60 protein-coding genes, 1 tRNA gene and 1 other annotated feature (1 of these 62 running past the window's edge) are annotated in these 55,169 nt (G+C 60.1%); of the genes, 27 read left to right on the top strand and 34 right to left on the bottom strand.

Features of this window, described 5'->3' with window-relative positions:
• From thiI to SO058_RS09850, 4 genes are all read right to left on the bottom strand, one after another.
• Positions 1-23, bottom strand: partial view of a tRNA uracil 4-sulfurtransferase ThiI gene (thiI, locus tag SO058_RS09865; RefSeq protein WP_320842830.1) — the 5' end (the start) only. 1,144 nt of this gene lie to the left of the window's left edge; the window shows 23 of its 1,167 coding nt (coding positions 1-23); it begins with the start codon at positions 21-23; the stop codon falls past the left edge of the window.
• 82 nt (positions 24-105) lie between these two features.
• Positions 106-1,230 carry a cysteine desulfurase family protein gene (locus SO058_RS09860; protein WP_320842829.1) on the bottom strand — a complete coding sequence of 375 codons (1,125 nt, stop codon included), beginning with the start codon at positions 1,228-1,230 and terminating at the stop codon, positions 106-108.
• 29 nt (positions 1,231-1,259) lie between these two features.
• Positions 1,260-1,820 carry a GNAT family N-acetyltransferase gene (locus SO058_RS09855; RefSeq protein ID WP_320842828.1) on the bottom strand — a complete coding sequence of 187 codons (561 nt, stop codon included), beginning with the start codon at positions 1,818-1,820 and terminating at the stop codon, positions 1,260-1,262.
• Between the two features lie 73 nt (positions 1,821-1,893).
• The gene (locus SO058_RS09850) at positions 1,894-3,165 is read right to left on the bottom strand and encodes an adenylosuccinate synthase (protein WP_320842827.1); all 1,272 of its coding nucleotides are present in this window, start codon (positions 3,163-3,165) and stop codon (positions 1,894-1,896) included.
• 207 nt (positions 3,166-3,372) lie between these two features.
• Between SO058_RS09850 and SO058_RS09845 the strand changes: the two genes are divergently transcribed.
• A complete protein-coding gene (locus SO058_RS09845; RefSeq protein ID WP_320842826.1) occupies positions 3,373-3,618 on the top strand; it encodes a hypothetical protein in 246 nt (81 codons plus the stop codon).
• Between the two features lie 39 nt (positions 3,619-3,657).
• On the opposite strand, the gene SO058_RS09840 is transcribed toward SO058_RS09845, so the two are convergent.
• A complete protein-coding gene (locus tag SO058_RS09840) occupies positions 3,658-4,116 on the bottom strand; it encodes a TspO/MBR family protein (protein WP_320842825.1) in 459 nt (152 codons plus the stop codon).
• A gap of 97 nt (positions 4,117-4,213) precedes the next feature.
• Here SO058_RS09840 and SO058_RS09835 point away from each other — a divergent pair, with 97 nt between their 5' ends.
• On the top strand, positions 4,214-4,879 hold the full coding sequence (locus tag SO058_RS09835; protein ID WP_320842824.1) for a manganese catalase family protein: 666 nt from the start codon (positions 4,214-4,216) through the stop codon (positions 4,877-4,879).
• Between the two features lie 225 nt (positions 4,880-5,104).
• Positions 5,105-5,317 (top strand): cold-shock protein, encoded by a 213-nt coding sequence (locus tag SO058_RS09830; RefSeq protein ID WP_320842844.1) that lies wholly within the window; start codon positions 5,105-5,107, stop codon positions 5,315-5,317.
• Positions 5,318-5,419: 102 nt separating this feature from the next.
• Here SO058_RS09830 and SO058_RS09825 read toward each other — a convergent pair.
• From SO058_RS09825 to SO058_RS09805, 5 genes are all read right to left on the bottom strand, one after another.
• Positions 5,420-5,496 (bottom strand) — tRNA-Val (locus SO058_RS09825).
• Between the two features lie 55 nt (positions 5,497-5,551).
• The gene (locus SO058_RS09820; RefSeq protein ID WP_320842823.1) at positions 5,552-5,671 is read right to left on the bottom strand and encodes an OadG-related small transporter subunit; all 120 of its coding nucleotides are present in this window, start codon (positions 5,669-5,671) and stop codon (positions 5,552-5,554) included.
• A gap of 17 nt (positions 5,672-5,688) precedes the next feature.
• Positions 5,689-6,816 (bottom strand): sodium ion-translocating decarboxylase subunit beta, encoded by a 1,128-nt coding sequence (locus SO058_RS09815; RefSeq protein ID WP_320842822.1) that lies wholly within the window; start codon positions 6,814-6,816, stop codon positions 5,689-5,691.
• Between the two features lie 241 nt (positions 6,817-7,057).
• Positions 7,058-10,366: a M56 family metallopeptidase gene (locus tag SO058_RS09810; protein WP_320842821.1), complete on the bottom strand. Its 3,309-nt coding sequence runs from the start codon at positions 10,364-10,366 to the stop codon at positions 7,058-7,060.
• Between the two features lie 3 nt (positions 10,367-10,369).
• Positions 10,370-10,750, bottom strand: a complete 381-nt coding sequence (locus tag SO058_RS09805; RefSeq protein ID WP_320842820.1) for a BlaI/MecI/CopY family transcriptional regulator — start codon at positions 10,748-10,750, stop codon at positions 10,370-10,372.
• A 218-nt stretch (positions 10,751-10,968) separates the two neighbouring features.
• Here SO058_RS09805 and SO058_RS09800 point away from each other — a divergent pair, with 218 nt between their 5' ends.
• Genes SO058_RS09800 through SO058_RS09790 form a run of 3 tightly spaced genes read left to right on the top strand, consistent with a single transcriptional unit; the run spans position 10,969 to position 12,308 of the window.
• Positions 10,969-11,406: a hypothetical protein gene (locus SO058_RS09800; RefSeq protein WP_320842819.1), complete on the top strand. Its 438-nt coding sequence runs from the start codon at positions 10,969-10,971 to the stop codon at positions 11,404-11,406.
• 11 nt (positions 11,407-11,417) lie between these two features.
• Entirely contained in the window at positions 11,418-12,032 is a 615-nt protein-coding gene (locus tag SO058_RS09795) for a ribonuclease domain-containing protein (protein WP_320842818.1), read from the top strand.
• Between the two features lie 6 nt (positions 12,033-12,038).
• Positions 12,039-12,308 carry a barstar family protein gene (locus tag SO058_RS09790; RefSeq protein WP_320842817.1) on the top strand — a complete coding sequence of 90 codons (270 nt, stop codon included), beginning with the start codon at positions 12,039-12,041 and terminating at the stop codon, positions 12,306-12,308.
• Between the two features lie 27 nt (positions 12,309-12,335).
• Here SO058_RS09790 and pth read toward each other — a convergent pair whose 3' ends face one another.
• Genes pth through SO058_RS09775 form a run of 3 tightly spaced genes read right to left on the bottom strand, consistent with a single transcriptional unit; the run spans position 12,336 to position 15,040 of the window.
• Complete coding sequence (gene pth / locus SO058_RS09785; RefSeq protein WP_320842816.1) at positions 12,336-12,983, bottom strand: aminoacyl-tRNA hydrolase; 648 nt, start codon at positions 12,981-12,983, stop codon at positions 12,336-12,338.
• A 47-nt stretch (positions 12,984-13,030) separates the two neighbouring features.
• The gene (locus SO058_RS09780; RefSeq protein ID WP_320842815.1) at positions 13,031-14,674 is read right to left on the bottom strand and encodes a DAK2 domain-containing protein; all 1,644 of its coding nucleotides are present in this window, start codon (positions 14,672-14,674) and stop codon (positions 13,031-13,033) included.
• Positions 14,675-14,689: 15 nt separating this feature from the next.
• Entirely contained in the window at positions 14,690-15,040 is a 351-nt protein-coding gene (locus tag SO058_RS09775; RefSeq protein WP_320842814.1) for an Asp23/Gls24 family envelope stress response protein, read from the bottom strand.
• A 215-nt stretch (positions 15,041-15,255) separates the two neighbouring features.
• On the opposite strand from SO058_RS09775, the gene lexA reads away from it, so the two are divergent.
• The 5 genes from lexA to SO058_RS09750 all read left to right on the top strand — a co-directional run bounded on the left by lexA (position 15,256) and on the right by SO058_RS09750 (position 20,172).
• Positions 15,256-15,849, top strand: coding sequence for a transcriptional repressor LexA (lexA, locus tag SO058_RS09770; RefSeq protein WP_320842813.1), 594 nt, complete (start codon positions 15,256-15,258; stop codon positions 15,847-15,849).
• 70 nt (positions 15,850-15,919) lie between these two features.
• Positions 15,920-17,962, top strand: a complete 2,043-nt coding sequence (gene recG, locus SO058_RS09765) for an ATP-dependent DNA helicase RecG (protein ID WP_320842812.1) — start codon at positions 15,920-15,922, stop codon at positions 17,960-17,962.
• Positions 17,963-17,980: 18 nt separating this feature from the next.
• Positions 17,981-18,829 carry a DUF3788 family protein gene (locus SO058_RS09760; protein ID WP_320842811.1) on the top strand — a complete coding sequence of 283 codons (849 nt, stop codon included), beginning with the start codon at positions 17,981-17,983 and terminating at the stop codon, positions 18,827-18,829.
• 7 nt (positions 18,830-18,836) lie between these two features.
• Complete coding sequence (locus tag SO058_RS09755) at positions 18,837-19,259, top strand: hypothetical protein (RefSeq protein ID WP_320842810.1); 423 nt, start codon at positions 18,837-18,839, stop codon at positions 19,257-19,259.
• Positions 19,260-19,299: 40 nt separating this feature from the next.
• Positions 19,300-20,172, top strand: coding sequence for a YitT family protein (locus SO058_RS09750; protein WP_320842809.1), 873 nt, complete (start codon positions 19,300-19,302; stop codon positions 20,170-20,172).
• An 8-nt stretch (positions 20,173-20,180) separates the two neighbouring features.
• Here SO058_RS09750 and SO058_RS09745 read toward each other — a convergent pair whose 3' ends face one another.
• From SO058_RS09745 to pgeF, 4 genes are read right to left on the bottom strand one after another with little or no spacing between them, the layout of a single operon-like run.
• A complete protein-coding gene (locus SO058_RS09745; protein ID WP_320842808.1) occupies positions 20,181-21,086 on the bottom strand; it encodes a DMT family transporter in 906 nt (301 codons plus the stop codon).
• Positions 21,083-22,111 (bottom strand): tRNA 2-thiouridine(34) synthase MnmA, encoded by a 1,029-nt coding sequence (gene mnmA / locus SO058_RS09740; RefSeq protein WP_331672823.1) that lies wholly within the window; start codon positions 22,109-22,111, stop codon positions 21,083-21,085. The genes SO058_RS09745 and mnmA overlap by 4 nt, the downstream gene beginning before the upstream one ends.
• A gap of 29 nt (positions 22,112-22,140) precedes the next feature.
• Positions 22,141-23,616: an ABC transporter substrate-binding protein gene (locus SO058_RS09735; protein ID WP_320842806.1), complete on the bottom strand. Its 1,476-nt coding sequence runs from the start codon at positions 23,614-23,616 to the stop codon at positions 22,141-22,143.
• A gap of 23 nt (positions 23,617-23,639) precedes the next feature.
• Positions 23,640-24,446: a peptidoglycan editing factor PgeF gene (gene pgeF, locus SO058_RS09730; protein WP_320842805.1), complete on the bottom strand. Its 807-nt coding sequence runs from the start codon at positions 24,444-24,446 to the stop codon at positions 23,640-23,642.
• 268 nt (positions 24,447-24,714) lie between these two features.
• Between pgeF and rny the strand changes: the two genes are divergently transcribed.
• Positions 24,715-26,259, top strand: coding sequence for a ribonuclease Y (gene rny / locus SO058_RS09725; protein ID WP_320842804.1), 1,545 nt, complete (start codon positions 24,715-24,717; stop codon positions 26,257-26,259).
• 60 nt (positions 26,260-26,319) lie between these two features.
• Positions 26,320-26,979 (top strand): nucleotidyltransferase domain-containing protein, encoded by a 660-nt coding sequence (locus SO058_RS09720; RefSeq protein ID WP_320842803.1) that lies wholly within the window; start codon positions 26,320-26,322, stop codon positions 26,977-26,979.
• 32 nt (positions 26,980-27,011) lie between these two features.
• Here SO058_RS09720 and SO058_RS09715 read toward each other — a convergent pair whose 3' ends face one another.
• The 4 genes from SO058_RS09715 to SO058_RS09700 all read right to left on the bottom strand — a co-directional run bounded on the left by SO058_RS09715 (position 27,012) and on the right by SO058_RS09700 (position 28,916).
• Complete coding sequence (locus tag SO058_RS09715; protein ID WP_320842802.1) at positions 27,012-27,899, bottom strand: DUF4349 domain-containing protein; 888 nt, start codon at positions 27,897-27,899, stop codon at positions 27,012-27,014.
• A 62-nt stretch (positions 27,900-27,961) separates the two neighbouring features.
• Positions 27,962-28,324 carry a sulfite exporter TauE/SafE family protein gene (locus SO058_RS09710; protein ID WP_320842801.1) on the bottom strand — a complete coding sequence of 121 codons (363 nt, stop codon included), beginning with the start codon at positions 28,322-28,324 and terminating at the stop codon, positions 27,962-27,964.
• On the bottom strand, positions 28,321-28,680 hold the full coding sequence (locus tag SO058_RS09705) for a sulfite exporter TauE/SafE family protein (RefSeq protein WP_320842800.1): 360 nt from the start codon (positions 28,678-28,680) through the stop codon (positions 28,321-28,323). Before SO058_RS09705 ends, SO058_RS09710 begins: the two co-directional genes overlap by 4 nt.
• A 44-nt stretch (positions 28,681-28,724) precedes the next feature.
• Positions 28,725-28,916, bottom strand: a complete 192-nt coding sequence (locus SO058_RS09700; RefSeq protein ID WP_320842799.1) for a hypothetical protein — start codon at positions 28,914-28,916, stop codon at positions 28,725-28,727.
• Positions 28,917-29,019: 103 nt separating this feature from the next.
• Here SO058_RS09700 and SO058_RS09695 point away from each other — a divergent pair, with 103 nt between their 5' ends.
• Complete coding sequence (locus SO058_RS09695; RefSeq protein ID WP_320842798.1) at positions 29,020-29,196, top strand: ribbon-helix-helix domain-containing protein; 177 nt, start codon at positions 29,020-29,022, stop codon at positions 29,194-29,196.
• Between the two features lie 38 nt (positions 29,197-29,234).
• Here SO058_RS09695 and prfB read toward each other — a convergent pair whose 3' ends face one another.
• Entirely contained in the window at positions 29,235-30,359 is a 1,125-nt protein-coding gene (gene prfB, locus SO058_RS09690; RefSeq protein WP_320842797.1) for a peptide chain release factor 2, read from the bottom strand.
• A gap of 309 nt (positions 30,360-30,668) precedes the next feature.
• Between prfB and SO058_RS09685 the strand changes: the two genes are divergently transcribed.
• Complete coding sequence (locus SO058_RS09685) at positions 30,669-31,592, top strand: calcium/sodium antiporter (RefSeq protein WP_320842796.1); 924 nt, start codon at positions 30,669-30,671, stop codon at positions 31,590-31,592.
• Positions 31,593-31,701: 109 nt separating this feature from the next.
• Positions 31,702-34,461 carry a preprotein translocase subunit SecA gene (gene secA, locus SO058_RS09680; protein WP_320842795.1) on the top strand — a complete coding sequence of 920 codons (2,760 nt, stop codon included), beginning with the start codon at positions 31,702-31,704 and terminating at the stop codon, positions 34,459-34,461.
• A 46-nt stretch (positions 34,462-34,507) separates the two neighbouring features.
• Here the strand turns inward: secA and ruvX are convergent, their stop codons facing one another.
• On the bottom strand, positions 34,508-34,927 hold the full coding sequence (gene ruvX, locus SO058_RS09675; protein WP_320842794.1) for a Holliday junction resolvase RuvX: 420 nt from the start codon (positions 34,925-34,927) through the stop codon (positions 34,508-34,510).
• A gap of 257 nt (positions 34,928-35,184) precedes the next feature.
• On the opposite strand from ruvX, the gene rpmG reads away from it, so the two are divergent.
• The 10 genes from rpmG (at position 35,185) to SO058_RS09625 (ending at position 41,806) form a co-directional block, all read left to right on the top strand.
• A complete protein-coding gene (rpmG, locus tag SO058_RS09670; protein ID WP_320842793.1) occupies positions 35,185-35,334 on the top strand; it encodes a 50S ribosomal protein L33 in 150 nt (49 codons plus the stop codon).
• A 19-nt stretch (positions 35,335-35,353) separates the two neighbouring features.
• The gene (gene secE, locus SO058_RS09665) at positions 35,354-35,590 is read left to right on the top strand and encodes a preprotein translocase subunit SecE (protein WP_320842792.1); all 237 of its coding nucleotides are present in this window, start codon (positions 35,354-35,356) and stop codon (positions 35,588-35,590) included.
• Between the two features lie 15 nt (positions 35,591-35,605).
• On the top strand, positions 35,606-36,142 hold the full coding sequence (gene nusG / locus SO058_RS09660; RefSeq protein WP_320842791.1) for a transcription termination/antitermination protein NusG: 537 nt from the start codon (positions 35,606-35,608) through the stop codon (positions 36,140-36,142).
• Between the two features lie 118 nt (positions 36,143-36,260).
• Positions 36,261-36,686 (top strand): 50S ribosomal protein L11, encoded by a 426-nt coding sequence (rplK, locus tag SO058_RS09655; RefSeq protein ID WP_320842790.1) that lies wholly within the window; start codon positions 36,261-36,263, stop codon positions 36,684-36,686.
• 102 nt (positions 36,687-36,788) lie between these two features.
• Positions 36,789-37,484: a 50S ribosomal protein L1 gene (gene rplA / locus SO058_RS09650; protein WP_320842789.1), complete on the top strand. Its 696-nt coding sequence runs from the start codon at positions 36,789-36,791 to the stop codon at positions 37,482-37,484.
• Positions 37,485-37,547: 63 nt separating this feature from the next.
• Positions 37,548-37,689, top strand: a sequence feature (ribosomal protein L10 leader region).
• Positions 37,690-37,702: 13 nt separating this feature from the next.
• The gene (rplJ, locus tag SO058_RS09645) at positions 37,703-38,305 is read left to right on the top strand and encodes a 50S ribosomal protein L10 (RefSeq protein ID WP_320842788.1); all 603 of its coding nucleotides are present in this window, start codon (positions 37,703-37,705) and stop codon (positions 38,303-38,305) included.
• 41 nt (positions 38,306-38,346) lie between these two features.
• Positions 38,347-38,718, top strand: coding sequence for a 50S ribosomal protein L7/L12 (gene rplL / locus SO058_RS09640; RefSeq protein WP_320842787.1), 372 nt, complete (start codon positions 38,347-38,349; stop codon positions 38,716-38,718).
• Positions 38,719-38,961: 243 nt separating this feature from the next.
• Positions 38,962-39,723: a dihydroorotate dehydrogenase electron transfer subunit gene (locus tag SO058_RS09635; protein ID WP_320842786.1), complete on the top strand. Its 762-nt coding sequence runs from the start codon at positions 38,962-38,964 to the stop codon at positions 39,721-39,723.
• Entirely contained in the window at positions 39,723-40,631 is a 909-nt protein-coding gene (locus tag SO058_RS09630) for a dihydroorotate dehydrogenase (RefSeq protein ID WP_320842785.1), read from the top strand. Before SO058_RS09635 ends, SO058_RS09630 begins: the two co-directional genes overlap by 1 nt.
• Positions 40,628-41,806 carry a bifunctional histidine phosphatase family protein/GNAT family N-acetyltransferase gene (locus SO058_RS09625; RefSeq protein ID WP_320842784.1) on the top strand — a complete coding sequence of 393 codons (1,179 nt, stop codon included), beginning with the start codon at positions 40,628-40,630 and terminating at the stop codon, positions 41,804-41,806. Before SO058_RS09630 ends, SO058_RS09625 begins: the two co-directional genes overlap by 4 nt.
• Before the next feature lie 431 nt (positions 41,807-42,237).
• Here SO058_RS09625 and carB read toward each other — a convergent pair whose 3' ends face one another.
• The 4 genes from carB to pyrR are packed head-to-tail and all read right to left on the bottom strand — an operon-like array spanning position 42,238 to position 48,016.
• Positions 42,238-45,423, bottom strand: a complete 3,186-nt coding sequence (gene carB / locus SO058_RS09620; protein ID WP_320842783.1) for a carbamoyl-phosphate synthase large subunit — start codon at positions 45,421-45,423, stop codon at positions 42,238-42,240.
• Entirely contained in the window at positions 45,423-46,520 is a 1,098-nt protein-coding gene (locus tag SO058_RS09615; RefSeq protein ID WP_320842782.1) for a carbamoyl phosphate synthase small subunit, read from the bottom strand. Before SO058_RS09615 ends, carB begins: the two co-directional genes overlap by 1 nt.
• A gap of 29 nt (positions 46,521-46,549) precedes the next feature.
• Complete coding sequence (gene pyrF, locus SO058_RS09610; RefSeq protein WP_320842781.1) at positions 46,550-47,467, bottom strand: orotidine-5'-phosphate decarboxylase; 918 nt, start codon at positions 47,465-47,467, stop codon at positions 46,550-46,552.
• A gap of 33 nt (positions 47,468-47,500) precedes the next feature.
• Complete coding sequence (gene pyrR / locus SO058_RS09605) at positions 47,501-48,016, bottom strand: bifunctional pyr operon transcriptional regulator/uracil phosphoribosyltransferase PyrR (protein WP_320842780.1); 516 nt, start codon at positions 48,014-48,016, stop codon at positions 47,501-47,503.
• Positions 48,017-48,342: 326 nt separating this feature from the next.
• Between pyrR and SO058_RS09600 the strand changes: the two genes are divergently transcribed.
• A complete protein-coding gene (locus SO058_RS09600; RefSeq protein WP_320842779.1) occupies positions 48,343-48,525 on the top strand; it encodes a hypothetical protein in 183 nt (60 codons plus the stop codon).
• 41 nt (positions 48,526-48,566) lie between these two features.
• Here SO058_RS09600 and SO058_RS09595 read toward each other — a convergent pair whose 3' ends face one another.
• The 7 genes from SO058_RS09595 to SO058_RS09565 all read right to left on the bottom strand — a co-directional run bounded on the left by SO058_RS09595 (position 48,567) and on the right by SO058_RS09565 (position 55,073).
• On the bottom strand, positions 48,567-49,586 hold the full coding sequence (locus SO058_RS09595; protein ID WP_320842778.1) for a Gfo/Idh/MocA family oxidoreductase: 1,020 nt from the start codon (positions 49,584-49,586) through the stop codon (positions 48,567-48,569).
• Positions 49,587-49,740: 154 nt separating this feature from the next.
• Positions 49,741-50,607 carry a helix-turn-helix domain-containing protein gene (locus tag SO058_RS09590; RefSeq protein ID WP_320842777.1) on the bottom strand — a complete coding sequence of 289 codons (867 nt, stop codon included), beginning with the start codon at positions 50,605-50,607 and terminating at the stop codon, positions 49,741-49,743.
• A 132-nt stretch (positions 50,608-50,739) separates the two neighbouring features.
• Entirely contained in the window at positions 50,740-51,849 is a 1,110-nt protein-coding gene (nagA, locus tag SO058_RS09585; RefSeq protein WP_320842776.1) for an N-acetylglucosamine-6-phosphate deacetylase, read from the bottom strand.
• 7 nt (positions 51,850-51,856) lie between these two features.
• Positions 51,857-52,597, bottom strand: a complete 741-nt coding sequence (gene nagB / locus SO058_RS09580) for a glucosamine-6-phosphate deaminase (RefSeq protein ID WP_320842775.1) — start codon at positions 52,595-52,597, stop codon at positions 51,857-51,859.
• Positions 52,598-52,678: 81 nt separating this feature from the next.
• Positions 52,679-54,169 (bottom strand): N-acetylglucosamine-specific PTS transporter subunit IIBC, encoded by a 1,491-nt coding sequence (gene nagE, locus SO058_RS09575; protein ID WP_442872243.1) that lies wholly within the window; start codon positions 54,167-54,169, stop codon positions 52,679-52,681.
• A 124-nt stretch (positions 54,170-54,293) separates the two neighbouring features.
• Positions 54,294-54,551: an HPr family phosphocarrier protein gene (locus SO058_RS09570; RefSeq protein ID WP_320842774.1), complete on the bottom strand. Its 258-nt coding sequence runs from the start codon at positions 54,549-54,551 to the stop codon at positions 54,294-54,296.
• Between the two features lie 24 nt (positions 54,552-54,575).
• Complete coding sequence (locus SO058_RS09565) at positions 54,576-55,073, bottom strand: PTS sugar transporter subunit IIA (RefSeq protein WP_320842773.1); 498 nt, start codon at positions 55,071-55,073, stop codon at positions 54,576-54,578.
• Positions 55,074-55,169: the final 96 nt, after the last annotated feature.

Raw genomic sequence — 55,169 nt, 5'->3', positions numbered from 1 at the left:
TTGAGCAGCAGCACTTCTTTCATCTATTTCTTCGTCCTTTCCTTATGCCGTGACCGAGCCTGTCGTCACCGACACCGCGGCCAGCTCTGTGCGCCTTCTTTCGGTTTACCGGCGCAGCATTTTCGCTCCCTTTTCAATGCCCGCAATCAGCGCGTCCACATCCTCCCGCGTGTTTTCCGGGCAGAACGATACGCGGATCGTGCAGTCGCTCTTCGCGCGGGGCAGGCCGATAGCGGCCAGCACGCCGCTCTGCCTGCCCTTCGAGCAGGCAGAGCCGGCGGAGACGCACACGCCCTCGTCCGACAAAATGCGAAGCAGCACCTCGCTTTTGCAGCCGTCGGCCGCAAGGCTGTGTACATGCGGCACGTCACCCGAAATATTGAAGGACACATAGGGCAGCCCGGCCACCCGCTCGTGCAGATAGGCGGCCAGCGCGGCAACCTTTTGCATATCCTCATCAAACCGCGCGGCGCGGGTTTCGCACGCGGCGGCAAACGCCGCGATGTTCGGCAGCGGCTCAGTGCCCGGACGCATGCCCTTTTCCTGCCCGCCGCCCGTCATCAGCGGCGGCAGGCGAACGCCCTTTTTCACATAGAGCGCGCCAATGCCCTTGGGCGCGCCGATCTTATGGCCGGACACGCTCATCAGGTCGCAATTCCACTTCTTCGGCGTGAGCGGCACGCGGAACAGCCCCTGCACCGCGTCGATATGGAACAGCGCGCGCGGCGCTTTTGCTTTCAGCATTGCACCCAACACGGCGACCGGCTGCAGCGTGCCGATCTCGTTGTTGACAAGCTGGCAGGAAAGCAGCACCGTGTCCGGCGTGAGCGCCTCCTCGAGCGCGGCGGGCGGGATGTGCCCGGTCCCGTCAGGCGTGAGCAGCACAGTCTCAAAGCCCATCTCGCCCAGTCCCTTAACCGTCTGGAGCGTCGCCGCGTGCTCGATCGCCGTGGTGATAACACGTCCCTTTTTGTGCCGGTTCAGGTGCGCCGCCCCGCGCAGGGCGATATTCGTGCTCTCGGTGCCGCACGAGGTGAAGAAAACCTCCTCGGGCAGCGCGCCGAGCGCGCCGGCAACCGTTTTCCGGCTGTCCTCCAGCAGGCGCGCCGCTTCAATGCCCATTTTATGCAGGCTCGACGGGTTTCCGAAGCACTCGGTCATCGCCCTGACAGCGGCCTGCGCCGCCTCAGGCAGCACCCGTGTCGTCGCCGCGTTATCCAAATAATGCATGTTAAAGCCCCTATCTTTTCCCGGTTCTTTCATTGTACAACGGCGGTCACCGCGTGGCAAGCGGTTTCATACGCGGCTTTTTCGAGGTAAAAGCACAAATGGTCCTTGATTTCCCCGTTATACAGCTTTTCCGCGCGGTGCAAGGTGCCCTCATACTGGAAGCCGCACTTTTCCAGTACGTTTTTCGAGCGCGCGTTGTCCGGGTAGCAGGTCGCAGAGATCAGTTCAAGCCCCATTTCATAGAACCCAGCGTTCAAAACCGCCTGCACGGCCTCGGTCATATAGCCCTGCCCCCAATATTCCTCGCCCAGCGCATAACCCAGCATCCGCGCGGCCTCGTTTTCCCGCTTTGGGTCGTGGATGATGCCGCACGAGCCGATGAGCCGTTCGTCCGACCGGCGCACCACCGCCCAGACGCTCGGCTGGTTCAGAAAGACGACGCGCAGGATATCGGCCGATTCCGCGGGGGATTCGTGCGGCTTCCAGCCCGCGTTCGGGCCGACCTGCGGCCCCTTGGAATATTGATAGACCGCCTCGGCGTCATCCTCCCGAAACGGACGCAGCAGCAGGCGTTTGGTATAGAGTTCCATTCCTGATTCCTTTCCAAATGCAAAACAGGCGCAAAGCGGCAGTGAACGCCGCTTTGCGCCTCAGCAAAACCCTTTACTTGATCGTCATCACCTGGTCGCGCGCCGGGCCGACGCCCAGCATCGTGATCGGGCAGCCGACAATGCGCTCGAGCTCCTGGATATAGTGCCGCACCGCTGCGGGCAGCTCGTCCCACGTGCGGCATGCGGTGATGTCCTCGCTGAAGCCCTCAAACTCCTCATAGATCGGTTCGCAGTGCGCGAGGTCGGCAAAATCGGCCGGGAACTCGGTCAGCGTTTCGCCCTTGAACCGGTAGCCGACGCACACCTTGAGCGTGGGCAGGCCGCGCAGCGGGTCGATCTTGTTGATGACAAGGTCGGTCAGACCGTTGACGCGCACGGCGTACCGCGCGATGACTGCGTCAAACCAGCCCGTTCTGCGCGGGCGGCCGGTGACCGTGCCGAACTCGCCGCCGGCACCCCGGATATAGTCGCCCGTCTCGTCGAACAGCTCGGTCGGGAACGGCCCCTTACCGACGCGGGTCGTGTAGCTCTTGCAGATGCCGATGACCGAATCGATCGCGGTCGGGCCGACGCCCGAGCCGATGCAGCAGCCGCCCGAAACCGGGTGGGACGAGGTGACATACGGATAGGTGCCCATATCGAGGTCGAGCAGCGTGCCCTGCGCACCCTCAAATAGGACTTCCTTGCCCGACTTGACCGCGTCGTACGTGATGACGCTGGTATCACGCACGAACGGGCGCAGGCGTTCGGCATAGCCGCGGTATTCATCGAGCACCGCCTGGATATCGATAAGTTCCCCGCCGTACACACCCGAAATGACCTTATTCTTGCGCGCACACGCTTCTCGCATGGCTTCCTCAAAGCGTTCGCCGACAAAGTCGTGCATCCGAACGCCGATGCGCTCGGCTTTGTCCATATAGGTCGGGCCGATGCCCTTTTTGGTCGTGCCGATATCGTCGCCGCCGCGCGCCTTTTCCGAAAGCGCGTCCAGCTCTAGATGCCAGGGCAGGATGCAGTGGCACCGCGCGTCGATATACAGCTTCTCGGTGGACACGCCCTTTTCCGCAAGGCCGTCGATCTCTTTCAAAATCGCGCGGGGATCGACCACCACGCCCGGGCCGATCACGTTCACACAGTTTGGATATAGGATGCCCGACGGGATGAGCTGCAGCTTATAGGTTTCCTCCCCGACGACGACGGTGTGCCCCGCGTTGTTGCCGCCCTGGCTCCTGACCACGAGATCGGCCTTTCCCGCGAAGATATCAATAAATTTTCCTTTTCCCTCATCGCCCCACTGGGCGCCTAAAATCACTTTACCGGGCATTTCATCCCATTCCTTTCCTGAATGCTGCGCGCCCGCGGCACGCCATACGGGTTAAGTATATCATATCGTCCCGCGGGATTCAATCCCGAATCCGGCCGGCTTGACAAGAAAACGCCTTTTAATTCCCGGTTTTTTGACGGGATTTATGCTTGAAACCGTTCCGTTTGTGTGATAGAATAGCTGCAACAAGCGAGGTGAATGTTGGAAATGAGGAAATTTGCAAGCACTGCCATCATCGCGGCGGTTCTGGTCGGCGCGCTGGCCGTGCCGGCGGGCGCGCACCACAATGGCGGACACCGACGCGCCGCCCAGTGCAGCACGTCGGCCTGCATGGTAAACGGCGTATGCGACGGTTCGTGCACCGGTACGGGCTCGTGCAGCAGCTACAGCGGCTGCAACGCTACGCAGCACTATCAGCATCATCAGTCGCGCGGGCACCGCGGCTGCCGCTAAAAACAAAAAAGAGGCTGGTTTAAAAACCAGCCTCTTTTTTTATTTGTTCAGCAGCCAGATGAACAGGTTGAGATAGCCCGCGAACACGGTCCAGAGCAGATATGGCGCGAGCAGCCATGCCGCGCGCCGGTCGATGCGCGCAAAGCGCACGATCGTCACCAGAATGAGGATGACCAGCAGAACGAGCCACAGGAACGCGGTGAAATAGCTTTCGAGCTTAAAAAACAGGATCGGCCAGATAAAATTGACCGCAAGCTGCACCGCGTAGGCCTTCAGCGCGCCTTTTTTCTCGTCTTGCGGCGCGTCAGAACGGTAAACAAGCCAGCTGGCAACGCCCATCAGGATGTATAGGATCGTCCAAACCACCGGAAACACCCATGGCGCAGGCGCAAGCGGCGGCAGGATCAGGCTTTCATAAACGCTCATGCTGTTCATCGTCAATACACCGGCAAGCCCGCCCACGATCAGCGGAATCAAAATGCTCACAATCAATGCCATACTCTCACACTCCCTGCAACAGCATATGGGACGCACGGCAAAGCTATGCGAATAAACGCTTTTACCTTGGTGCACACTATGCACAGGAGGTGTTATCATGTTTAAACACGAAAAAGAATATCTGCAGCCTGTCCGCGTCGACCGGCCGAACCCAAATTATGCGGCCATGCTGCAGGAGCAGCTTGGCGGCCCGCAGGGCGAACTGAAAAGCGCATTGCAATACCTTTCCCAGTCCATGCGTATCAAGGATCCTGAAATTAAAGACCTGTTTCTGGATGTCGCAGCCGAGGAGCTTTGCCATCTGGAGATGATCTCCGCGACCGTCAACATGCTCAACGGCCATCATCTGGACGCGGAAAACGCCACGGTCGGCAACGTCGAGGCGCATGTGCTGACCGGCCTGACCCCCATGCTGGCGAATGCGAGCGGTTATCTTTGGACGGCGGCCTACGTCAACGAGACCGGCGACGCCGCTGCCGATATTTTGTCCGATATCGCGGCGGAACAGCGTGCCAAGGTGGTTTACCAGTATTTGTACCGCCAGATCGACGACAAGGGTGTGCGCGAAACCATTGATTTTCTTTTGAACCGTGAGGAAGCGCACAACACCATGTTCCGCGAAGCGTTTAACCGCATTCAGGACAACGGTTCGCAAAAGGACTGGGGCGCGACCCGCGATTCCCGCATTTATTTTGATCTGTCCAGCCCCGGCGGCCAAAGCTTTGACCCGGCAAAATCCCAGCCGCCCTCTTTTAATATGTGATCCGGCGCGGCCGCGGGTTTCCCGGTGTTTTCTGGGCAGCCCGCGACTTTTTTAAAGTTTTTTGAAAAAATAATTTGACATTCAAGGTTTGATGCGCTATACTGTGTATATAGTCCAAATGTATCAATCAACTCACTTCGTGTAAGTCATTGTTCTTTTGATGATTTACGGAACGTGGGTTTTTTTATTTGCACGAGGATCTAAAAATTTTTTAGGAGGTACCTCATTATGACAGGTACAGTTAAATGGTTTAATTCTGAAAAGGGCTTCGGCTTCATCAAGAATGATGACGGCAGCGACGATCTGTTCGTGCACTTCTCCGCGATCCAGGGCGACGGCTACAAGTCCCTCGAAGAGGGCCAGCGCGTTTCGTTCGACTCTGAGACCGACCCCAAGAACAGCCGCAAGATGCGCGCTGTCAATGTCTGCCTCGCGTAAGAGCAGCATAAAAAAAGCCGCCCCTAAGGGGCGGCTTTTTTATTTATCCCCGTTTTCCGGGGGCGAAAAAGGGAGACGCCTGCGGGCGTCTCCCTTTTATTTTGGTGGAGTTGGAGGGGCTCGAACCCACGACCTCTCGCGTGTGAGGCGAACGCTCTGACCAGCTGAGCTACAACTCCGTGTATCCAATACTATACCAGAATACACCGGAGTTTGCAAGCCCCTTTTTACATGTTACCTGCGGTCAAGCCGCCCGAGCAGGGCGACCGCCAGCGCGATAACCGCCAGCACCGCGAACACGCCTGCCATGCCCTGTCCCAGCAGGGCGACCGCCGTTTCCAGATTTGCCTGCATATCTTTCCATCCTTTCCCTATAAGAAGAAGCCCAGAATCACGCCGCCCGCCACGACCGACGCGACCTGTCCGGCGACATTGGCGCCCGCCGCGTGCATCAGCAGGTGGTTTTGGTTATCCGCCTCGACGCCCAGCCGCTCGACCACGCGCGCCGACATCGGAAACGCCGAGATGCCTGCCGCGCCGATCATCGGGTTGACTTTGTTTTTGCAGAACAGGTTGAGCACCTTTGCAAACAGCACGCCGCCGACGGTATCGAACACGAATGCCACGAGCCCCAAGCACAGAATGAGAAGCGTCTGCGGCGTGACAAACTGCTCGGCGCGCATAGAAAACGAAATGGTGATGCCGAGCAAAAGCGTGATTAGGTTTGCCAACTCGTGCTGCGCGGTCTCGGACAGACTGTTCAGCACGCCGCATTCCCGGATCAGATTGCCAAACATCAAAAAGCCGACGAGCGACACCGATGCCGGCGCAACCAGCCCCGCCACAATGGACACCAGGATTGGGAACAGGATGCGCGTGCGGCGGCTGACCTGCGTTGAGGCATAGGGCATGCGCATGGCGCGTTCTTTTTTGGTCGTCACCAGCTTGATAGCCGCGGGCTGGATGATAGGGACGAGCGCCATATAGCTGTAAGCCGCGACAGCGATCGCGCCGACATATTTGCTTTTCAGCACCTGCGAGACCAGCAGGCTGGTCGGCCCGTCCGCCGCGCCGATAATGCCGATGGAGGCTGCGTCCTGAATATCAAAATTCAGCAGCACCGCGACGATCACGGTCAGGAAAATGCCGATCTGCGCGGCCGCCCCAAACAGAAACAGCTTGGGGTTGGCAAGCAGCGGGCCAAAATCGATCATTGCGCCGATGCCGATGAACAGCAGCAGCGGAAACGCCTCGCTGGCCTCGATGCCATGCGTAAACAGCCACTGGATGATGCCGTTGGTCTCCCCCGCGCCCTGTGTAATCTGGTTGAGCACGCCCGATGCGGGCAGGTTGACCAGAATTGCGCCGAAGCCCATGGGCAGCAGCAGCGCGGGTTCATATTTCTTTTCAATAGCCAGATAAATCAGCAATCCACCGACCACAAACATGACCGCCTGTTTCCATGTGACGGCAAGCAGGCCCTCCCATAAAAACTCCATATATAACACCTCTCCTTCCGATTCCACACCGCCTGCATGTAAAAAAAGACCTGTGTCTCCCTTTGGGAAACACAGGTCTGGTCATTTCAGGCGTCAGCCAGAACGCGGTCAAACGCCGCGCCCATGCTTGTTGGCGATGCCGCGCGGTGCCCCGCGCCGACTACTCCCCTTTGTTTGGCCTCATCGTATCACAGGGACAAGCCCGCTGTCAAGCGCAAAAGCCGCTAAGATCCCGCTAAAGCTACTGCCCGGCGGCGGGGAAGCGTCTGCCGTCCTCCATCTGAAAGCCGACGGGCAGCCAGAGTCCGGACGCGTCCGGCGAAGCGCGCCGCATGGTGATCTCCACACTGCCGTCCGCCCATTGATAGGTCGCGCGGCACTCGGCCGCGTTGTCCTGCACGTCCGTGCGGGCACTCCACTTGCCGCCCACAAGATGCAGCAGAGTGGCGGCGCACGCTTCGGGCGTGGACAGGTCGGGCGGTTCCGGCGACGCGGACTTTGCCGCCATTTTGCGCAAGGCTTCCAGCGTGCCCTCAAAATCCGGCATGCCGAGCGAGCCTCCGTAGGCCCTGCCGAACGCCTCCATCGACCGGACGCCGTCCGACGTATTGAGCAAGGTTTCCGTGCGTGCGGGTTCCAACGCGTTTTTGTCTGTGAACCACACCCGTTCGACGGTACGGAACACATAATCCCCGGACAGGTTGGAATAGGAGATCGTGACCGTGCAGGAGTTGTCTTCCAGATTTGCCGCCGTGTCCCACCCGAGAACGGATAGCTCCTCTGCCGCGCTGAACAGTGTATAGGCATAGGCTTCGCCCTGTTTTTGCAGACGCAATGCTTCGCAGGCCTGCTTCTGCTCCACGGTCTGCCCGTCGAACGAGAGCGCGTCTTCAGTCATCGCTTCCGCATCGCCGTACAGCTTCCGATACCCCGCCGCTTTCGCTTCGTCCGCCGGGTCATACTGCACATCCGAGGCCAGCGCCGCGAACCAGGACATCCCATCCCGCTCGTCAAGCGGCACGCAGGGCACCGGGAATCCCGCCGCCCAGTCCTCGCCGTAATTTTTCTTAAAGAGCGCGGTAAGATCCACGGTTACGTTCATCACTGTGCCATATTGGAATTCCTGACCCGGTTCGTCCCCCGCTGCGAACCGCATGCCGAACAGGACGTTGGCCGGGTCGCGCTCGTCGATAAATCCGGCTCCCACAAAGCTCTCGGGCAGAGAAAGCGTATAGCCATAGACCGGGTTTGTATACGTGACGCTCTCAATGGCGCGTACCGTATCGACCGCCTGCACGTCCTCAGGCTGCCCCGCGTCCTGCTGGACAAGGTAGGCAGGCAGCCAGTAATCGCCGTTCTTCTGCATCCGCACATCAAGCGGCTCGCTGCCGTCGATAAACGTCAGGCGCACGACCGCTTCCTCCCCTTGCTGCATGAGGAGCGACACGGAAAACCAGCGGTTCCACCTGAATTCGTGGGGATCGCCCTCGGCATGCTCCTCCTGATCCCCAAAGTAGCCGAAAACGGTTTCCGCTGCGCTCACCGGCTGCATCAGATCGCTGTAATGCCCCGCGTTATAGTAGGTATCCGGCGTGGTGGTCGCCCCTCCATATAATTCGGGCCACGGCAGGCCTGTTGCATAATAGAGCTTAAATAACTTGCTTTTCGTCAACTCCGCTTTTTGCGGCGCCAGTTCTGTCAGCATCCATGACTGCCATGTATCATACTCCTCAAAGCCGGTGATGACCGAGCGGCCGTTCTCTTTGCCGATCAGCACCTTATTCGCGCTGCGAAAGTCGGTCGTACCGCCGCCATATCCCTGAAACACCACGATGGCGGAATCCGGCTCCCCGGAAGGCACGACCACAAAATTGCGGTACGACGGCGACGAACCGCCGAACTTGGTATACCACACGCCGCCCGGCTCGCTGCCTACGATATTCCGCTGGTGCTCGGCGAGCCTTTGCTGCCCGTCTTCGCTTAGCACATCATACAGCGGCCACACCGACTTATGGGACACCGCGCGGCCGTATTGCTGCGCCAAATCGGCGGCGGTGCGGTTATTTTCGCCGTTGCCGTCCGCCCACTGCGAACCGGTCAGGAGGAGCACGCTGCCGTCCGCGAAGGTGTACCGCGTTTCAGAACTTTCGTTTTCACCGTCGCCCGTCGCGTCCCACTCGCGGACAGTCTCGGCTGTGCCACCCTCCAAATGGGCGAGCACGCCGTCCTCTGGCAGGCCGAGGTCGTTTTCATAGAAAATGCGGAAATTTTCCAGGCTGTCGGCCTTGGCGGCGGCGGTTTCGATTTTTGCAACACGCCAGCCGTCCCCGTCTTTCTCAAAAAACAGCCGTTCGGCAACGCGCGTTTCCTGTGTGTCTTCACCGTCCTGTGCCAGAATCAGCAAGGCGGTATCCGTCTCCGGCACAACCGTATAGCGGCTAAAGCCGTCCGCCAGCTTCGCCTCGGCGGCTTGCTCCGCCAACCAAAGTATTTCCTCCCGCGTCAGCTTTTCCGCTTCCCCGCCGACCGAAAACGCGCATCCCAGCGTGCCTGTGAGCAAAGCGGCCGCCAGCACCAGCGCGATGCCGCGCTTTTTCGCCGTCTTGTCAAACAGACCCTCAAACCGGCGCATCAGCGTTTCCTTGTCCCCATTAAAGCAGGACATGAGCGCACGCCTTTTCGCCCGCTCGACCGCCGAGCGCAAAATCGTCTCGCCGTAGGCGCGCCGCTGCGCGCCGTCCATCTGCCGGGCGACCGCGTCGTCACACGCCAGTTCAATGTCCTCATAGGCAAATCGCGCCATCAGGTGCACGAGCGGGTTGAACCACTGCACCGCCCGCGCGAGCACGAGCAGCAGCTTGAGCCACAGGTCGCCATGGCGGTAGTGCGTCAGCTCATGGCGGAAAACAAACGCTGCTTCCTGCTCGGAGAGCGCCTCGTCCGGCAGATACAGCACCGGACGGAAAAATCCCGCGAGCATCGGGCAGTCCGCCGCCGGACTCACCCGCAGGGGGATCGCGCGCCGGATGGAAAGCGCCCGCTTCTGCTCATTAAACACTCTGCACAGCGTCGCGCTCTGCACGCTCCCCGCGTGCCGCCGCAGACGGCGGCTGTACCGCAGGTACAACTCGATCTGCGCTGCGGCAAAGCAGAATACGCCCAGCAGCCAAAGCGCAGCCAGCGGGCCGCTGACATCGATCGCTGTGGCCGAGGCCGGGTTATTCGGATTATCCCTGTCGATCTGCGCCACCTGCTGCCGCGTCACCCAGCGGCTATCCGCAGGATCGATCATGTTCTGTCCGGTCCCCGCCGTAAGCTGGTCGTTTTGCAGCACATAATAGGTGCGCGGCGTGACCTGCACCGGCGGCTCGGGCAGCGTGATCTGCACCGGAACGAGCAGCCGCACCGCCAGCAGCGCCCAGACCAGACACATTGCGCGCGCCGGATAGCGCTTTTTCAGCACCCGCCGCAGTACAATCGGGACCAGCGCGACAAGCGACACGGTCAGCCCGATCTGCACCGCGCTGAATAACAGGTCCTCCCACTTCATAAGCTACTCCTCCTGTCCTGCATGTGCGTCCAGAAATTCACGAAGCTCTTCCATATCCCTCTCGGAAAGTGCGCCCGCGCCCGACAGACCCGCCATCAGGTTTTTAACCGATCCGCCGCACAGCCGCTCCAGAAAGCTCCTGCTTTCGCGCTCCAAATAGTCCTGCTGCGAAATGAGCGGCGTATAGTAGTTCTGCCGCCCCTCCTTATCGCACCGGAGAAAGCCTTTGTCAGTCAGCCGCGACAGGAAAGTGAGCACGCTCGTCGCTTTCCAGTCCTTCACCGTTTTCTGCTGGATCTCTGCCGCCGTAACCGGCGGCTCGAGCGCCCAGATGACCTGCATGACGGCGAGCTCCGCGTCAGGCAGACGTTTGCGTTTCTCCATGGTGTCCAGCTCCTATTCTACAATTGTAAAACTTATCTTGCCATCATTCTACAACAGTAGAATATTCCTGTCAACCGCCCGTTGTTTACAATTTGGTGAAAGTACCGCTATTTACATACCCGGTCATAATTTATTTACACTTTGCCGCGTTGACAGGTGTCATCAATTGGGTTATGCTGATAATGACCTTATTCACCTCGCTGCAAGGAGATTACGCCATGCGAAAATCAACGGCCCTCGCGTTCGCGCTCTGCGGTACGCTGCTGCTTGTGCTGCTGTTTGTCGCCGGACGCTTCCTCTATATCAACAACCATTCGCAAAGCCTGGAAAAGATCGCCGGAAAGGGCGTGCAGGAATCGCTGCTGCTGGTCGAAAACGACACCGAGCTCGGCGCGGTGGACGACCCCGCCCGCGTTTCCGATATCATCGCCCTGCTGTCCGGTTATACCTATACCGAATACCCGAAATTTTTCCATCCGCAGGAATATGAGCTGTCCGCCTCGCGCCTGACCGTGCATTTCGGCAACGGACACTCGATCGGCGTCAACGCCGACGGCTATGTGTTTGTAAACGGCAAGCTGCGCGACATTGAGGGCAGCCGCGGCAAGGAATTTTACCATAAGCTGTACCTGCTGTTCTACCCGAACGCGGGCTGAAAGGACATTTTATGAAACAACTGAAAAGGAATCTGGCGCTGGGTCTCGCGCTGCTGCTGTCGCTGCTGCCGCTTTCCGCGTGCGGGAACGGCGATACCATGACGGGCTTCGCCGTCATCGGCGGCAAAGACGGGCCGACGCAGATCGTCACCACCAACCCGGGAGACGCGCAGCCCGCTGAAAACGCGGATCACGATGCGCTCCCCGCCGACAGCGGCGGCGAAGCGCTCGGTCCCGCCGTCACCGGCAGCGAAACGATCCTGCTGGGCGACACCGTGCTCGATGAGGAGGGCTGGTACGCCTCGAAAGAGGAGGTCGCCCTCTATTTGATGGAATACGGCAGCCTGCCTCTCAACTACATCACGAAAAAAGAGGCGCAGGCGCTCGGCTGGGAGGGTGGTTCGCTCGAACCCTACGCGCCCGGTAAATCCATCGGCGGCGACCACTTCGGGAACTACGAGGGGGCGTTGCCCGAAAAAGACGGGCGGTCCTATACCGAATGCGACATCGATACGCAGGGCGCGGACAAACGGGGCACCAAACGCATCATCTTTTCAAACGACGGCCTGATCTTCTACACCGAAGACCATTATGAAACGTTTACGATCATCCAGGGGGAGGAATGACCGAACATGCGGGAGCTGCTGCTTGACGCAGAAACGCTTTACACCCGCGGCCAGCTGCATGACGCTTTCGCGCGCGCCCTCGCGCTGCGAGACGATGAATATGGCCGCAACCTCGACGCGCTGTACGACACGCTGACCGCGTGCCCGCCCACCCGGCTGACACTGCGCCACGCCGAAATGCTGGTGGTAAACCTCGGCAACTACGGCGAGCTTGCGCTACGTGTGCTGGCAGATGCGGCGGCGGAAAATCCGCAGTTTGTGCTGCAGACCGAATAAAAAAGAGCACCTATAGGTGCTCTTTTTTTATTGCTGCTTAAGGCGCGTGCCGTTATATTGCTGTGCCGCCGCCGGACAGCCCGCAGAAATGATGCACGCCGCCGCCTCGACCGCGTCCCGGCAGGCCGCGTCGACGGCTTCCCGCTCGTCCGCGGTGAACTTGGAAAGCACCCAGTCGGCCAAATCGTAGTCCGGGTGCGGCTTGTGCCCAACGCCGATCTTGATGCGCGGGAAATCCTCGCTTTTCAGATGGTAAATGATATTCTTAAGGCCGTTCTGTCCGCCCGCCGAGCCTTTGGGGCGCACGCGCAGCGTGCCAACGTCGAGCGAAACATCGTCGGACAGTACGATGATATGCGCAGGCTCGATCTTGTAAAACGCCGCCGCGTCGCGCACCGCCTCGCCGGACAGGTTCATAAACGTTTGCGGCTTTAAGAAAAGCACCCGTTTGCCGCCGAGCATGCCCTCGCCCGCAAGCGCCTTGAATTTCATCTTATCGATCCTCTGGCCTGTGCGGGCGCAGTAGGCGTCGAGCGCGCGGAAGCCCGCATTGTGGCGCGTACCCTCGTATTTACTCCCCGGATTGCCCAGCCCGACGACCAGCCATTCGACCGGCTGCGCCGCGTTTCCCGCTTTTTCCGCATCTAATTTTTTGAAAATATCAAAGACTGACATGGTTTCCCTCTCCAAAAAGCCTCCCCGTTGGGGAGGCTTTCGTGTACTTATTCGACCGACAGAATGTAATAATACACCGGCTGTCCGCCGTTGATAACGGTGATCTCCAGATCCTTGTTTTCCTTGCGCAGCAGGGCTTCCACCTCGGCCGCCTGCTCCTCGGTCACGCCCTCGCCGTAAATGACGGTGGCGAACGCGCTGTCCTCGCGCACCAGCTCGCGCACCAGCTTTTTGATGACCGAGCTTTCGCGCCCGTTGGCGCACAGCTTGCCCTCGCACAGGCTGAGCCACTCACCCTCCTTGATACGCTTGCCGTCAAACTCCGAGTCGCGCGCGGCATAGGTGACCTGTCCGCTGTGGACTTGGTGCGCCGCCTGGCGCATGGCTTCGGTGAGCGCTTCCTCATCCGCGTCCGGGTCGGCCGCCAGCAGCGCCGAAATGCCCTGCGGGATGGTCTTGGTGCCGACAACGATGATCTTTTTCTGATCGGACAGGTGCACGGCCTGTTCGGCCGCCATGATGATGTTCTTATTGTTTGGTAGCACGAACACGATCTCGGCGGGTACCGCGTCGACCGCGCGGACAAGGTCGTCGGTCGAGGGGTTCATGGTCTGGCCGCCCTGCACGACCACGTCCACGCCCAGATCGGTGAACACGTTTTTCAGCCCCTCGCCCGCGGCGACGGCCACAAACCCGTATTTCTTCTCCGGCGGCACGATCACGCGCTCCTGCGGCGCGTCCGCCGTGCCCTCGATCACCTTAGCTGTGTGCTGCTCGCGCATATTTTCAATCTTGACCGTCAGCAGCGGGCCGAATTTGAGGCCCTCCTCCAGCGCGCGGTTAGGCTCGTCCGTATGGACGTGTACCTTGACGATATCATCGTCCTCGACGACAACCAGCGAATCGCCCATTTCACTCAGAAGCTGGCGCATCCGGCCGACGTTTCGCGCCTTGTCGCGCCGCTCGGCGATAAACTCTGTGCAGTAGGTGAATGTGATGTCCTCGTCCGAAATTGCGCTGAAATCAGCTGCCGGCTTGGACTCTTCGGCCGCTTTGCGCTCCTTTTTGACGCCGCGGAACGCGTCGAACATACCCTCAAGGATGGCGAGGAAGCCGAAGCCGCCCGCATCCACCACGCCGGCCTTTTCCAGCACCGGATTCTGGTGCACGGTCTCCTCGAGCGCCTCTTTGCCGCGCGCGAGCACGGCCTCGAACACCTGCTCAACTGAAAGCTCGCTCTCCGCCTGACACTGCTCGACCGCATGCTGCGCCGAAACGCGCGACACGGTGAGGATGGTGCCCTCTGCGGGCTTCATGACCGCCTTATACGCGGTGTCCACGCCCTCGCGCAGCGCAAGCGCGAAATCGCAGCCGCCCGCCTCGTCCAGCTCGCGCAGGCGTTTGGCCATGCCGCGGAACAGCAGCGACAGGATAACGCCCGAATTGCCGCGCGCCCCGCGCAGCAGCGCGGACGCGGTCGCGTCCGCCGCCTTGGCGAGCGTAGGTTCTGCGAGTTTTTCCATCTCGGCCTTGGCGGACGCCATGGTCAGCGACATATTCGTGCCAGTGTCGCCGTCGGGCACCGGAAACACGTTCAGCTCGTTGGCCTCGACCTTTTTTTCAGCAATTGCAAGCGCGCCCTCGATCACCATTGATTGGAACAGCGCGCCTGTGATTTTCGTTTGTGACATGTCTGCTCTCTCCCTTTAATCGGCCTTGATGCTCTCGACGTAAATGTCGACGTTTTTCACGTCCACGCCCGTCAGACGTTCGACGTTGTAGCGCACCTCGCCGATGATTGAGCGGCAGACCGTTGCGATGTTGACGCCATGCTCGACCGCGATATGCAAATCGATATTGACGCCGCCGTCCGGCGCTTCGCTCACCTTGACCCCGCGCGACTGGTTTTCCATGCGCAGCAGGTGTGCCAGCCCGTCGGTCACCGAGCGCATCGTCATGCCCTTGACGCCAAAGCAGGACGACGCCGCGTAGCCCGCGATGCCGGCCAGCACCTCGTTTGTAATTTCGATATATCCAAGATCGGTTTTGATAGTCATATAGAACCCTCCTGACGATTGGCAGTATATGCTTTTTCGTTGTTCTTTATTTTATAACAAATCCCCGTCAAATACAAGTAAAATACGGAGACTCCGCTTTCGGACGGAATTTTCGCGCAAAAAACAAAACAAATGTTTGCTTTTTGCCGGCAAACGCGGTATAATAAAGCAAACGCGAACGTATGTTTCCTTTTACGACACAGGGAGAACGTCCTATGAATAATAAAATTTCCCCAAAACAGCAGCGTATCCTGCAATTTATCAGCGAATTTTCGATCGAACACGGGTATCCGCCCTCGGTGCGCGAGATCTGCGCCGAAATGGACCTGCGTTCGCCTTCGACCGTGCACGCGCATCTCAAAAAGCTGCAAGAAGCCGGCTACCTCGAATCGAACGACCATAAATCCCGCGCGCTCACGCCGGTCAGCGGGCCGGGCATGGTGCCCCGCGTGCCCATCATCGGCCGCGTCACCGCCGGCATCCCCATCCTGGCGGTCGAAGAGCACGTAGGTTATGTACCCTTTGAGGGCGCGGCCGCGGGCGGGGAATACTACGCGCTTCGCATCCGCGGCGATTCGATGATTGGCGTCGGCATTATGGACGGCGACCTCGTCATCGTCCGGCAGGACGCCGCCGCGCGCTCGGGTGATATCGTCATCGCGCTTCTGGAGGACGAGGCCACCTGCAAAACGCTCTCGGTCACGGCCGACGGCGTCTGGCTTCTGCCCGAAAACCCCGCCTATACGCCCATCAACGGCAACGGCTGCCAGATTCTCGGCGTCGTCAAAGCCGTTTACCGCGAATACTGATCCTCCCGCGTCCAGGGCTCCCGCGCCGGGAGCTCCGGACGCGTTTGTCTTATTATAAGGAGCGAACCACATGCCCGCACTGAGCGACAGTATCCAATTTGTCAAAGGCATCGGCCCCAAAAAGGCAAAGCTGTTTGAAAAACTGCATCTCCGCACGCTGCGCGACGCGCTCGAGACCTACCCGCGCGACTATGAGGACCGCACCCGCATCACGCCGATCGCCGCGCTTGGCGAAGAGGAGAAATATTGTGTGCGCGCGCTCGTCGGCACAGCGCCTGTGCTGCGCCGCATCCGCAAAGGCCTCGAGCTGACCAAACTGACCGTGTTCGACGAGTCCGGCACGCTGCCCGTCACCTTTTTCAACAACAAATATACGGCGGCGGCGCTCCGGGTAGGCCGCGAATACCTGTTTTACGGGGCGGTGCAGGGTGTGGGGCGCGCCCGCATGATGGTGTCCCCGCAGGTCGAGCCCATTTCAGAAGGCACGTCGACCCCCGGGCGCATCGTGCCCGTCTACCCGCTGACAAGCGGGGTTTCCCAGAAAGACATGGCGCGCGTGACCGACGCGGCGCTCGGTGCGGTCGCGGGCGACTGGCCCGACCCGCTGCCCACCGCCTTACGCGCCAAATACCGGCTGGTGGACGCGTCCGACGCACTCGCCGCTATCCACCGCCCGCAAACGCTTGGAGAGGTGGAGGAAGCCCGGCGACGCATGATTTTTGAAGAGCTGTTCCTGCTGTGCTGCGGCTTACAGCAGCTGAAAGAGCGCCGCCGCGCGGATGAGGGCCTGCTGTTTGAAAATACCGGCCTCGAACGTTTTTTTGCGTCCCTGCCGTTCGAGTCAACCGGCGCGCAGCGCCGTGCGATCGAAGAACAGGCGGCGGACGTGCGCGCGGGCAGACCGATGAACCGACTGGTGCAGGGCGACGTTGGCTCGGGCAAGACCGTCGTCGCCGCCGCGCTGTGCGCGCTGGCCGCGCAGAACGGCTACCAGGCCGCCTTCATGGCGCCGACCGAGATCCTCGCCGCACAGCACGCGGAAACGCTCGCGCCCCTATTGCAAAAGCTCGGCGTCTCCTGCACGCTGCTCACCGGCTCGATGACGGCGGCGCAAAAGCGCGCCGCGCTCTCCGCCATTGAAAGCGGAGAGGCACAGGTTATCGTCGGCACGCACGCGCTCATCCAGCAGAGCGTCCGCTTTGCGCGGCTGGGCGCGGTCATCGCGGACGAACAGCACCGCTTCGGCGTTACCCAGCGCGCCGCCCTCGCCGCCAAGGGACAGACGCCGCACACGCTCGTCATGTCGGCAACCCCCATCCCGCGCACGCTTGCGCTCATCATGTACGGCGATTTGGACGTGTCTGTGCTGGACGAGCTGCCGCCCGGCCGCACGCCGGTCGAAACCTACGCGGTCGGGGAAAACATGCGGCAGCGCATCCTGAAGTTTATCGACAAGCAGATCGCACTCGGCGGACAGGCCTATGTGGTGTGTCCGTTGGTCGAAGAGGGGGAAATGAACCTCAAAAGCGCCGAGCAGCATGCGAAAGATCTCCAGCAGGCGCTGCCGCACCGGCACGTCGCCGTGCTGCATGGGCGCATGAAAAACGCGGAAAAGGACCGCGTCATGCGCGCGTTCGCCGCTGGGGAGTACGATATCCTAGTCGCGACGACCGTTATCGAGGTCGGCGTCGACGTGCCGAACGCCAACCTGATGGTCGTCGAGGACGCCGACCGTTTCGGCCTTTCCCAGCTCCATCAGCTTCGCGGGCGCGTAGGCCGCGGCGAACGCAAATCCTACTGCGTGTTTTTCGGCGCGGACAAAGGGCAGACCGCCCGCGAGCGCCTGAAGATCCTGTGCCGCACGGGCGACGGGTTCGAGATCGCCCGCGCCGACCTCGCCCAGCGCGGCCCGGGGGACTTTTTCGGCCGCCGCCAGCACGGGCTGCCCGCGCTGCACGTGGCCGACCTCGCCGCCGACCTTGCGCTGATGCAGTCGGCCCGCGAGGAGGCCGAAGAGCTGCTCGCGCACGACCCCGCGCTTGCTGCCTACCCCACGCTTCGCGAACGCGTCGAGCGGATGTTCGCCGCGAGCGGCGACGAAGCGTTTAACTGACCGAAAGGAGGCGGCCTCTTGCAGATCCCTTCCGGCATTGAGCCTGCCATGATCGCGTCCTGCGGGATGCCGTGCTTCACCTGCTACAAATACTGTGCGGGCAGAAAGCCCTGTCCGGGCTGCCGCGCGGACGATAAAAACAAGCCGCAGGGGTGCAGACGGTGCACAATCAAGGTCTGCGCCATCGAGCACGGGCTCGCCTATTGCTTCGACTGCCCCTCGTTCCCCTGCCGCCGCATCAAAAACCTGGAGCGCAGCTACAAACGCTATGCGTTCAGCTTCATCACCTGCGGAAATTTTGCGCGCGACCACGGCATCGAGGCATTGCTCGAGCAGTACCTCAGCCGTTTTCTCTGCCCGCGCTGCGGCGGCATAATCTCGCTGCACGATAGGGCTTGTACCGAATGCCTGTCACCCGTCACAAAGGAGGAACCAAAAATGGTTGAACCGCTTTGGAAAGACCGCTACCCCGCCGACCGGCCACCCACGGCCGAAGAGATCGCCGCCTGCGTGCAGTCGCCGCTCTGGAGGCGGTTCTGCACCGAAATCGAGGAAACCTACGGGATCTCGCCAAAAACCGAGTTTAGCAAGTGCACGATGGCGCCCGGCTGGAACGTCAAATACAAAAAGCGCGGCAAGGCGCTGTGCACGCTCTATCCGGACGCGGGCAAGTTCTCCTGCCTGCTGATGGTTCCGGACGCCAAGCAGAACGAAGCCGAGCTGCTGATGCAAACCGCCGCGCCCGCGCTGCGCGACCAGTATTTCTCGCAGAAATCGACCATGGGCGGACGCTGGCCGATGGTCGACATGACGGACGAAAAAACCATGCAGGATGTGCTCGCGCTGATCGCGCTAAAAATGGAGTGACGCGGCTTTGGATTATGAAAAACCGACCTACCGCATGTTCTTTGTCTGGATCGCGGCATTTTTGGCCGTCATGGCCGGCGGGACTGCGGTGTGCTCGCACTGGCCGGATACGTTTTCCGGCGGCGCGGCAATCAAGCTGATCCTGCTGCTTTGCCTGCTCATGCTGCTTGCGCTGTTTTATTATATATACCGCACCGGGCGCGTCTACTGGTTCAACGGCGTGACCTACAAGGAGGCCGCGAAAGCGGGCGGCGAACGCCGCCATGCTTACGCGTGGGCGCACCTGCGCGTGTTTCTGCTCGCGGGCGCTGTTTTTGCTGTTTACTGCGCGGCGGGCGCGGCGCTGCACACTGGCGCGATGCTGGATACCGCCGTCTTTCTGGTGGTCCTCCTCACCGCGGCGTTTTCCACCCTTCGTATCAAATTGTAAAAAACGCGGCATCCTATCCCCATCAAGGGAGGGATGCCGCGTGTCACATTCCGGGCTGCGCGAACGCGCGCTCGACGTTTCGTTCGACGTGCTCGGCTCGCTCGCGCTCGCGGCCGGTATCGTATGCTTTATCGAGCCCGCGAGTATCGCGCCGGGCGGCGTGTCCGGCCTCGCGCTTTTGCTCAAATACCTGTGGGGGTTGCCGGTCGGCACAATGACGCTTGCCATCAACGTGCCCATCCTCTATCTGGCGTTCCGCTTCCTCGGGCGGCGGCTGACGCTCAAAACGCTCCGTACCGTGCTCATCAGCAGCCTGATGATCGACGCGGTGGTCACGCCCTTTTTCCCGCAATACGCGGGCGACCGGATACTGGGCTCGGTGTTCGGCGGCGTGTGCACGGGCGCGGGGCTCGGTCTGATCTTCCGCCGCGGATCGACCACGGGCGGCACGGACATCATTTCGATGCTCGTCGAACGGCGGTTCCCCCATGTTCAGCTCGGCACTGCGCTTCTGCTGGTCGACTGCGCCATCCTCGGGCTGTCCATTCTTGTGTTCCGCGATCTCGAGGCCGGCCTGTTCGGCGTGCTCGCGCTTTATTGCCAGTCCAAGGTGATCGACGGCATCGTGTACGGACTCGACCAGGGGCGGCAGGTGCTCGTCGTTTCGGAAAAGAACCGGGAGATCGCCGCGCGCGTCATTGCCGAGCTCGAACGCACCGCGACCTACCTCAAAAGCCGGGGCGCGTTTCGCGGACAGGACGGCGAGGTGCTGCTATGTGTCGTGCGGGTGCAGGAGTTCCACCAGCTCAAGGCCATTGTATACGAGGAAGATCCGCGCGCTTTCCTGATCGCGTGCCAGACCGAGCAGGTGCACGGCGAGGGCTTCCGTCCCGTGGAAAACAAAAAAGCCTGACCGTTCGGTCAGGCTTTTTCTACTTTCGTTTCACGCTTTTCCGATAAAAACAGGCCGGCAAGCGCAAGCATAGTGCCAACCGCCATCGTAGGCGTCAGCCGCTCGTGCAGGATGAGCACCGAAAAAACGATGGTCACCACCGGCACGATATAGACGTACACCGAGGTCCTGACCGCGCCCAGTCGCTCGACCGCGCGGTTCCATGTGACAAAACACAGCGCGGACGCGCACAGCCCAAGGAACAGCAGGTTTGCGACATGTACCGGGTCGCCCCAAGCCGCCGCAGGCGCCGGAAACCCGTCCCACACCGCGAACGGCACGAGAAACAGCAGGCCGTAGCCAAACACGCGGCAGGTGGCGGGCACGGTCTTGTAGCCGAACGCGCCGATGCGGCGAACGACCGTTGAATACGCGCCCCAGACCGCGGCCGCCGCGAGCGCGAGCACCGCGCCCACCGGGGAAAAGTGCATCTCGCTCACGCCCGAAAATGACACGAGCGCGATACCCGTAATCGCCACCGCGAAACCCGCGACAAACCATTTGCCCATCCGCTCGCCGCCGCCGAAAAGCCGGCCGAAAACCGCCGTACACAGCGGCGACACCGCCACCAGCACGCCGACGAGCGAGGCTGAAGCATAGGTAAGCGCGATATTCTCCATCAAAAAATACAGCGTCACGCCGAACAGTCCGGCCGCCGCAAAATAAAGCTCATGCCTGCGCTCCGTGGCCTTAACCCAGCCGCGCCCCACAAGGAGCAGCGCAAGAAAACCGAGCGCAAAGCGCGTGACCATGATCTCGACCGGCGAAAACGCGCGCAGCAGCACCTTGGTGGACACGAACGTCGTGCCCCAGATCAGCACCGAGAACAGTGCGGCCGCGTGCCCCTCGATGCGTTCTTTCTTTTCCACCGTCATCCGTACCGCCTTCCGATAAACCCGCCGCCGATGACGATATCGCCGTCGTAAAACACCGCGGACTGTCCTGCCGCGGGCGCGCGCACCGCGTCACCGAACACGACGCGGGCGTTCTTCCCCTCCGGGTAAACCACGGCGCGGTCGCTTCTTGCGGAAAAGCGCACGCGCACATCGCAAGAAAACGAGCCGTTTTCCGCGTATTCCGGCGCGATATAGTGCACGTCGCGCACAAAGATCTCCTTTTGGAACACATCGTCCAACGAGAGCACGACCTGATTTTTCACCGGATCGAGCGCGTGAACGAACAGCCGCCCCTCGGCGGCCACGCCCAGCCCCTTGCGCTGGCCGACCGTATAGCAGTGCAGCCCCTTATGCCGCCCGAGCACGTTTCCGTCCAGGTCGACAAAGTCGCCGGGCGGCGTCTGCGCGCCGTGGCGTTCGAGCCAGCCGTGCACGTCGCCGTCCGGGATGAAGCAGATGTCCATGCTGTCCGGCTTGTCCGACACCGCAAGCCCGATCGCGCGCGCGTTTTCGCGCACTTCGTCCTTGTTTTCCGCCCCGCCGAGCGGGAAGATGCACCGCGCGACCGTTTCGCGGGGCAGGCGGTGCATCATATAGGTCTGATCCTTTTTGGCAAGGGCGCGCAGGAGCAGCGCGCGGCTCTGCGCGTCTTTTCCCGTGCGGGCGTAGTGCCCGGTCGCGACATAGGGCGCGCCGATCTCGTCGGCATAATCGGTCAGCGCGCGGAATTTGATGAGCGGGTTGCACACCACACATGGGTTGGGCGTGCGCGCATCCCGGTACGCGTCCGCGAAATAGCCGCACACCTGTGCTTCAAACGCCTCGCGCCGGTGCGCAATATAAAGCGGGATACCGAGGCTGTCCGCAACGTCGCGCGCGGCCTCTTCGCCGCCCAGCCCGACCTCCAAAAATAGGCCGTGCACCGCAAAGCCCATTTCCCGCAGCCTTGCCGCCGCGACCGCCGAATCGACGCCGCCCGACAAGCCCAAAACAACTTTTTCCATGCTTTTCTCCATAAATTTTAAAATGGGGGTTAGGTACTTCGCCAGTCCTGCAAACCGGCAAACACGTTATAGGGCGCGGGTGTGATGCTGTCGATCAGGCCCTTGCGCAAAATAACCTGGTCACGCTCAAACGCGAGCGGGATGACCGGCATTTCCTCCAGAAACTGCGTGTAAAGCGCGGTCACATCCTCGCCGGCGCGCGCCTTGGAAATCGCGGCGTTCATCGTCTCGCTCGCGGAGTGTCCGTAGTTTAAGCTGCCGCCGGACGACAGGAGCGGCCGCAGGTCGAAATCAGGCATCATGCGGGTCTCGCCGTAATATAGGTCGAAATTGCCCGCCGCCAGCGCCTCCATATATGCATCGTACGGCTGGGGGTTGACGGTCACCGCCGCGCCGAGTGCGCGCCACGCGGCGGCGACCTGCTCGGCGGCCGCTACCTTGAACGCGTTGTCACTGTTGACCAGAAGGGTAAGCGAAAGCGGCTCTTCAAGCGCGGCTTCAGCCAGAAGCGCGGCGGCCTGTTCGCCGTCCGCATCCATATTGAGCGTGAAGCCGTCCCCGTTCGGCTGCGGGTTGACCGGCAGCACCGCCGGGTCGGCAAAGGTCTGCAGCTGTGTGCTGCAAATGCTCTGTCTGCCGATCGCGGCCGACAGAGCATTACGCACCTTGGCGTTTTGCAGGGCTGGGGTGCTGAAATTCACGCCGAGATAATGCAGGTTTGCGCTCGCCGCCTGCACGGTATCGACCGAACCGCCGATCGCCACCGATTTCGGCGAGATGCGCGGCTCCCGCATGAGCGACACGTCGCCCGTCTGGAAGCTGGTGACCGCGGCGTCCGCATTTGCGACCGCGACCAACGTGATTGTCCGGATCGCGCCGAGATAGCCCTTGTGCCAGTCTTCGTTCGCGATGAGCGTGGTTTTTCCGTTCTCTGTGACCGGCTTGAACGGCCCTGTCCCGTCTGCGAACGCCTCGCCGGCCGAACCGTCGCGGTAAACCGGGATATCGAGCAGGCGCGGGAAATTGGTGTTCGGCGCTGTCAGCACGATTTCGACTTGATTTTCGCCCTTGGCCTCCAGCGAGGCCACCTGCCGCATGCGTTCGCGGTAGGGCGAGGCTTCGTTGTTCTGCGCGGCGAGCAGACTCGCTACCACGTCCGCCGCGGTCAGCTTCGCGCCCGACCAAAACGTCACGTCGTCGCGCAGGGTAAAGGTAAAAGTCGTGCCGTCGCCCGTGTATTCGCTGCACAGCACGGGTACCGCGGTGAAGTTCGCACCCACCTCGAACAGGCCCTCGTACATCGCCTCGCATACAAGGCGGTTGATGCGCGTATTGTCGACCACGGGGTTGAGCGGGCCGTTGTCGTAGTAAGCAAGGCCGAAATACGCGTCCGACACCGGGACATCGTCCACTTTCTTCTGCGCCTCATCCTCTCCGTCCCCGCCGCCGCAGCCGGAAAGCAGGCAGGCCGCTGCAAGGCAGAGCGCGAGCAGTTTGCGTTTCATATCGTCATCCCTCTTTAATCTCTTTACGGAAGGCAGATCACGCCGGCCTGCACGCCGCGCACGCCGTTCGTTGCGCGGTGCGACCAGAATTCGTCCTTTTGGCACATGGTGCAGACGCCGCTGTCGATCACGTTTTCTTCGGAAAGCCCAGCCTCGCGCAAAAGCGCTGCGTTGATCCCCTGTAAATCGACATGGAATTTCACGCCTTTTTCCGCGACGAACGGCCGCACCCACGCGCCGAGCTGCGCCTCCATGGCATCCGGCACGTCGGCGTCGGTCTCAAAGCACTCCTGATGGATGGACGGCCCCATCACCGCGACAAGGCTCTCGCGATTCGCGCCGAGCGCGCGCGCCATGGTTTCGACCGTTTTTCCCAGAATGCCCTTGGCCGTGCCGCGCCAGCCCGCGTGGCACACGCCGCAGGCGTTCGTCTCCGGGTCGTACAGCAGCGTGACCACACAGTCGGCATAGAACCCCGCGAGCGGGATCCGCGGCAGCGCGGTCACGATCGCGTCCGACTGCCAGGCCATCGGCCGCGAAAGCCCCATGCCCACGTCCGCCTCGCGAACCACCGATACCTCGTCCTCATGGATCTGGCGGGTCAGCGTCATACGGGCGGCAGGCACGCCGAGCCCTTCCGCCAAAATGCGGAAATTTTCACGCACATTTTCGTCCTGGTCTCCGCGCCCGAACCCAAGGTTCAGGCTTTCGCAGTGTCCTTTAGACACGCCGCCGAATTTCGTGGTAAACGCGTGCGGTACGGCGATACGGCCGCACGTATAGTAAACAAGCCCGCCGCGCTGGACGCGGCGCATGGTTGGATGCATCATCATGGTCCTCCGTTCACAGTCGGTATATTATATCAAATGCAGGGGACGGTCACAAGGCCGCGTCCGCGTTCTTTTCAAGAAACGCCAAAATATACCCCGTCCGGGCAGTCTTTTTCTTGACAGTTTGACCAAAAGGCTTTACAATTATCATATATAATACCTATTGTAATATAGCAGCGCATGATTGCGCCGCTTTTTTCGAGGCATTATACAGCGCAAATCTCAAAAATTGCACCCAAAAAACAAAATAGGAGGACACACCAAAGCAATGGACAAAATCATTATACCGATTATCGCCGGTATCGTGTGTCTCGTTGTGGGCGTTGTCATTGGCTTTCTGTACCGAAAAAGCGTTGCGGAAAAAGAGATCGGCAGCGCCGAAAAGGAAGCGACACGCATCATCAATGAGGCCATCAAGGCCGGCGAGACCAAAAAGCGCGAAGCCATTTTAGAAGCCAAAGACGAGATCCACAAGCAGCGCACCGAAGCCGACCGTGAGCTGAAAGAGCGCCGCAACGAGACCCAGCAGCTCGAACGCCGCCTGATTCAGCGCGAGGAAGCGCTCGATAAAAAGAGCGACACGCTCGACCGCAAGAACGAAGAACTGTCCCAGCAGTTGGCGGCCACGCAGGCCGAGCGAGAAGACCTCGAACGCGTCAAGGTCGAACAGCTGCAAAAGCTCGAGCAGATCGCCAGCATGACGCGCGACGAAGCGCGCGATGCGCTAGTCGCATCCATTGAGACCGAAGCCCAGCATGACGCGGCCATCAAGCTGCGCGAGATCAACCAGCGCGTCAAGGATGAAAGCGAGCAGACCGCGCGCGAGCTCATCTCGACCGCCATCCAGCGCTGCGCGGCAGACCATGTTGCGGAGGCGACCGTATCGGTCGTGCCGCTGCCTAACGACGAAATGAAGGGTCGCATCATCGGCCGCGAGGGACGCAACATCCGCACCCTCGAGACGCTGACCGGCGTAGACCTGATTATAGACGATACCCCGGAAGCCATCACGCTTTCCTCGTTCGACCCGGTGCGCCGCGAGATCGCGCGCCTGTCGCTCGAAAAGCTGATCGTGGACGGGCGCATCCATCCGGCGCGCATCGAGGAGACCGTTGAAAAATCGCGCCGCGAGGTCGACCAGATCATCAAATCGGAGGGCGAACGCGCCACTTTCGAGACCGGCATCCACGGCATCCATCCCGAGCTTATCAAAATCCTCGGCCGCCTGCGCTACCGCACGAGCTACGGTCAGAACGTGCTCATGCACTCCATCGAGGTCGCGCATATCGCAGGCATGATGGCCAGCGAGCTCGGCCTTGATCCCACCCCCGCCCGCCGCGCCGGGCTTTTGCACGACATCGGCAAGGCGATCGACCACGAGGTTGAGGGCAGCCATGTGCAGATCGGCGTCGACCTGTGCAAAAAATACAAGGAAGCGCCCGGCATTATCCACGCGGTAGAAGCGCACCACGGCGACGTGGAGGCCAAGACCGTCATCGCCTGCCTCGTGCAGGCGGCAGACGCGATCTCGGCAGCCCGCCCGGGCGCGCGCCGCGAAAACCTGGAGAACTATATCAAGCGTCTGGAAAAGCTGGAGGGCATCGCAAACGACACCCCCGGCGTCACCAGCTCGTATGCGATCCAGGCCGGCCGCGAGATCCGCATTATCGTCAACCCCGACAAGATTTCGGACGACGCGATGCTGCTGCTTGCCCGCGATGTGGCTAAGAAAATTGAGGAAGAGCTCGATTATCCCGGTCAGATCAAGGTCAACATGATGCGCGAGACCCGCGCCATCGAATACGCAAAGTAACGATCAGGACCCGCGCTTACTGCGCGGGTCCTTTTTGCCCCATAAACGCAAGGAGGTAACATGGAATTTTCTCTCGAAAGCTGGCTTGACCGGTATATCCCAGCGGTACAGAATGCGTTCGGCGCACGCATCCGGCTCATTGGCATCCAGGGCAGCTGCCGGCGCGGCGAAGCCACGGACAGCAGCGATATTGACGCCGTGCTCATCCTCGACACCCTTTCCGCGGACGACCTCGCCCGCTACCGTGCGCTGGTCGGTACGCTGCCCGACGCGGAACGGGTCTGCGGGTTCGTATCCGGCGAAAACGAACTGCGCTGCTGGTCTCGCGCCGACCTGTTCCAGTTTTATTTCGACACCCGCCCGCTTGTCGGCTCGCTGGACGCGATCGTCTCACGCCCCACCGAAGAGGAAGCGCGCGAGGCGGTCAAGGCCGGCGCGTGCGCGCTGTACCATGCCGCCTGCCACAGCGTTGTGTTCGAGGATCGTGTGCAAAACCTGCCGTTCCTGCTTAAATCCGTGCTGTTCATCCAGCAGGCGCGCGTTTTTTTGCAGACCGGACAATATCCCGGCACCACCGCAGAAACCCTTGCCGCCCTCTCGGGTGAGGACCGCGCCCTGCTCGCGCTCAGCCGCGAAAAGCGCGCGTATACCCAAGAAGAGGCCGACGCGTGCTACCGCCGCCTGCTTGCTTTTGCAAGCCGCCTTATTACCGAGGAATAGAAAAAAGGGAGCCGCTTCGGCTCCCTTTTTTCTCATTTATCCTGCTCCTGTTCCCGCTTTGCCTTGCGGCGCTTTCGGACATTCCAGAACACCGCGAAGCCCGCGCCCAGCACGAGCACCAGCGGCCAGAGCGCGACCAGTGTGATGATCAGCCCGCGTGCAAAGCCCGTCAGGCCGTGCAGCCCGCTTTTCGCCGCCTGCGACAGCTGGGCGCCAAAGCCCGTGCCGCCCGAGACCGCCGACAGCGCCTGCACCTCGCGCACGGACAGGCTGATGGTCGAAAAGCCGACCAAGCTGTCATAATGCCGTTTTGCACCCGTTAGGCTGTCGATCTCGTATTCGCAGTCCGCCAAGGCGTTTTCCAGCGCGATGATGTCCTCCATCTTGTCCGCCTGATCGAGCAATGTGAGCAAACGCTCATGCTTGGTTTGAAGCGTTGCAAGCCGCGTTTCAATATCGGTATACTGCTCGCTGATATCCTCGGCCGAGCGGTCGCTCGACACCACGTGGCACGTATCGCCGACCTGCGCGAGAAAGCCCTCGTATTTCTCCTGCGGCACGCGGACGGTATACGACATGTACCGGCTTCCCAGCTCGCCGTGCGTGCTGCTCGACTCGATGTAGCCGCCCGCCTCTGCGGTCATGCGCTCGATGGAGGAAACCGTGTCGTCGACGGTCTGTGTTTCGACCGACAGGTCGGCGCGCAGAATCAGCTTGGCGTTTTCGCGCACGGTGGAAAAGTCCACACCGCTTTCCTCCGTCGCCCCGGCCGGTTCGGACTCCTTATAAAACCCATTGTCCTGCGCGGACGCGCTGTCGGCCGACACCCCCGTTTCCCCGCCGCCGTCCGCCGCGCCGCAGGCTGCCAGCGAAAACAAAAATAACAGGGTAAGCCCCATACATAGCCATCTTCTCTTCATGTCTAACACCCTTTCTGTCCCTTTGTTATGAGGTTAGACACTTTATCCTGTTAAATTGTTCCTTATTGTTTCCGCTTTGTAAACAGCTCCTTGCAGCCGATATAGAGCAACAGCACGCCGAACAGGCGGCGCAGCCAGCTCACATCCATATTAGCGGCGGCGAACGCGGCGAGCACTGAGGCCGGCACGCCCGCTAGCACCGCCCACTTGACAGCCGGCTTTTCCACAAGCCCGTTTTTCACATGCGAGACCAATGCGGCGGGGGCACACGCGATAAAATATAGCAGGTTGATACCGCCCGCCTGATACTGGGACACCCCGCCGAACAGGGTCAGATAGAGCAGCAGGAGCGAGCCTCCCCCGATGCCGAAGCCGGACAGCACGCCGGTGGCTAGGCCGACGAGCACAGCGATAAAAACCGTCACAGCAGCAGCACCGCCCTTACACCGCCGTATAGGATGAGCAGGCCGAAAACGCGCCGCAGCCACAGCATGTTGACCTTTTGAAACACCCGCCCCGCGATGATGCCGCCGATCGCGCCGCCGATCAGATAAGGCCAAGCCGTCATGAAATCCAGCCCTCCGCGAAACCAGTAAACAATAGCTGAGACCGCCGAGAGCGGCAGGATAACCGCGACCGAGGTCGCGAACGCTTTTCGTTCCTCCAGCTTTGTCCACGCGGCGAGCAGCGGCACGAGGAACAGCCCGCCCCCCGCGCCGAAAAAGCCGTTTGCTGCGCCCGCCAGCGCGCCCGTGACGGCATATTTGACCGAATTTTTCATAAAAGAAACCCCTCCGGCGTTAGCGTGCGCCGGAGGGATTTCAATTATGCCTGCCGTTCTTCCAAAAGAGTAAACTTTTCGCAGGCCGGATCGTTTTGGTGGTGCGGTTTACCGCGTTTGTTGAACGCACAATGCCCATATAGCGTCATCCGGTAGTTCCGGCTGGACAATTTATAAAAGTGCCGCATAAAATGTTCGCACACCGCGCAGCAGCGCTGTTCTTCCTGATTCTGCATAACAATCACTCCCTATGTTCATTATAACACTATATAGTGCCTATCTGCAACCAATTGTTTGCACCTGATTGCACATCTATAATGAGCCTAAGGAGGTATACTTATGGCAGAACCCTATTTAAAATACCGGAAACGCTTTACTTCTTCGCTGAAAAACGAGCTTGTGCCGCTTTTTGATGAACTATCACGCAGCACGCGTATCCCCAAGTCCCGCCTGCTAGACGAGGCGATCGAAGACCTCCTCAAAAAACACGGTATCGACGTTACCACGGTGAAATAACAAGCGCCGCTGTGCAAACCAGCGGCGCTTTCCGTTTTTTACTTGGTCGCCCAGTTGCCCGTTGCAAGCGCGGACAGGTAGGCGTTAATAAACCCGTCCAGATCGCCGTCCATCACGGCGCTGATGTTGCCGTTTTCAAAGCCAGTGCGCGTGTCTTTCGCCAGCGTGTACGGCATAAAAACATAGGAACGGATCTGGCTGCCCCACTCGATCTTCTTCTGGTCACCCTTGATGTCCGAGATCTTTTCCAGATGCTCGCGCTCCTTGATCTCCACCAGCTTCGAGCGCAGCATTTTCATACAGTTGTCCTTGTTCTGGAACTGGCTCCGCTCGGTCTGGCAGGCGACGACGATGCCGGTCGGGATGTGGGTCAGGCGCACGGCGGACGACGTTTTGTTGATATGCTGGCCGCCCGCGCCGGACGAACGGTAAACCTGCATTTCAATGTCCTCTGGGCGGATATCGACGTCCTGCGAGTCGTCCGCGATCTCCGGGATGACCTCGACCGCCGAGAACGAAGTGTGGCGGCGGCCGGACGCGTCGAACGGCGAAATGCGCACAAGGCGGTGTACGCCCGATTCGCCTTTCAGGAAGCCATAGGCGTTTTCGCCCTCGATGAGGATGTCCGCCGATTTCAGGCCGGCCTCGTCGCCGTCCTGATAGTCCATGATCTTATAGGAAAACCCGTGGCGCTCGGCCCAGCGCGTGTACATGCGGTACAGCATCTCGCACCAATCCTGCGCTTCCGTGCCGCCAGCGCCCGCGTGGAATGAGACCAGCGCGTTGTTGCGGTCGTATTCGCCGGTGAGCAGGGTGGACAGCTTCTGCGTCGCGATGCCCTCCTCCAGCTCATCAAAGCCGCGCTCCAGCTCTTCGAGCATGGATTCGTCGTTTTCCTCGAGCGCCATTTCGCAGATGGTGAGCATATCCTCGCGCAGCGTGCACAAATGCTCATAGGCCTCGATTTTGCCCTTTAACGCCCCCATACGCGAAACGACTTTCTGGCTGGCCTCGGGATCGTCCCAAAAGCCGGGCTGCGCCGATTTAAGCTCCAGTTCCTCCACCTCGCGCGCAGCCTGCTCCAGACCCAGATTGCCGCGCAGCTCGTCGAGCTGCGGCGCAAGGTTGTTCAGCTTTACCTTGTATTCCTCGAATTGCAGCATATACATGCTCCTTTACCCGTAACGTTTCGTATTCGATTTATTATATCCAAAAGTATGCAGTCTGTCAAAGGGGCTGCGCAAAAACCGCTTGACAACCGCGCAAATTTTGCATATAGTAATGCAGGTACTCATAACAATATATTGAATAAAAGGGAGTAGCTCACGCCGTCCCGGCGTGGGGCGGTGTCGTCAATCCCGGCCGGAGAAAGCCCGGCCCGTACCGTTCCGTTAAGCAGCGAGACTTTTATTGCATCCATCTGCAATAAAGGTCTCGTTTTTTATTTTGGACAAAGTAAAGGAGTCGTTTTCATGGTTTCGTTCATTGTGCTGGTCATCGGGTTTGTCCTGCTCGTCTGGGGCGCGGACAAGTTCGTCGAGGGCGCGGCCGCGGCCGCGCGGCGGTTTGGCGTTTCGCCGCTGCTGGTCGGGCTGACCATCGTAGCGTTTGGCACGTCGGCGCCCGAACTCGCTGTTTCCGCAACCGCCGCGCTCAAGGGCGCGAATGAGATTGCGCTCGGAAACGTCATCGGCTCCAATATTTTTAACCTGCTGGTGGTGGCCGGCCTGTCGGCGGTGTTTTGCCCGCTCAAAATGGACAAAACGCTCCTGCGGCGCGACTGGCCGCTCTCCGTGGGCGCGGCCGTGCTGATGCTCGCGCTGATGGCGGCGGGCGGCGGCCTGTCCCAGCCGGACGGCCTGATCCTGCTCGCGTGCTTTGCGGCGGTCATGGTCGCGCAGATCCGCCCGGCGCTGCGTGAGCGCGCCCCCGCGCCGACCGAAACCGTCACCATGCGCGGGAGCCTGATCGCTTTAAACATTGTTCTCGGCCTTGCGTGTATCGTCATCGGCGGGCAATGCGCCGTGGACGGCGCGACCGGCATCGCCCGCATGTTCGGCCTCTCGGAAACGCTGATCGGACTGACCATCGTAGCATTCGGCACGTCCCTTCCCGAGCTTGCCACATCGGTCGCGGCCGCGCGCAAGGGGCAGACCGATATCGCCATGGGCAACGTCATCGGCTCCAACCTGTTCAACATCCTGCTCATTCTCGGCGCGTCCGCCGGTCTGCACGCCATCCCGGTGCAGACAACCGGCCTTATTGACGCGCTGGTGCTCATCGTGGTGAGCGTCCTGTTCTATCTGCCCGCGCGGCGCGGCAAGATCGGGCGCGGAACGGGCGCCGTCATGGCGCTCACCTATGTTTGTTACACAGCATACCTGATTTTGCGGTAAAAACACGCTGTTTACAAAAAATTTGTTTGTAAACGCGTTAACCTATGCTATAATAAGCTGATAGGATTTCGGGAGTATATCCTCCTGTTTGAAAGGCTGATTAAACATCATGGCGAATTTTTTGACCAAGCTGTTTGGCTCGCACTCGAGCCACGAGCTGAAAAAAATCTACCCGATCGCGGACAAGGTCGAGGCGCTGGCGGATGATTTCCGCAAGCTTTCCGACGAGCAGCTCCGCTTAAAGACCGACGAATTCCGCACCCGCTTCCAAAACGGCGAGTCGCTCGACGACCTGCTTCCCGAAGCGTTCGCGAACATGCGCGAGGCGGCCGACCGCGTGCTCGGCATGCGGCACTACCGCGTGCAGATCATCGGCGGCATCGTGCTGCACCAGGGCCGCATCGCCGAAATGAAGACCGGTGAGGGCAAGACACTTGTGGCAACGCTGCCTGCCTATTTGAATGCGATCGCGGGCAAGGGCGTGCACATCGTCACGGTCAACGATTACCTGGCCAAGCGCGACAGCGAATGGATGGGCAAGGTGTACCGTTTCTTGGGGCTGACCGTCGGCCTCGTCATCCACGATATCGAACCGGCGCAGCGTCAGGCCATGTATCGGGCCGACATCACCTACGGCACCAACAACGAGTTCGGCTTCGACTACCTGCGCGACAATATGGCGATCTATAAAAACGCGATGGTGCAGCGCGGCCACGCGTTTGCCATCGTCGACGAGGTCGACTCCATCCTGATCGACGAGGCGAGAACGCCGCTCATCATCTCCGGCCAGGGCGAGCAGTCCTCCGCGCTCTACCAGATGGCCGACCGCTTTGCCGCCGGCCTCAAGGCGCTCCGCGTCAAGGAAGTGGACGCCAAGGAAGAGCAGGACGATATCGACGCAGATTACATTGTCGACGAAAAGGCCCGTACCGCCACGCTCACCCCGCACGGCCAAGCCAAGGCCGAGGCGTATTTCAAGGTCGAGAACCTGTCCGACCCGGAGAACACCACGCTGCAGCACCATGTCAACCAGGCCATCAAGGCGCGCGGCGTCATGCAGCGCGATGTGGACTACGTGGTGCGCGAGGGACAGGTCATCATTGTCGACGAGTTCACCGGACGCCTGATGTTCGGCCGCCGCTATAACGAGGGCCTGCACCAGGCCATCGAGGCCAAGGAGGGCGTCAAGGTCGAGCACGAGTCCAAGACCCTCGCCACCATCACCTTCCAGAACTATTTCCGCCTATACGGCAAGCTGTCCGGCATGACCGGCACCGCGCTGACCGAGGAGGAGGAGTTCCGCCACATCTACAAGCTCGACGTTGTCGAGATCCCGACCAACAAGCCCATCGCGCGCGCGGACAACCCGGACGCGGTCTATAAAAATGAGCGCGGCAAGTTCACCGCGGTCGTCGGCCGCATCGAGGAATGCCACGCAAAGGGCCAGCCGATCCTGGTCGGCACGGTCTCGATCGAAAAATCCGAAGAGCTTTCCGCGCTTTTGAAGAAAAAGGGCATTAAGCACACGGTGCTGAACGCGAAGTACCATGAAAAGGAAGCCGATATCGTCGCGCAGGCCGGCAAGGCGGGCGCGGTCACGATCGCGACCAACATGGCCGGCCGCGGCACGGATATCGTGCTCGGCGGCAACCCCGAGACCATGGCGCTCGACGATCTGCGCCGCGGCGACTACACCCCCGAGCTGATCGCTGAGGCCAACGGCCACGCCGAGACCGACGACCCCGAAGTGCTCGCCATCCGCGCGCAGTTCCAGGAGCTTTATAAAAAGTACAAGGCCGAGACCGACGCGGACGCCGAAAAGGTGCGCGCCGCCGGCGGCCTCTATATTTTAGGCACCGAGCGGCACGAATCCCGCCGTATCGACAACCAGCTGCGCGGACGCGCCGGACGACAGGGCGACCCCGGCGAATCCTCGTTCTATATTTCGCTCGAGGACGACCTGATGCGCCTGTTTGGTTCCGAACGCATCCAGAATATGATGGATTCGCTCGGCATCGAGGAAGACGAGCCGATCGACCAGAAGATCCTGTCCGGCGCGATCGAAAACGCGCAGAAGAAGATTGAATCGCGCAACTTTGCAACCCGTAAGCACGTGCTCGAGTACGACGACGTGCTCAACACCCAGCGCCAGACCATTTACAGCCAGCGTTTGCAGGTGCTCGAGGGCAAGGACGTTAAGGACAACATCGTCAAGATGATCGACGACACCATCGCCCGCGCCGTGCACGCGGCCATCGGCGAGCACACCATTATCGAACCCGAAATGGTAGAGGCCGCCCGCCGTCCGTTTATCGGCCTGTTCCTCCGCCCGGAGGACTGCACGTTCTCCGCCGAGGAGTGCGACGACCTGACCGCCGAACAGCTCACAAACGTGCTGTGCGACCAGGCGCACAAGGTCTATGAAGCCAAGGAGCAGCAGCTCACGCCGCAGATCATGCGCGAGCTTGAACGCGTTGTGCTTCTGAAAAACGTCGACACCAAGTGGATGGACCACATCGACGCGATGACCGAGCTGCGAAACGGCATCGGCCTGCGCGCTTACGGCCAGCACGACCCGGTGGTCGAGTACAAGCGCGAGGGCTTCGACATGTTCGACGCTATGATCGACTCGATCCGCGAGGACACCGTACGCATGATCTTCCTTGCGCAGGTGCGCACGCAGGAGGAACCCAAGCGCGAACAGGTCGCCAAGGAGACCGGCGCCGCGGGCGCCGCGGACGGCTCGCTTGCCAAGGAGCCCAAGCGCGTCGGCAAAAAGGTCGGCATGAACGACCCCTGTCCGTGCGGCAGCGGCAAAAAATACAAAAAATGCTGCTACCTCAAGTCGGACAATCCGTACGCAAAATAAACAAAAAGCGCCGTCCCCATTGGGGCGGCGCTTTTTCCTCTTGTTTTCAGCCGTTTTTGCGTTTATAATCAAGGTAACCCTGCAGGATCAGCGACGCGGCGACCGCGTCGACCGTCTGGCGGTGCTTTTTCTCTTTTTTGCCGCTCCGGTGCAGGATGGCGTGCGCCTCGACCGTCGTGCGGCGCTCGTCCCACAATATCACCGGGACGCCCGTGCGTTCTTCGAGCGTTTTCGCCAGCGCCTCGCACTTTTTCGCGCGCTCGCCCGCCGAGCCGTCCATATTTTTAGGATGCCCCAAAACGATCTCCTCGATTTTTTCCCGCTCGATGAATGCGCACAGCTTGTCCGTCAGCTTATCCATATTCCATTCGTGGATCACGCTCGGCGAACCGGCCAGAAGCCCGGTCGCGTCCGAAACCGAAAGGCCGGTGCGCGCGTCGCCATAGTCGATGCCTAAAATCCGCATAAGTTCCTCCCATATCTTGTGGTACTCCCAAGTATAGCACAGATATGCGAAAAAATCAGCACTTTTTTGAGAAAAACGCTTGACCGGGAAAATCCGGCGTGCTATACTAGTAGAACCTATGCAGGTTCTTTTTTTTGCGCTCATTTTTCGTGTGTCTGGAAATGCTGCGCCGGGGCACTGCAAAGGGAGGCAATTGGCCCGCATCCGCGTCAAACGGGCGCGGCATGGGCGCAGAATTTGAAGGAGGTGCCGTTATTATGCGCGTAAAGGTTACGCTCGCCTGCACAGAGTGCAAGCAAAGAAACTATGACACGATCAAAAACAAGAAGAACGATCCCGACCGTCTTGAGATGAACAAGTACTGCCGCTTCTGCAAGAAGCACACGCTGCATCGCGAGACCAAGTAAGAGAAAGGAAGTACGCTTCATGGCTGAAGAAACCAAGGCAAAGAAGCCCGGTCTCTTTGCGCGTATCGCCAAATGGTTCCGCGAGCTGAAAAGCGAGTGCCGCAAGATCGTCTGGCCGACCCGCCAGCAAACGGTCAACAACACGCTTGTTGTTATCGCCTGCGTCATCCTGGTCGGTATTTTCATTTGGATCCTGGATTTTGTATTCAGCATCGGCATTCAGGCCCTGCTTACGCAATTCGCTTCCGCCGCCTAATCAAAGGAGGCTTTTATGTCAGACGCTGCAAAGTGGTATGTGGTGCACACATACTCGGGCTACGAAAACAAAGTGGCCTCTTCGATCGAAAAAGCGGTCGAAAACCGCAAGCTGCATGATCTGATCCCGGCCGTCAATATCCCGGTCGAAACCGTCACCGAGGTCAAGGACGGCAAGTCCCGCGAGGTGGAGCGCAAGCTCTTTCCGGGTTATGTGCTGGTCAAAATGGTCATGACCGACGAGACCTGGTACCTCGTGCGCAACACGCGCGGCTGCACCGGCTTTGTCGGGCAGGACAAATCGGGCGGCTCCAAGCCGATCCCGCTGACCGAGGATGAGATCGCGGCGATGGGCGTCGAAAAGCGCGAGATCGAACTCGATTACGCCGAGGGCGACAGCGTCCGCGTCATCGACGGGCCGCTGGCCGGCTTTATCGGCGTGGTAGACAAGCTGGAACCCGACAAGAACAAGGTGAACGTCGTCGTTTCCATGTTTGGCCGCGAGACCCCGGTAGAGCTCGAACTCGACCAGGTCGAGACCCTAGGCGAATAAGCGCGGGAATCCGTTTCCGCACCGTTCGGACGGAGCATCCGTCCAGTTTTAAAAGGCAAGTGGGAGAGCCGTTACGGCTCGCCAGCCACCACATTTTGTTAAGGAGGAACCCTTCACAATGGCACAGAAAGTAGTAGGTTATATCAAGCTCCAGATTCCCGCCGGCAAAGCGTCCCCGGCGCCCCCGGTAGGCCCGGCCCTCGGCCAGCACGGCGTAAACATCATGGCCTTTACCAAGGAATTCAACGAGCGCACCAAGAACGACGGCGGTCTGCTGATCCCGGTCGTTATCACGGTCTACGCTGACCGTTCGTTCAGCTTCATCACCAAGACCCCCCCGGCGGCCGTCCTGATCAAAAAGGCGTGCGGCATCGAGAGCGGCTCTGCCGTTCCGAACAAGACCAAAGTCGCCACCCTGTCCAAGGCGGACTGCCAGAAGATCGCCGAGCAGAAAATGCCCGACCTGAACGCTTCTTCGCTCGAGAGCGCGATGAGCATGGTCGCCGGCACGGCCCGTTCGATGGGTATCACGGTCGAAGAGTAAGTTAGCTGAAGAACGTTTGGCCGCTCCGCCGACGCGGAGGCGCGCCAAAGTGGGAGGGTATAGTTTGCCTATCCCCGCTTTACCACTTAAGGAGGATTTATTGTGCATAAAGGTAAAAAATATGTAGACAGCGCCAAGACGATCGACCGCTCCAAGCTGTACGACGTCAGCGAAGCGCTCGACACGGTCGTTTCGACCGCTAAGGCTAAGTTCGATGAGACCATCGAGCTCCACGTCAAGCTGGGCGTAGACTCCCGCCATGCCGACCAGCAGGTCCGCGGCGCGATCGTGCTGCCCCACGGCACCGGCAAGAACGTGCGCGTTCTGGTGTTCGCCAAGGGCCCCAAGGCCGAAGAGGCCGCCGCTGCCGGCGCGGATTACGTCGGCGCTGAGGATATGCTCGAGCGTATCCAGAAGGAAAACTTCTTCGATTACGATGTTGTCATCGCTACCCCGGATATGATGGGTATCGTCGGCCGCCTCGGTAAGGTGCTCGGCCCCAAGGGCCTGATGCCGAACCCCAAGGCCGGGACGGTTTCGATGGACGTGGCCAAGGCTGTCCAGGAGTCCAAGGCCGGTAAGATCGAGTACCGCCTCGACAAGACCAACATTATCCACTGCCCGATCGGCAAGGCGTCGTTCGGCGCGGAAAAGCTGGGCGATAACTTTAACGCGCTCATGGGCGCGATCATCAAGGCGAAGCCCTCGGCCGCCAAGGGTCAGTATGTCCGCTCCTGCGTGGTTGCTTCCACGATGGGCCCGGGCGTCAAGATCAACGCAGCCAAGCTGATGGACTAAGCTTTTTCCCGAAAATCGCCGCAAACGCGGCGATTTTCTGTTGACAAAGACGTTTTGCCCTGTTATAATAAATGAGCTTGGTCAAAGACAGCAGGCAGCCGCAAGGCTTCAAAGGCAATTTTGCCGCCCGCCGAGGTCAACACGAAACGGTTTGTTTTTTGTGTACCCTCTTGTCTTTGTACAAGAGGGTACTTTATTTTTATAGGAGGTGAAATGAGATGCCGAACGCAAAGGTTCTGGAAGAGAAAAAGGCACTGGTTGCGTCGCTCGTGGAAAAGATCAAGAATTCCCCCGCTGGCGTTCTGGTCGACTACAAGGGCATCAATGTTGAGGATGATACCAAGCTGCGCCGTGAGCTTCGCGAAGCGAACGTCGATTATGCGGTCATCAAGAATACACTGATCCGCTTTGCCGCCAAGGAGCTGGGCTTCGACGCGCTCGATGAGCACCTGAACGGCACGTCCGCTCTGGCCATCAGCATGACCGACGACGTGATCGCTCCCGCCAAGATCCTGGGCAAGTTCGCTAAGGATCACGAGAACTTCACGATCAAGGCTGGTTTCCTGGATGGCGCCGTTGTCGGTGCGGACGAGGTACAGAAGCTCGCCAACATGCCGAGCAAGGAGACCCTGATCGCGCAGGTTTTGTATTCCTTCAACTATCCCATCATGCAGCTGGCTATTGCGCTTGACGCGATCGTCAAGAAGGCTGACGGGAACATGGACATGAAGGTCGCCGACCTGCTTGCCCCCGCCACGGTGGAGGCTCCGGCCGCTCCCGAGGCTGCCGCTCCGGCCGAAGAGGCCCCTGCTGCTGAATAAGAAGCAATCAATAAAATTTATAAAAAACGGAGGTATATCCCATGTCTGTTAATGAGATTATGGACGCTGTAAAAGAGCTCAAGGTTCTGGAGCTCTCCGAGCTGGTAAAGGCTCTTGAAGAGGAATTTGGCGTTTCTGCTACGCCCGTAGCTGTTGCCGGTGCTGCTGCCGGTGCCGACGCTGGTGCTGCCGCTGCCGCTAAGACCGAGTTCGACGTCGTTCTGACCGAGGCTGGCTCTTCCAAGATCAACGTCATCAAGGTTGTCCGCGAGATCACCGGTCTGGGCCTGAAGGAAGCCAAGGAGAAGGTCGACGGCGCTCCGGCGACCATCAAGGAAGGCGCTTCTGAGGCTGACGCCAACGAGATCAAGGAGAAGCTCGAGGCTGCCGGCGCTAAGGTAGAACTCAAGTAATTAAAAATAAAAGGATGCCAAAGGCATCCTTTTATTTTTATCTATATAATTGATGAAAAACCTCCGGGGCGAAGCCCCGGGGGTTTTTGTTTGGCTGCGGTTCCCTCCGCTCATGCGCGTGCCGTGGCGCGCTTGCTGCCTGTGGGCGGGACGAGGATACCGCGGGCAGGTATTTGAGGTTGCGCGGGACGCAGTTTTCTTGTACAATAAGAACAATAGGAAACGCTGAAGGAGAGGTTTATCATGCGAAATTCTAAGCTTTGCACCGTCCTAGACTGCGAAAAGCTGGCGGATGGGCTGTTTTCGCTTGTGCTGGACGCGCCGGGCATCGCGGGCGCGGCACAGGCCGGGCAATTTGTACATCTGGCGTGCGGCGAGGGCAACATGCTGCGCCGCCCCATTTCCATCTGCGAGGCCGTGGACGGAAAGCTTCGCGTCGTATTCCAAGTTAAGGGGGACGGCACCAAATGGCTGTCCGAACGCAAGGCGGGCGACACCGTTGACGCGCTCGGCCCGCTGGGGCATGGATACGACCTTGCAAAGCTCGGAGAAAAGCCGGTCTTTGTCGGCGGCGGCATCGGCGTGCCGCCTATGCTATACAGTATGCAGTGCGCGCGGAAAGCGGGGGCGCAGCCGTCTGCCATTTTGGGCTTTCGGTCAAAGGGCGCGGTCATTCTGGAGCAGGACTTCGACTGCCCCACGACCGCCTGCACGGATGACGGCTCTTACGGCGTGCACGGCTTTGTGACCGACGTACTGAGGGAGCAGATCGCGAGGGCGACCGGCGTCGCCGCGTGCGGCCCCAAGCCCATGCTCCGCGCCATTGCGGAGATCGCTAAGGCAGCGGGCGTGCCGTGCCAAGTGTCGCTCGAGGAGCGCATGGGCTGCGGCATCGGCGCGTGCCTGGTATGCGCGTGCGCGCTGAAGAGTGAAAACGGGGAAACAAAATACGGCCACGTCTGCAAGGACGGGCCGGTATTCGATGCAGAGGAGGTGCAGTGGTGATGGCCGACCTATCCGTGAACTTCTGCGGTGTACCGCTGAAAAACCCGCTCACAACCGCTTCCGGCACTTTCGGTTTCGGCCATGAATACGGCGAATACTTTGACCTGTCGCGCCTCGGCGGCATCGGCGTTAAGGGGTTAACGCCAAGCGAACGGCTCGGCAACCCCGCGCCGCGCATCGCGGAAACGCCGTCGGGCATCCTCAACTGCGTCGGCCTGCAAAACCCGGGCATCGACCGCTTTATTGAGGAGCAGATCCCCTATCTGCGCCGGTTCGACACCAAGATCATCGCCAACGTGTCGGGCAACACGGTTGAGGAATACGAAAGCATGGTCGAAAAAATTTCGGCCGCCGATGTTGACCTCATCGAAATGAATATCTCCTGCCCCAACGTCAAATGCGGCGGCATGGCATTCGGCACACAACCGAAAATGGTCGAGGAAGTGGTTTCCGCCGCCAAAAAATACGCTAAAAAACCGCTGATCGTCAAGCTCTCCCCCAACGTGACCGACATCGCTGAGATCGCTCGCGCCGCTGTCTCCGCGGGCGCGGATGCGCTTTCTCTCATCAACACGCTGCTCGGTATGCGCATCGATATCGAAAAACGAACGCCCATTCTGTCCAACGTGATGGGCGGACTAAGTGGCCCTGCGGTGTTCCCGGTGGCCGTGCGCATGGTCTATCAGGTGCGGAAAGCCGTTTCCGTGCCCATCCTCGGCATGGGCGGCATCCGCACGGGCAAGGATATCGTCGAGATGCTGCTCGCTGGCGCGGACGCAGTCGCCATCGGCACCGCCATGTTCGCAGACCCCTTAGCGCCGGTCAAGGCGCTTGACGAGCTGGAACAGTGGATGGACGCGCACGGCGTTCAGTCTGTTTCCGAGCTTTCCGGGGCGGTGCGCGCATGAAGACGACCGTATATCTGGTGCGGCACGCCGAGGCCGAGGGCAACGTGTACCGCCGTTGCCACGGGCAGTATGACAGCCTGCTCACGCCGCGCGCATACCAGCAGCTCCCCTATCTCGCAAAGCGGTTCGAGCCGGTGCATTTGGACGCGGTATTCGCGTCCGACCTGTTCCGCGCCCGCACGACGGCGGGGGCGATTGCCGGACAGAAGGGGCTTGCGGTGGAAATACGCCCGGTGCTGCGGGAGATCGACATGGGCGACTGGGAAGACCTGACGTGGGCCGAGCTTCCGCTGTTCTGGCCTGAAAAATTCGCACAGTGGCGCGCGCGGCCGTGGGACGCTGTCCCGCCGCACGGCGAAAGCGTCATGCAGGCCGGCCAGCGCATGCTGGACGGCGTGCGCGAGCTTGTCCGCGAGCGCGAGGGGCAGACCTTTGCGGTCGTCACGCACGGTTCGGCTATTCGCGGCGCGCTGTGCATTGCGCACGGCTGGCCCGCGGAGCAGATGGCCGAGATCGGCTGGGGTGACAACACCTGTGTCGCCAAATTTGAGTTTGACGGCCCGGATCAGATCGACGTGGTCTATGAGAACGACGCGTCGCACCTGCCCGCCGAGCTGTCCACCTTTGCGTCCATCGGCTGGACGAATGCCAAGGGGCAGCCGAACACGCCGCAGATCTGGTTCCGCCGCGCCGACCCGCTGGACAGCAAGGACGCGGAGGCCATCGTGCATTATATGCGCGAAATACACCGCAACGCTTACGGCACGGAATCCGGCGTGCATCCGGACGATATCCTGCAAAATGCGCTCGATATGCTGAAAATATCACCGCGCGCGGTCACACTGGGCACGTTCGGCGAGACCGGGGAGACCGCCGCGCTCGTCTGCATGGACACGCGCTATGAGGACGAACCCAATGTCGGCCTTGTCGGCGGGTTCTGCATTGAAGAGAAATACCGCGGCTGCGGGCTTTCCCAGCAAATTCTCGGGCAGGCCATCAGCGTTTACCGGGCGCTCGGCAAGGAATATCTGTGCGCGCATGTGGCCGAGCACAACGAACGCGCCAAGGGCTTCTATCACAAATACGCGTTCGAGCAGCGCGGCGAATACCGCAACGAAAACGGCAACCATTACCGGATGTTTAAGCGGATTAAGGTAGATTCGTGCGCTGTTTGACGCGAAGTACAAAATATTCACAGGCCGGTGTGGCGGCTGTACGGTATTTTAATCGTGGATACACGCAATGGCCATCGGCTGTTTCCATAAAAAATCGATCGCTAACGCGGACATAATGCACGCGGAAGTATTTGCAGTGTTCGCAGGTTTTCATGTAATCACCTCAAACACAGTGTACCTCCGTTTGGGAAAAATGGCTATCCCTCTCTTTGTGTATATACTTATCGCGATATAGCCCCCGCCCGCAGGCGCAATTTAATCGGCGGGCTTCTACGCAGCTCGCCAAAAAAGTCAGGACATGTGCCTGACTTTTTTTACAAACAGAGCAAGGCCGCCGGAATCCAATTTCCGGCGGCCTTGCTCTGCAATAGCCTTTCCAGCCGCAGGCTGGCAAGGGCGTCCCTCGTTTGAAGCTGTACGCTTCAAACGAATCATATCGTATTGATATCGACCATTTCACAGTTTTCAATTTTCACGTCGCCTTCTAAGCAGCGCAGTAGCGCGGTCGCCGTGTCCATGCTGGTCAGGCACGGGATGGCGCGCTCGACCGCCGTGCGGCGGATGTGCACCGAGCCAAGCTCCGGATGGCGTCCCTTGACCGAGGTCGCGATAACATAATCAATCTTGCCCGACTCGATCAGGTCAATGATATTCGGCGACGGCTCGTCCACATTGCGGATGGCGCTCGTCGCGACCATATGGCGGTTCAGGACGTTTGCCGTGCCGCTCGTCGCGAAGATCTCAAAGCCGACGCGCTCAAACCGCTCGCCAATTTTGATAGCCTCCTGCTTGTCCGAATCGCGCACCGAAATGAGCACCGCTCCCTTTTTCTTCATCTGGAAGCCCGCGCCGGTCAGCCCCTTGAGGAGCGCCTCGCGGAACGAAGTTGAAACGCCGAGCACCTCGCCCGTAGACTTCATTTCCGGCCCGAGCTGAGTGTCCAGATCGCGCAGCTTCTGCCATGAGAACACCGGCACCTTGACCGCGTAATAGCTGCTCTCCGGGTGCAGGCCGGTGCCGCAGCCGATGTCTTTCAGCTTTTCGCCGAACATGCAGCGCGTCGCCAGATCGACCATGGGCACGCCCGTCACCTTGGAAATATACGGCACGGTACGCGACGAACGCGGGTTGACCTCAATGACGTACACCTCGTCGTTATACAGCACGAACTGGATGTTCACCAAACCGAGAACGGCGAGCGACTTGGCAAGCGCCTCTGTATACTTGATGATGGTCTCCTTGTGGCGATCCTCAATCGTGATGGACGGATAAACCGAGATCGAGTCGCCCGAGTGCACGCCCGCGCGCTCCAGATGCTCCATGATGCCGGGGATAAGGATATCGTCGCCGTCGCAGATGGCGTCGACCTCGATTTCGCGGCCCATCATGTATTTATCGACCAGCACCGGATTTTCGACCTTGTTGCGCGTGATGACTTTCATAAACTCGCGCACGTCCTCTTCCTTGTACGCGATCTCCATGCCCTGCCCGCCGAGAACGTAAGAGGGGCGCACGAGAACGGGATAGCCCAGATCGTCCGCGGCCTTCACGGCCTCCTCCTCGGTCATGACCGTGTGGCCGGCCGGGCGCGGGATACCGCACTTTTCGAGGATCACGTCGAACTTTTCGCGGTCCTCGGCCGCGTCGATCGACCATGCCGGGGTGCCCAGGATCGGGACGCCTAGCGACTCGATGTGCGCCGCGAGGTTGATGGCGGTCTGCCCGCCGAACTGCACGATGGCATAGTCCGGCTTTTCGGCGTTCACCACGCCAGTCACATCCTCGGGCGTGAGCGGTTCGAAATACAAGCGGTCGGCCGTGTCGAAGTCGGTGGACACGGTCTCGGGGTTGTTGTTGATGATGACGGTCTCGCAGCCGAGCTTTTGCAGCGCCCAGACCGCGTGCACCGAGCAATAGTCGAACTCGATGCCCTGCCCGATGCGGATCGGCCCTGAGCCCAGAACGAGCACCTTTTTCTTACCCGACGGCGGCAGGACTTCGGTCTCCTCGTCGTAGGTCGAGTAGTAGTACGGGGTTTCGGCCTCGAACTCGGCGGCGCAGGTGTCGACCATTTTGTAAACCGGCAGGCGCTTGACGGCGGAAGTATCCTTGCCCGACAGCTCCTCGATGGTTTTATCGAGAAAGCCCATCTTTTTGGCCTTTAGGTAGAGTTCCGCGTCGATGGTCTCCGCCACCGCGAGCGCCTTTTCCATGTCAATGATATTCTGGAACTTGTGCAGGAAAAAAACGTCCATCGTCGTCACTTCGTGGATCTCGTCGATGGTCATGATGCCGCGGCGCAGCGCCTCGCAAATGTGGAATAGGCGGTCAACATCGGTGACCGAAACGCCTTTTTTAATCTCCGCGTCGGTCTTGGCGGCAAAGCGCGGCGCGGCCATGCTCTGCATTTTGATTTCGCAGCCGCGCACGGCCTTCATCAGCGCGCCTTCGAACGAATTGTCGATCGCCATGACCTCGCCGGTCGCCTTCATCTGCGTGCCGAGCGAGGAATCCGCGTAAACGAACTTGTCAAACGGCCAGCGCGGGAATTTGACCACGCAGTAGTCGATGGTCGGCTCGAAGCACGCCTTGGTCTTGCCCGTGACGGCGTTCGTGATCTCATCGAGGCCGTAGCCGACGGCGATCTTGGCCGTCACCTTGGCGATCGGGTATCCGGTTGCCTTGGAAGCGAGCGCGGAGGAGCGCGACACGCGGGGGTTGACCTCGATAACCGCATACTCAAACGACTCGGGGTTCAGCGCATACTGCACGTTGCAGCCGCCCTCGATGCCCAGTTCGGTGATGATGTTTAAAGCCGAGGTGCGCAGCATCTGGTATTCCTTGTCGCACAGCGTCTGGCTGGGCGCGACGACGACCGAATCGCCTGTGTGCACGCCGACCGGATCGACGTTTTCCATATTGCAGATGGTGATGGCGTTGCCCTTGGCGTCGCGCATGACCTCGTATTCGATCTCTTTCCAGCCCGCGATGCACTTCTCGACGAGGATCTCGTCCACGCGCGAATACATGATGCCGCTCGCGGCGATCTCGCGGAGCTGATCCCACGTGTAGGCGATGCCGCCGCCCGTGCCGCCGAGCGTGTACGCCGGGCGGATGATAACGGGCAGACCGATCTCACGCGTGAAATCGACTGCGTCCTCAACCGTGTGCACCACCTTGGACGCGATGCACGGCTCGCCGATTTTTTCCATCGTGTCCTTGAAAAGCTGGCGGTCTTCGGCCTTGGCGATGGTGTCCGGCTTGGCGCCGAGCAGCTTTACGCCCATTTTATCGAGAAAACCGTTTTCGCACAGCTCCATGGCGAGGTTCAGGCCGGTCTGTCCGCCAAGGTTAGGCAGCAGCGAGTCCGGGCGCTCTTTTTGGATGATCTCCTGCACGGCCTCGATGGTCATGGGCTCGATGTAGACCTTGTCGGCCATGGCCTTATCGGTCATGATGGTGGCGGGGTTGGAGTTAACGAGCACGACCTCCAGCCCCTCCTCGCGCAATGCGCGGCAGGCCTGCGTGCCCGCATAGTCGAACTCGGCCGCCTGGCCGATGACGATAGGGCCGGAGCCCAGCACCATAACCTTATGAATATCCTTGCGAAGCGGCATTACCGGGCACCTCCCTTGGTCTTTGCAATATTGTCCATGAAAATATCAAACAGATAGCTGGTGTCCATCGGCCCCGGGCAGACCTCGGGGTGATACTGGACGGTGAAGATCGGCTTGTCGGTGTGCACAACGCCCTCGACCGTGCCGTCGTTCAAATTTACATAACGCACGCGGGCGATCTGGGGATCGACGGTTTCACCGACAACGGCGTAGCCGTGGTTCTGCGAGGTGATGTAGGTGCGGTCCTCGTCCAGGTCCTTGACCGGGTGGTTGACGCCGCGGTGGCCGTATTTCAGCTTGCAGGTCTCGGCGCCGATAGCCAGGCTCATCAGCTGGTGACCCAAGCAGATGCCGAAGATCGGGACGTCGCTGTCGCGCAGTACTTTCAAATTTTCGACGATCTCAACGTTTTCCGCCGGGTCGCCGGGGCCGTTCGACAGCATGATGCCGTCAAACCCCTCCTTGAGGATGTTCTGCGGGTCGGTGTCGCCCGGGATGACCGTCACTTCGCAGCCGCGCTTTTGCAATTCGCGCTCAATATTGTATTTCACGCCGAAATCGAGCAGCGCCACGCGGTATTTCTGATCGCCTTGCGCGGGATACACGATGTTTTCGCGGCAGGTGACCGCTTTGACCGCATCCTTGACCGCATAGGCTTTCATCTGCTCGATGGTCTGCGCATCGGGTTCATAACCCTCCGTATAAATCACGCCGTTCATTACGCCGTTGTTTCGCAGGATACGGGTCAGGCGGCGCGTGTCAATGCCCGTGAGGCCGACCACCTTCTGCGCTTTCAAGTATTCATCCAGCGTGTGCTTGCAGCGCCAGTTGGACGGGAATTCGCACTCCTCGCGCATGATAAAGCCGGAAACCCAGCTTTTGCAGCTTTCATAATCTTCAAAGTTGATGCCATAATTGCCGACAAGCGGGTAAGTCATCGTGACGATCTGGCCATAATAGGAGGGATCGGTCAATACCTCCTGATAGCCGGCCATGCCCGTGTTGAACACGGTTTCGCCAATGCTCATCCCCTCGTATCCGGCGGCGCGGCCCTCGAACAGCGTCCCGTCCGCAAGCAGTAAATACGCTTTTTTCATATCCTGTATCTCCACACTCCCAGTTTGATTTATCGAATGGCGTTTACGATGTCGTCGCGCATGCGGATGGCTTCGGCGCGCGCGGCTTCTTTATAGTCATGCCCGTCGCCGCCGGTCTTCTTCCATGCGCACATGATGCCGCGCGAGGAATTGACGATAGCGCCGAGGCCGTCGCTGTTAAACGAGTTCGCGATATCCTTTGCAGTCGCGCCCTGCGCGCCGTAACCCGGCACGAGGAAATAGGACTTCGGCAGCAGTTCGCGGACGATTTTTTGTTCCTCCGGATAGGTCGCGCCGACGACCGCGCCGATCTGGTTATAGCCGCAGGGCGTTTCCAGTCCCTCGCCCCACTTGGCGACCATCTCGGCCATGCGCGCGTACAGCGGCTTGCCCCCCATGTCGCGGTTCTGCAATTCGCCCGAGGACGGATTTGAGGTCTTGACCAGCAAAAACAGGCTTTTCTCGCGTTCGCGGCACTCTTTGAGGAACGGCTCTACGCCATCCGTGCCGAGATAACCGTTGACCGTCACGCTGTCGCACGCATAGGGCGCGATCTCGGTGTCGCCCACGCGGGTCTTGCCCAGATAGGCCTCGGCGTAGGCCGAAGCGGTCGCGCCGATGTCGCCGCGCTTGAGGTCGCCGATGACGTACATGCCCTTGGCATGCGCATAGTCGATGGTCTCTTTGAGCGCCATTGCGCCATAAGAGCCCAGCAGCTCATAATAGGCCGCCTGCGGCTTGACCGCGGGCACGATATCGCACAGCGCGTCGATCAGGCCGCAGTTGAACGCGACGACGCTCTCGGCCGCCGCGCGCAGCGTCTCTCCGTGCAGCATCATGTTGCGGCTCGAAATGTGGGGCGGGATATACTCCAATCGCGCGTCCAGACCGGCGACGGTCGGGTTGCCCTTTTCCTTGATCTTTTCGACCAGTGTTTGAATAGACATATGCTGCACTCCTTTTCTTCTTTGTGGAACGTTTTATAGGATGGTGACGTTATCTTCGCCGTCGACCTCGGTCAGGCGGACGCGCACGCGCTCCTCGCGCGAGGTCGGCAGGTTTTTCCCGATATAATCGGGCCGAATGGGGATCTCACGATGGCCGCGGTCGACCAGCACGGCGAGTTGGATGCGTCCCGCGCGCCCCATGTGCGAGACCGCTTCAATGGCGGCGCGGACGGTGCGGCCGGTATAAAGCACGTCGTCCACGATGACGACGCTTGCGCCCTCGATACGCGGGTCGGCCGGCGGCAGAGGCGCGTCCGAGCGGGGGATATCGTCGCGCCATGGGGTGACGTCGAGCGCGAGGACAGGCGGGGTTTTGCCCTCCACCTCGCGCAGCTTTTCCGCGATGCGGCGGGCGAGGAACTCCCCGCGGGTTTTCACGCCGGCGAGCACAAGATCCTGCACGCCCTGGTTTTTTTCGACGATCTCAAACGCGATGCGTGTGAGCGCGCGGCGCACGCCGTCCGCATCCATGATGACCGCTTTCTGCACGGTGCTTTCACCCCTCCCCAAATGAAAAAACGGCTTGCTGCCCAATGGCAGAAAGCCGCACAAAAACGACACCTTCTCCCAGATTCCGGAAGCGGGCGCATGCACTGATTTTCTGCCTTGGCGGGCTCGCGGGCCGCGCCTTAAAGGCCGATTGTTGCATTTATTATATCCTATGCGCAGCCGTTTGTAAACAGCCGATTTTACAAAACAAAATTGTTTTTTTATGCAATTTTTGTTGTTTCGATGCCGCGCGAAAATTCTGCGCCGATCCGGACAAACTATTTTTGTAGCACCAGAACGAATTTTTGAAAGGCGGCGGATGAAAAATGCGTGTTTCTCCCTTTGTTTCCGGCATTGCGACCGGTGCGGTCGCAGGCGCGGTCGTTTCGATGGTGGCAGCGGGCGCCATGCTCAATCCCTCGGTGCGCCGGGCTGTCGAGCGATCGGCCCACAAGGCCGAGCATGCCATGCACCATGCGGCAAATACCATGTCCAACCGAATCGGATGAAAAAAGGGCCGGCTTCTGAGAAGCCGGCCCTTTTTCATTTTTTACCGGATCGGCAGCATTTTGCCGGTCTCGAAGGACTCCTTGCAGCGGTAAGCCGCTTCGGAAACCGCCGTGCCGTCCTCCACCTTGAGGTCGGAGGGCTTGGTGCCGTTCGCGATGTGGCCGACGAACGCCTTCATCTCCGCGACGAACGCCTCGTGCCAACGGCTCATAAAGTCCGGATAGTATTCCTCGCGTGAGCCGTGCTCATCGACAATGTTTAAAAGGTTCTTCGCGCCGACGTTCGCAATGCGCAGCGTGCCGTGGGTGCCGATGATTTCGGTCTCGACGTTCGAGCCCGCCGCGTGCGTGCGGTTGGTGAACATAAAGCCCATCGCACCGTTGTCCATCTGTACGGTGGCCGCAGCGTTGTCCGCGTCGTTCAACTCTTTATAAAGGTCAAACTCAAACACGCCGCCGATCGCCCATACATTCTTGACATCCGAACCGGTGAACCAGCGGATCAGGTCGATATCGTGCACGCACATATCGAGGAACTGGCCGCCCGAGTGCGGGGCGAACTTAAGCGTGGACTCGATCGTTGTGCGCGGATCCTGCGTGTAGGAACGCACCAGTACGACCTTGCCGATGTCGCCATTTTCAATCTTGCGCTTGGCTTCGGCGTAGGACCGGTCGAAGCGGCGCATAAAGCCGAGCTGGAAGATCAGCTCCGGATGCGCGTTAACGACCTTTTCCGCGTCCCTGCACTGCTGCACGTCGGTGCCGAGCGGTTTTTCACAGAACACGTGCTTGCCGTATTTCATGGCGATCTCGATCTGCTGGGTGTGCAGGAACGATGGCGTGACAATGGCGATGCCGTCCAGCTCGGGATTCTTACACATTTCCTCAAAGTCGGTGTAGGTATGCCGGATGCCCAGCTCCTCCGCGACCTCTTTCACGCGCTTCTCGTCCGCGTCGCAGATCGCGGCGAGCTCGCAGCCCGGCACCTGTGTGGCCAGATTGCAGGCGTGCTCATAGCCCAGGCGTCCCAGGCCAACCGAACCGATTTTTACCGTTTTCATGTGCAAGTCTCCTTTACTTCTATCGTCCTCTTAACGTGCAGCGGGCTGTCTCCCGCCCTCTCTCTTGATGCTATTGTACTGCCGGGTTCATGAAAAAACCAGAGCGTTCTTGCGATTTGTATGAAAAAAAACCGCCGCCTGACGGCAGCGGTTTTCACAAACTTTCGATTTCTTGCTGCTGCACGTATTCCCTGCGGAATGTGCGCGGCGGCATACCGACGGCTTTGGCAAACTGCGCGTTGAAATGGCTCGGGTTGTCGTATCCGACGCGCGCGGCGATCTGCGTGACCGGGAGGCCGGTCGTAATCAGCAGGGTCTGCGCCTCGCCGATGCGGCGGCGCAGCACATATTGCAGCGGGGAATAGCCGGTCACATCCTTAAACACGTGCGACAGGTAGTATTGGCTGACGTGCAGGCTGTCCGCCAGCGTCTGCAAGGAAAATTCCTCTGCGAAATGCGCGTCGATATAGTCCTTGACGCGGCGGGACAGCGCGTTTTCCGCCTCGCCCCCGTCCGCGTGTTCACCCGCAGCGATACGCTGCACGACCGACAGCAGCGCCATCAGCAGGTGGTGGCAGCCATCCTCGTTCCCTGCCTTGAGCTCGTCGAACAGCACGGCGTACAGCCGCTCCAGCCGCGCCGTTTCAGCCTCGGAAACGTGGTACACCGGCGGCGCGCCGTCCGGCAGCAGCGCATTTTCACGCAGGCCGGGAACCAAAAGCCCGCCCAGCGCAAGGCTGTAGCTTGCGATCCGCGCTTCGGGTCCTGAGCGTTCGTCATGCACAACGCCGCTGTTATAGATGAACAAATCGCCGCGCCGCGCGGGATAGGCCACACCGCCGACAAAATACACGCTTTCACCGCCGCAGATGAGCGCAAGCTCGACCAAATCCCCGTGCGCGTGCATGACGCGCGGATGGACACTGGCCTCCGCGTCCGTCCGGCTAACCGAAAACAGGCGCGGCAGGTGCGCAAGCCCAAACGGCGGCGCATATTCCTTTTTCACAAAGCACTGGATCATGTTCCGCCCTCCTCCTATTAGCGGTATCGTATCATGTTTTGGGGTTCGCGGTCAAGAAAAACGAATCGGGGCGCGGCCTCCATCCGGCCGCGCCCCGCAAACATTCATTTCCTCATTCCATTTGGGTGCGTTTTACAGCATCTGGCCGCGCAGGATGATCGAATGGACCGAAAGGTCCTCATCCAGCAGCACCACATTGGCCAGCTTGCCCGGCTCGAGCGAGCCATAGTCGTGCGCGACGCCGATGGCGCGCGCGGGATTGAGCGAGGCCGATTTGACCGCCTCGCCGAGCGGGATGCCCATATTGACCGCGCTCCGCAGGCAGTTCAGCAAATTGGTGGCCGAACCGGCGATCGTACCGTCTGCCAGCGTCGCGAGGTTACCGCGCACCGTCACCGCCTGCCCGCCGAGCGAATATTCGCCGTCCGTCAGGCCAGTGGCCATCATGCTGTCCGAAATGAGCACGACACGCCCCGCAAACATTTTGAACGTCGCACGGACAACCGCCGGGGCAACGTGTACGCCGTCCGCGATGAGTTCGACCGCGACCGCGTCGTTGTCCGCCGCCGCGCCGATCACGCCGGGCGCGCGATGGGAAAACGGCGGCATCGCGTTATACAAGTGGGTCACCTGCCGCGCGCCGCGGCGGAACGCTTCGCTTGCGGTGTCATAATCGGCCTCGGTGTGCGCGATCGACAGGCGCACCTCGCCCGCGAGCTGCTCGATGACCTCCATCGCGCCCGGGAGCTCGGGCGCAAGGTCACACAGCTTGAACAGGCCGTTCGCCTTCTTTTGCAGGCGGCGGAACATCTCGGCGTCCGGTTCGTGCAGATAGGCGGCGTTCTGCGCGCCTTTTTTGGCCTCTGAGATGAACGGCCCCTCCATATTGATGCCGACGAGCGCCGCGTCCCGCGCCTCGACCTGATAGGTCGCGGCGGCTTCGGCAACGCCCGCGAGCTTTTCCTCGGGATAGGTCATGGTCGCCGGGCAAATGGCGGCGACGCCGTTTTCCGCCTGATAGCGCGCGATGGCCGAAATGGCCTCGTGCGTGCCGTCGCAGAAATCGTAGCCGACGCAGCCGTGGAAATGCACGTCGACCAAACCGGGAATAGCATACAAACCGTCCATGTCGCAGGCGTCGACCGCAGGCGTATTACCGGTGATCCGGTCACCCGTAATGGTCAGCCCGCCGGACTTGAACGTGCCGTCCGGCTGGAATACTTTCAGATTCTTAAACTCCATAGAGCCCTCACTTCAACAAATCTCCGCATTCTGACAGCGCAGCCTCGTCCACAACAGCAACCACATCGGGGTGGAGCTGCAGGATAGAGGCGGGCACCTGCGGCGTTACCGGGCCGAAGAATGCCTTGCGCACAATTTCAGCCTTATTTTGCCCGGAAACGATAATAATAATCTTGCGCGCGCGCATGATCGTCTGCACGCCCATGGTATAGGCCTGGCGCGGCACGTCGTCGGCCGAAGCGAAGAAACGCTTGTTGGCTTCGATGGTTGATTCGGTCAGGTCGACGCAGTGTGTGCCCTTGGGGAATGTGTCCTCGGGTTCGTTAAAGCCGATATGGCCGTTCAAACCCATGCCTAAGAGCTGCAGGTCGACACCGCCCGCTGCTTCAATCGCCGCGTCGTAGCGCGCGCATTCCTTTTCTGCGTCCGGCTGCGAGCCGTCCGGCAGATTGATGCGGTCGCGCGGCACATTGACCGAATCGAAAAAGTTCTTATACATGAAATAGTGATAGCTCTGGTCGTGGTCGGCGGTCAGGCCGCGGTATTCGTCCAGGTTAAACGTCGTGCAGGCCGAAAAATCGACGTCGCCTTCCCGGTATCCCTTGATAAGATTTTCGTAAATGCCAATCGGGGACGAGCCGGTCGCCAGCCCCAAAATAGAATCGGGCTTTAGGATAACCTGCGCCGCAATGATGCCAGCCGCCTTGCGGCTCATGTCGTTATAGTCTTTTGCACGAATGATTTTCATGAATAAACACCTCGTAATCCTAACTCTTCCGGCAGACCGAAAGGCGGGCGCTTCCGCCCGCCTCCCGATGTGTGGGGTTTCTTACTTGAGCATCTTGGCCATTTCGTCGGCTACGAACTGGACCTTGGTGCCTACAATAACTTGTACCGCCGTCTTGGACGGGCGCATAACGCCTGCGACGCCAGCGGATTTGATCTTCTTTTCATCGACAAGGGTATTGTCCTTGATCTCCATGCGCAGACGGGTGATGCAGTTGTCCAAGCTGGCGATGTTGTCCTTGCCGCCGAGGCCTTCGAGGATGGTGGCCGCAACCGTGGTATAATCATTGTTCGCAAGCACGACCTGCGTTTCATCGTCCTCGTCGTCGTCCTCACGGCCCGGGGTCTTGAGGTTAAACTTGGTGATCGCGAATCGGAACACCACGTAGAACACGATGAACGCCGCAATGCCGAGCGGAATGATCATCCAGGTGTTTGCCGCCGCCGGCAGGGTGGACGAGAAGATCAGGTCGGTCAGGCCGGCAGAGAACGAGAAGCCGGCACGGAAGCCGAGCAGCACGGCCGCAACGGTAAACAGGCCGTAGAGGATCGCATAGATGACATACAGCACAGGAGCCAGGAACATGAACGCAAATTCAAACGGCTCGGTAACGCCGCAGACAAACGCGCAAATGGCGGCCGAAGTGACGATGCCGATGGCGACCTTTTTCTTGTTGGACTTGGCCGTGTGGATCATCGCGAGCGCGGCGCCCGGGATACCGAACATCATCGGCGCGAAGAAGCCGGACATATACATGCCGAGGCTCCAGGTGACACCGTTCTGACCAGTGACATCGCCCGCCCAGAAGTGGGACAGGTCGCCAAGGCCGATGGTATCAAACCAGAACACGTTGTTCAGCGCATGGTGCAGGCCGGTCGGGATAAGCAGGCGGTTGAGGAACGCGTAGATGCCCGCGCCGACCGCGTCAATGCTGACGATCGCGTTACCGACTGTGACCAGCGCGCCGAAGATGATCGGCCAGACAAACAGCAGGATAGCCGCGGCGACGATCGAAATCAGGCCGGTGACAATGGCCACACAGCGCTTGCCCGAGAAGAACGACAGCCAGTCGGGCAACTTGGTGTCTTTAAACTTGTTGTAGCACGCGCCGCCGATGATACCGGCGAGGATGCCGATGAACGCGTTTTCGATTTTGCCGAACGCGAGCATTTTGATCTCGTTTTCCGCAATCGAAGGCATGATGGTCGAAACGACTGCCGGCGCAAGCAGCTTGGTCATCATCAGCCAGGATACCAGGCCGGCGAGACCCGCCGTGCCGTCCTTATCCTTGGCCAGACCGACCGCAACGCCGACCGCGAACAGCAGCGCCATATTGTCAATGAGCGCGCCGCCCGCTTTGATCAGGAAGAAGCCGATTTTGTACGCCATACCGCTGGCAACGAAACCCTGCACCTCGCCCGCCATGGCGGCGGGAGCGAGCGCATAGCCGATGCCCATCAGGATGCCGCAGATTGGCAGCGCCGCGACGGGAAGCATTAACGCTTTGCCGAGTCTTTGTACTTGTTTCATCATAAGAGATTCCCCTCCTCTTTTTTTCCGCGCACACGCGCGGATATGTGGATGCGGCGCGCGCCCCTGAGCCGACCAGGAAGGCGCGCCGGCGTTTCACCGTCCCCCCACGGGACGGAAAGAAACCTTAAAGGTTGCGCTTGAGGAACAGTTCGAGCGCTTCCGCGGCCTCGTTTTCATCCTCGCCCGTGATGGTGAGCTTAACAAGGTCGCCCTGCTTTGCACCCATGCTCATCACGCCCATGATGCGCTTAGCGTCCACCTCTTTTTTCGGGGACGCGATCTTGATATCCGACTGGAACTTGGACGCTTCCTTGACCAGCAGGCCCGCCGGACGGGCGTGGATGCCAAGCTCGTCGGTAATGGTGTATTCGATCGTCTTCATTTGTGTGTTTCTCCCTTTCTCCGCTTATTTCTGCAGCGTCAGCAGCGCGCCGCCCGCCGATACCTCGCCAGGAGCCGCGGCCTTCACCGCACTGTACGCATCCGTGTTGCAGATAATAACCGGCGTGATGATCTGATAGCCCGCCGCCTCGATGGCCGCGGGGTCAAATTCGATCAGCAGGTCTCCCTTTTTTACCTTGTCGCCCGCCTTGCAGCAGGCTTTATAATGTTCGCCCTTGAGGTTGACCGTGTCGATGCCGACATGGACGAGCACCTCCGCGCCGTCCGCCGTGGTCATGCTGACCGCGTGGCCGGTGTCGAACATCACATCGATTGTGCCGTCCGCCGGGGCGACGATGCGCCCTTCTGACGGAAGAACCGCCGCGCCCTGTCCCAGAATGCCCTGCGCAAACGTGGGGTCGGGAACGTCGCTAAGCGCTACGATCTTGCCGGAGACCGGCGCGCAGACCTCGATGCCGCTCTGCCCGCCTCCCATCAGTTTTTCCTTTAGCTTTCCAAACATGAAAAATCACACCCTTTTTGACGAGTATGTCCCCGCGGCGTGCAAGTTATCCCAGAAAATAAAAAGAACCAAACTTCTGCGCATATGAATACACCG

Origin of the sequence: Agathobaculum sp. (genome assembly GCF_034098985.1) — a bacterium.
Lineage (GTDB): Bacteria > Bacillota > Clostridia > Oscillospirales > Butyricicoccaceae > Agathobaculum.
This window is presented reverse-complemented; position numbering and strand designations above follow the sequence as displayed.

Bases quoted from the DNA above. Each gene is read 5' to 3' on its own strand.
- SO058_RS09685 (WP_320842796.1), top strand. From the start codon at position 30,669: ATGGTTTCGTTCATTGTGCTGGTCATCGGGTTTGTCCTGCTCGTCTGG.
- SO058_RS09855 (WP_320842828.1), bottom strand. From the start codon at position 1,820: ATGGAACTCTATACCAAACGCCTGCTGCTGCGTCCGTTTCGGGAGGAT.
- SO058_RS09630 (WP_320842785.1), top strand. From the start codon at position 39,723: ATGGCCGACCTATCCGTGAACTTCTGCGGTGTACCGCTGAAAAACCCG.
- pyrF (WP_320842781.1), bottom strand. From the start codon at position 47,467: ATGTCTATTCAAACACTGGTCGAAAAGATCAAGGAAAAGGGCAACCCG.
- SO058_RS09745 (WP_320842808.1), bottom strand. From the start codon at position 21,086: ATGACGGTGGAAAAGAAAGAACGCATCGAGGGGCACGCGGCCGCACTG.
- SO058_RS09850 (WP_320842827.1), bottom strand. From the start codon at position 3,165: ATGCCCGGTAAAGTGATTTTAGGCGCCCAGTGGGGCGATGAGGGAAAA.
- carB (WP_320842783.1), bottom strand. From the start codon at position 45,423: ATGCCGCTTCGCAAGGATATTCATAAGGTTATGGTGCTGGGCTCCGGC.
- nagB (WP_320842775.1), bottom strand. From the start codon at position 52,597: ATGAAAATCATTCGTGCAAAAGACTATAACGACATGAGCCGCAAGGCG.
- SO058_RS09800 (WP_320842819.1), top strand. From the start codon at position 10,969: ATGCGAAAATCAACGGCCCTCGCGTTCGCGCTCTGCGGTACGCTGCTG.
- SO058_RS09705 (WP_320842800.1), bottom strand. From the start codon at position 28,680: ATGAAAAATTCGGTCAAATATGCCGTCACGGGCGCGCTGGCGGGCGCA.
- SO058_RS09840 (WP_320842825.1), bottom strand. From the start codon at position 4,116: ATGGCATTGATTGTGAGCATTTTGATTCCGCTGATCGTGGGCGGGCTT.
- rplJ (WP_320842788.1), top strand. From the start codon at position 37,703: ATGCCGAACGCAAAGGTTCTGGAAGAGAAAAAGGCACTGGTTGCGTCG.
- SO058_RS09835 (WP_320842824.1), top strand. From the start codon at position 4,214: ATGTTTAAACACGAAAAAGAATATCTGCAGCCTGTCCGCGTCGACCGG.
- SO058_RS09720 (WP_320842803.1), top strand. From the start codon at position 26,320: ATGGAATTTTCTCTCGAAAGCTGGCTTGACCGGTATATCCCAGCGGTA.
- secA (WP_320842795.1), top strand. From the start codon at position 31,702: ATGGCGAATTTTTTGACCAAGCTGTTTGGCTCGCACTCGAGCCACGAG.
- mnmA (WP_331672823.1), bottom strand. From the start codon at position 22,111: ATGGAAAAAGTTGTTTTGGGCTTGTCGGGCGGCGTCGATTCGGCGGTC.
- nagA (WP_320842776.1), bottom strand. From the start codon at position 51,849: ATGGAGTTTAAGAATCTGAAAGTATTCCAGCCGGACGGCACGTTCAAG.
- nusG (WP_320842791.1), top strand. From the start codon at position 35,606: ATGTCAGACGCTGCAAAGTGGTATGTGGTGCACACATACTCGGGCTAC.
- SO058_RS09635 (WP_320842786.1), top strand. From the start codon at position 38,962: ATGCGAAATTCTAAGCTTTGCACCGTCCTAGACTGCGAAAAGCTGGCG.
- SO058_RS09860 (WP_320842829.1), bottom strand. From the start codon at position 1,230: ATGCATTATTTGGATAACGCGGCGACGACACGGGTGCTGCCTGAGGCG.
- pgeF (WP_320842805.1), bottom strand. From the start codon at position 24,446: ATGATGCATCCAACCATGCGCCGCGTCCAGCGCGGCGGGCTTGTTTAC.
- SO058_RS09595 (WP_320842778.1), bottom strand. From the start codon at position 49,586: ATGAAAACGGTAAAAATCGGTTCGGTTGGCCTGGGACGCCTGGGCTAT.
- SO058_RS09795 (WP_320842818.1), top strand. From the start codon at position 11,418: ATGAAACAACTGAAAAGGAATCTGGCGCTGGGTCTCGCGCTGCTGCTG.
- SO058_RS09695 (WP_320842798.1), top strand. From the start codon at position 29,020: ATGGCAGAACCCTATTTAAAATACCGGAAACGCTTTACTTCTTCGCTG.
- SO058_RS09775 (WP_320842814.1), bottom strand. From the start codon at position 15,040: ATGACTATCAAAACCGATCTTGGATATATCGAAATTACAAACGAGGTG.
- SO058_RS09600 (WP_320842779.1), top strand. From the start codon at position 48,343: ATGCGTGTTTCTCCCTTTGTTTCCGGCATTGCGACCGGTGCGGTCGCA.
- SO058_RS09845 (WP_320842826.1), top strand. From the start codon at position 3,373: ATGAGGAAATTTGCAAGCACTGCCATCATCGCGGCGGTTCTGGTCGGC.
- rplK (WP_320842790.1), top strand. From the start codon at position 36,261: ATGGCACAGAAAGTAGTAGGTTATATCAAGCTCCAGATTCCCGCCGGC.
- SO058_RS09570 (WP_320842774.1), bottom strand. From the start codon at position 54,551: ATGAAGACGATCGAATACACCATTACCGACGAGCTTGGCATCCACGCC.
- SO058_RS09815 (WP_320842822.1), bottom strand. From the start codon at position 6,816: ATGGAGTTTTTATGGGAGGGCCTGCTTGCCGTCACATGGAAACAGGCG.
- SO058_RS09780 (WP_320842815.1), bottom strand. From the start codon at position 14,674: ATGTCACAAACGAAAATCACAGGCGCGCTGTTCCAATCAATGGTGATC.
- rpmG (WP_320842793.1), top strand. From the start codon at position 35,185: ATGCGCGTAAAGGTTACGCTCGCCTGCACAGAGTGCAAGCAAAGAAAC.
- SO058_RS09590 (WP_320842777.1), bottom strand. From the start codon at position 50,607: ATGATCCAGTGCTTTGTGAAAAAGGAATATGCGCCGCCGTTTGGGCTT.
- rplL (WP_320842787.1), top strand. From the start codon at position 38,347: ATGTCTGTTAATGAGATTATGGACGCTGTAAAAGAGCTCAAGGTTCTG.
- lexA (WP_320842813.1), top strand. From the start codon at position 15,256: ATGAATAATAAAATTTCCCCAAAACAGCAGCGTATCCTGCAATTTATC.
- secE (WP_320842792.1), top strand. From the start codon at position 35,354: ATGGCTGAAGAAACCAAGGCAAAGAAGCCCGGTCTCTTTGCGCGTATC.
- SO058_RS09820 (WP_320842823.1), bottom strand. From the start codon at position 5,671: ATGCAGGCAAATCTGGAAACGGCGGTCGCCCTGCTGGGACAGGGCATG.
- SO058_RS09615 (WP_320842782.1), bottom strand. From the start codon at position 46,520: ATGAAAAAAGCGTATTTACTGCTTGCGGACGGGACGCTGTTCGAGGGC.
- ruvX (WP_320842794.1), bottom strand. From the start codon at position 34,927: ATGCGGATTTTAGGCATCGACTATGGCGACGCGCGCACCGGCCTTTCG.
- SO058_RS09625 (WP_320842784.1), top strand. From the start codon at position 40,628: ATGAAGACGACCGTATATCTGGTGCGGCACGCCGAGGCCGAGGGCAAC.
- recG (WP_320842812.1), top strand. From the start codon at position 15,920: ATGCCCGCACTGAGCGACAGTATCCAATTTGTCAAAGGCATCGGCCCC.
- SO058_RS09805 (WP_320842820.1), bottom strand. From the start codon at position 10,750: ATGGAGAAACGCAAACGTCTGCCTGACGCGGAGCTCGCCGTCATGCAG.
- SO058_RS09565 (WP_320842773.1), bottom strand. From the start codon at position 55,073: ATGTTTGGAAAGCTAAAGGAAAAACTGATGGGAGGCGGGCAGAGCGGC.
- SO058_RS09810 (WP_320842821.1), bottom strand. From the start codon at position 10,366: ATGAAGTGGGAGGACCTGTTATTCAGCGCGGTGCAGATCGGGCTGACC.
- SO058_RS09790 (WP_320842817.1), top strand. From the start codon at position 12,039: ATGCGGGAGCTGCTGCTTGACGCAGAAACGCTTTACACCCGCGGCCAG.
- prfB (WP_320842797.1), bottom strand. From the start codon at position 30,359: ATGCTGCAATTCGAGGAATACAAGGTAAAGCTGAACAACCTTGCGCCG.
- SO058_RS09715 (WP_320842802.1), bottom strand. From the start codon at position 27,899: ATGAAGAGAAGATGGCTATGTATGGGGCTTACCCTGTTATTTTTGTTT.
- SO058_RS09735 (WP_320842806.1), bottom strand. From the start codon at position 23,616: ATGAAACGCAAACTGCTCGCGCTCTGCCTTGCAGCGGCCTGCCTGCTT.
- SO058_RS09700 (WP_320842799.1), bottom strand. From the start codon at position 28,916: ATGCAGAATCAGGAAGAACAGCGCTGCTGCGCGGTGTGCGAACATTTT.
- pth (WP_320842816.1), bottom strand. From the start codon at position 12,983: ATGTCAGTCTTTGATATTTTCAAAAAATTAGATGCGGAAAAAGCGGGA.
- nagE (WP_442872243.1), bottom strand. From the start codon at position 54,169: ATGATGAAACAAGTACAAAGACTCGGCAAAGCGTTAATGCTTCCCGTC.
- rny (WP_320842804.1), top strand. From the start codon at position 24,715: ATGGACAAAATCATTATACCGATTATCGCCGGTATCGTGTGTCTCGTT.